The organism is Gimesia sp. (assembly GCF_040219335.1).
Classification (GTDB): domain Bacteria; phylum Planctomycetota; class Planctomycetia; order Planctomycetales; family Planctomycetaceae; genus Gimesia.
On record NZ_JAVJSQ010000031.1, the window covers coordinates 229,047 to 286,717 of the forward strand.

Below are 57,671 nucleotides of genomic sequence, written 5' to 3' on the forward strand. Positions count from 1 at the left end.
ACTGGCACGATCGGGCGTTCGGCTTCGTCTATCTGAACGCCAAGTATGTGGATGAAAGTCTGGAAGAACTGGACCGTTGCGTGAAAAATGGTCCCATGATCGGTGTTAAGTTGTGGGTCGCTGCCCGCTGTAATGATCCGGCCATCGATCCGATTATCAAACGCGCCGGGGAACTCAAAGCCCTGATCTATCAGCACACCTGGTTTAAAACCGGTGGGAACCTGACAGGCGAATCGACGCCCAGCGACCTGGCCCTGATGGCAGCCCGACATCCCGAGATCCCCATCATCGCCGGACACACAGGAGGCGACTGGGAACTGGGTCTGCGGGCGATTCAAAACAGCCCGAATCTCTACGCGGGGATTGGTGGCTCCGATCCGACAGCCGGCATGACGGAGATGGCTGTCCGCACACTGGGAGCGGAACGAGTGCTGTATGGCAGCGATATCGGCGGCCGCAGTTTTTCATCTCAACTGGCAAAGGTTCAGGGAGCCGATATTCCCGAGGTGTCTAAACGACTGATTCTGGGTGGTAACCTCAAGCGACTGTTGACCCCCATTTTGAATGAAAAGGGGATCAAAGTATGATTTATGACGTCAACGTTTATCTCTCACAGTGGCCGTTCCGCCGTCTGCCCAATGATGACACTGCTTCCCTGGTCAGAAAGCTCAAACAGAATCAGATTCAAAAGGCCCTGGCCGGCAGTTTCGATGGGCTGCTGCACAAAGATCTGATGTCGGTGAATCAAAGGCTGGTTACAGAGTGTCAAACCAAAGGGGAAGGCATCCTGGTTCCCGTCGGCAGCATTAATCCGCGTCTCCCAGGCTGGGAAGCGGATGTCATCGCCTGTCACGAAAAGTGGAAGATGCCCGGCATCCGGCTGCATCCGAATTATCACGAATACGAACTCAGTGATCCTGCCGCGAAGAAACTGTTTGCCCTGGCTGCCGAGCGTGGACTGTTCATCCAGATTGCCATGCGGATGGAAGACGAACGCACACAGCATCCGCTGGTGCGCGTGCCCGATGTGAATTTTGAAGCATTGCCGGGCCTGATGAAACAGCATGAACAGCTGCAGGTCACCGTTTTGAATGGCATGAAATCACTGCGAGGTGCGAATCTGACACGCTTGACGGAAAACCCGAATCTGACGATCGAGATCGCGATGCTGGAAGAAGTAGGCGGAATCGAGAAGCTGATGAAACAGGTTCCGTATCAGCAGATCCTGTTTGGTTCTTACTATCCGTTTTTCTATCTGGAATCGAGCCTGAATAAACTTAGAGAATCACAACTGGGTCAGGAAATCGAAACCAAAATCACCTGGGAGAATGCACAGAACCGGTTCGTGAAGAGGCAATCGTAATGGCTGTGCTTACTCGGTCCATTCCAGGTAGGGATCGAGGCCCATTTTATGAAACATCTCGATACGGAATTTTTCCTGCTTGAGCATGTCACGCCGCTGTTTGCGATGGAGTTTCTCGAGGAAGTCCTGCGTCTTCTTGAAAAACGAAATCCAGCCGGGTGACAGTTCGCCGCGTTCATCGGCTTTCGCAGAGCGGATGATCTGATTCAGCTGGTTCAATTCCAGACAGCGGAGCAGTTCATCCTCGAGAGAGAGGAAAAACTGATAGTGCCCAGGGTCACCCTGACGAGCCGAACGACCGATTAGCTGACGGTCAATACGGGCTGAGGTATGCATTTCCGTAGCGATCACATGCAGACCGCCATTTTCGCGAACGATGTCTTTGAGCAGGATGTCGGTTCCCCGCCCCGCCATGTTCGTGGCGATCGTCACGCGGGCAGGTTCGCCCGCTTTTTTGACGATCTCAGCTTCCTGTTCGTGATACTTGGCATTCAGAATCTGATGCGGAATCGCCTTCATCGCCAGCAGATCTCCCAGCTCTTCTGAAGCTTCCACCGAAGGGGTACCGACCAGAATGGGACAGCGTTTCTGCCGAACACGTTCGATTTCTTCGACCACCGCCATCCGCTTGGCCTGCAGTGTTTTGAAGACCCGGGGAGGACTTCCTTTCCGCAGACAGGGGCGATGGGTGGGGATCGATGTCACTGAGACTTTGTAGGTTTTTCGAATCTCCCGTTCTGCCAGCGCCGCGGTTCCGGTCATCCCAGCCAGGTGGGCGTAGTTCTGGAAGAAGCTCTGCACAGTAATGCGCGCTGCCTGACCTGTGGCTGCGGTAATGGGAACATGTTCCTGGGCTTCTATGGACTGGTGCAACCCGTCCTGCCATTTTCGGCCTTCCATCATACGGCCCGTAGATTCATCGACGATGACCACTTCATCATTCACGACGACGTAATCGCGATCTTTCAGAAAGCCGAAGCGGGCGATCAGCGACTGTTCAACCTGTTTGTAAATGCGTTCTGTATCGATTGAATCCAGCAGTGAAGGCTTGGGCATCAGCAACACTTTACGACACCCCTGATCGGTCAGATAAGCAGACCGCTTTTTGGGCTCATAAACGTAATCGACCTCAGATTCCAGTTGATGCGTGGCCCGGTTGCTCCAACGGAAGAGGTTTACGGAAGCCGCATCGTTGGGCTGAATCAGACCGATAATCAGCGGTGTCCGGGCTTCATCGATCAGCACACTATCTGCTTCGTCGATCAAAGCGAAGTAATTTCCCCGCTGAACCAGTGGTTCCTTGCCCGATGATTTGTGATTGGAAATGGCCTGCTCTAACTGCCCCGGGGCACTGGCTCCAATGCGAATACGATCCCGGAGAAAGTCAAAGCCCATTTCATTGGCGGTGCCATAGGTGATATCGAGACCGTAGGCAATGCGTCGATCTTCGTCTTCCATATCGGAGGTGATACAACCGACGGATAATCCGAGTTTGTTGAATACGGGACCCATCAGCTCTGAGTCACGTTTCGCCAGGTAATCGTTGACGGTCACCACATGACAGCCTTTGCCCATTAGAGCTCGCAAATAAGCGGGGAGCACAGCTGTCAGCGTTTTCCCTTCACCGGTCTGCATCTCGGCGATGCCCCCTTCGAAGAGCGCAATCCCCCCCATTAACTGCACCGGGAAATGGGCCATTTTCAGAGTACGCCAGGCCGATTCCCGTACCAGAGCGTATGCCTCGGGCAGGATTTTCTTGAGAGGCTCACCCGATTTGGCGCGCCAGCGCAATTCCAGAGAATATCGCTCGAGTTCATCATCAGTGACTGTCTTCAACGCCTCCCCACGCTTAATAATCTGATTAGCCTGGGCGCGCCAGCGGGAAAGCCGGGATTTAGCAGGGCGAAATCCGGTTTTCATCCAATGATAGCTGTGCGAAGAGATGCTCAAGTTGCCTCCCGGAATGTTTGAAACACAAATCTGAGTATCAGTCAGCCGCCTGTTGATCTCTGAAACACATGTAAAGGCGAAGGTTACTCAACTGAAAGACGCTTCTGGACGTGAAAGATAACGCTGAATGTCAAAGGAAAAACTCAGAGAGCCTGAGGGCCTGCCTCGTGATCCCTATTCTCAACAGAGGGATGTAAATCTATAAGGAATAGACACTTACCCTCTCTAATATCCAGTGATTCTGTCCACTTTAAGCATCATTTTATCCAATGAACGGATCTACAACCAAACAAAAAAGTGAAAAACCCAACTCGGTCTTTAAAATGGTTTCACCACGATAAGTTGTTACGGTCCGTTGACTTAAATCAACATTTCGCTTCATGTTCAGCAGGTAAATGTTAGATCGAAGTCAACCAATCGTCATATTCGATGCAGATTGTTTTTTGACTACGTCATATAGAAACAGAACACCCATTCGGTACAATTACCCTAAAGAATGAAAACATTCCAATTTACCTGTTTTTTTAGGTAGCACCCCTGCTTTAAAATCATGACCTGAACATACAGGTTTTGATCCCCTGCAGATGCCATCCGACAGAGGACTGAATTCTTAAGACACTCCTGACTGACTCGTACACTAAAGATACCGAATACATGATCTCAAAATTGATTGATAATCTGTGGAGACCCCGCCGACACCAGCACCATCGTCGGCTCAAAAAAACAACGGCTCCACTGGCAGCAACTGAGAAGCTGGAAGACCGGACCCTACTCAGTGGTCAGGACCTGATCGCGTTTGGACAGGCTTTAGCAGCAGCGAATGTCTCTCTGTATGGTGCAGTCTGGGATGCCGACACGACAGCACAAAAAGCGTTACTGGGTGATGGCGCGACTTATATTAATTTCGTCGACATTACAGACAACGAACGCAATCTCAATGGCAGTGCCGCCGATGTGGGTATCAGCGATGTACAGAATCTGCGGCCCATCTGGAGGCTGAACAACGGAACGTTAATCGAAGGCAGCTCTATCAACAGTCTACAGGATCTGGCAACGGCAACCGGAATCGCAATCACGAATTCGGAAGGTCCTTATCTCAAAGACATTCCCACTCAAAATCTGTTCGCCAATACCGGTCTGCATGTCGCCCTGGATGGATTTGATCCCGACGGCGGACCATTGACTTACACGATAGAGAGCAGCAATCCGAATGTCTCCGCACGCTTACTGACTGGAAATCGCAGTTTGCGGATCAACGTCGCAGGCTACGGGGAGATGATTTTTGAACTGTTCGAGGGGAGAGCTTCCCGCGCTACCGACCGGATCATTCAGCTCGCCCAGGAAGGTTTCTACGATGGTGTCAGTTTCCACCGGATCATCAATGATGCCATCATTCAGGGGGGAGATCCCACTGGAACCGGCGCTGGTGGTTCTACCTATGGTTCATTCGACGATCAGTTTCATCCCGAGTTACAGCACGTGCAATCTGGCCTGCTCTCGATGGCCAAAGCACAGGACGACACCAATAACTCCCAGTTCTTCATCACGGATCGCCCGCTCCGCAGACTCGACTATCAACATACAATTTTCGGTTTCCTGACCGAAGGCGACGATGTTCGCAATGCCATCAACGATGTGAAAGTGGTCAACACGGACGATCCGTTTTTTGATATCACTATGGACAGCGTGGAAGTCTTTTCTGACTTTGAAAACGCCACGCTCTTCTTAAATGCTGCCGAAGGATATAGCGGTTCCTCCACGATCACGGTGACCGTCACCGATCAGGATGGAAATCAGCAGCAGCGACAGTTCCAGGTCAATGTGACACCGGATACAATTGACCTTCCCTACGAGGACCCGGTCACCGACAACATTATTTTTGATTCTTCAGATGCCAATCCTTACCTGGCAGACATTCCCACTCTACAAGTCAGGGCCGGAGAATCTATTCAGTACCAGTTGCAGGCCATTGACGTCGACGCGTTGGCTCCCAATAACGGGGTCCCAGTCTATATGAATCAGGATCTCCTTTCTGATTATGGTCTGTACATTCCGGTAACGGCCCCTGCGGGACTCATTAATACCATAGACCTGAACAACCAGGGAATCCTGACGATCAGTCCCAACGCCGGACTGGCACCAGGCATCTACCAGTTAACCGTGGCAGTCGGATTCCAGACCAGTGCGATTGACTACCAGGTCGTGACAGTCGTAGTGACCGAGCCGCCTGTTGCCAACAACGATTTTGTCGCTCTGCAAGGAGATACTCCCGCGTCGTTCGATATCTTCGCGAACGATACAGACAGTGATGGCAGCATCGATGAACAATCAGCGGAAATCATCTCTCAGCCCACGCATGGTACTGTTACGCTGGTGCAGGTTGGCGAAGATGATTACGAAATTCAGTACACGGCTGACGGCTCTGGTTACATGGGGCTCGACTCCTTTACCTATCGAGTCGCTGACAACCTGGGCGCCTACTCGAATGTCGCTACCGTACAGTTTTCAATTGCCCCCGAAGGAGTGATTCTGGTCACCAATCTGACCGATACTTCTCCGAATAACCGGGTGACTTTACGCAGAGCGATTCAGGCAGCCAATTCAGACACGAGCATCGGCGCCGCCCCCGCGGGGAATGGCGCAGACATCATCATGTTCGACCCTGCTCTGTTCAATGGCACTGCGAAAACACTGATTATTTCTCAAGACCTAGAGATCACAGACTCTCTCACCATTATCGCTCCGACTTCTGCAGAAGGGGCTCCGCTACTCACGATCGACGCATATCAGAATGATCGGCACTTCCTGATCGACGACGGACAGGTAAGTGATCTGACAGTAAGACTGGAAAACCTCAAACTGACCAAGGGGAATCTCGGCGATAATGGAGCGTCGATCTTTAACGCCGAAAACCTGGTGATCACCAACAGCGAAATTACGAACAACCAGAGTACCTCCGGACTGGGCGGTGCCATCTACAATACGGGACATCTGGAAGTCTACGACACCCTGTTCCAGTCCAACAGCTCCCTCTACTCTTCTGGAGGGGCGATCGTCAGTCAGTCTGGTACTGTAATTTTGAATGGAAGTACGGTGAACCAGAATACCGCAGAGGGATTTGGAGGCGGTATCTATGCCATCAATTCCGATGTCACGCTGAATAACAGCACGCTATCGACGAATGTCAGCGCTAGCGGTGGGGGAGGCGGCCTCTATCAGAACGGTGGTACTCTGACGATCAACGGCTCGCTCATCACCGACAATACCACTGGAGCTGCTACCGATGGTGCGGGGCTCTATCTCTTCGATCTCACAACCACAATTACCGATTCCACCTTTTACCTGAACCGCAGCTCTGGTTCCGGGGCCGCCATCAGACAGTCAAATGGATCGCTGACCGTTCGCAACAGCACCTTTTATGACAACTCGGCACTGTTTGGGGACGGGGGAGCAATCTCATCAGGAGCCCTGACGACATTGCTGGTCAACACCACCCTGTCCGGGAATTCAGCCAGCAGCAGTGGTGGGGGCATCTACTTCTCCAATCCGGTTGATTTTGACAGTGCCATTATCAGCAACAGCACCATCGCGAATAATACGGCAAACCAGGATGGAGGCGGCCTCTATTCCTCGTTCGATGTGATTACGCTGAACAACACAATCGTTGCCGATAACTCTGCTTCCAGTTCAGGCGATGACATCAGTGGTTACGTGAACGGGTCTTACAGCCTGGTGGAATCAACGTCCGGATTTACCAATCAGGGATCGAATTTTATCACTGGCCAGGACCCGGAACTGCTTCCCCTCGCCGATAACGGTGGTTCCACTCTGACTCATGCGTTGACGACAACCAGTGTCGCCATCGATGCTGGTAATCCCGCTTTTGATCCCAGTGCGTTTACTCCCGAACTGACTCTGGACCAGCGTGGTTCTGCCCGTGTTGCCGACGGTAATAACGATACCATCAGCCGCGTTGATATCGGAGCCTATGAGGCAGAATCAGTTCTCGCATCTGCAGACATGACCGTGAAATGGAAAGCCACCAGTACTGGTAGCGAAGGGCAAGTCGGCTCCCTGCCAGCCAACGTGGATTTCCTGGACGAGTTCAGTCCGGTCACCGTCGAGATCTGGGTCAGCATTACCAATTCTACTCAAAATGGCGTTGCATCAGCTGCCGTAGACTTCAGCTTTGATGCAACTTATCTGACTGTAGAATCCATCATATACGGCGCCGGATTTACTCAAAACCAGACCGGGGCCATCGACAACGAAAACGGGACCATCACCGGCCTGGGGGCTTCCAGCGAATTGTCTGCTTTCGGAGCAGAAACGCTTGTACTGATGGCGCGTGTGAACCTGTCAGTCAAGCCGATCGACCTCAACGCTGACGGGCAGTACATGCAGCCTGTGGGCAACGTGGACTTTGAGATTTCGAACAGTGTCATTAACTCTGCAGTCGGAGCCGCAATGGTGACGGAAGGTGCAGCGGTGAATCTGACTCTGGTCCCAGCGCTCTACGACCTGAATGACAGTGGCAAGATTGATTTTGGAGACCTGCTTCTATTCGTTTCTGTCTATAACAAAACCACCGGTGCTCCAGGAGCAGACGCCACCTGGGCCTCCGACTTTGACCGTTCCGGTAAAGTCGATTTCAAAGACCTCACCCTGCTGGCTGCCAATTACAATAAGGTAAAAGGGGGCAGCAGTTCCTTTGTCTATCCGACCAACTTCAGTGAAGTCTGGCAGCAAAACAACCTCGTCACCGCAATCGTCAATTCAGAAGACGACAACACGCAATCATTGACCAGTGAAGAGGCAGCGCCGGTCCTCGAAGCGGCGAAACAACAGGTCGCCGCCAGTTCTGATGAGATTACCATTGAGCAGCTCAGTGACGTCAAACTGGAAATAGTCGAACTGCCTGGAAACCAGCTGGCCAAAGCTGACTCTTCCACTAATACAATCTATCTGGATGTTAACGCCGCAGGCTGGGGCTGGTTCGTCGACAGCACGCCCTTCTCGAATAGCGAGTTCGATGCCACCGAAGACCCCAGAATCTTCTCAGCAGGCCTCCTGAGTGCAGCCAGTGGTCAGATCGACCTCCTGACCGTTCTGTTGCATGAACTCAGTCACCTGCTGGGACATGAACACAACTCGGATAGCCATCTCATGGAACCAGTTCTGGAAACAGGCGAGCGCAGACTGCTGGATTACGGGGACTCAGAAGCCACCGATGAGTTTTTCGGCAGTTATCTGGATCCGGAATTCGGGGGGATTAACTAATGTTCCCTTCCGTGATTCGTGGAACCTGTTTTTTTAAGAGGAATCTACCTTGTTAACGGTGAGAAATCGAAAGTTCAGACGTCCAGAAGATAATGGTTCTGCGCCGTACGTTCGTCAAAACCTGAATCAACGGCTGCTTTTCGGTCGATCTTTTTTATCTTTTACTTGACATACGTAGTTTTGCTGCTGCACAATCGGTGGTAACTTTGCCCATTTTAACACTTAATCGTCGGTGTTGATCTGGGAAAACATGTGATGGGAAGCGGGCCCAGGCTCAGCCATCAGGAACAACGGAAACACTTAATTCGTTTTGCAACAAAGAGTTAAGCAACCTCTTCAAGATAAGCGACTCGCTGAAAACAGCTGACCTGTTTTGGCATGATATGGAAAGATGCAAATGATGTTTATGAGAACTAAACGTCGTCACCAGCCTGGTCGAATTGGTTCATTTCTTCAACGTTTACGTAGAGGTCGTGCTCGACGTTTGAAGAGTCTACGACTGAACGCAACAGTCCACTCCTATTCGACCGTAGAAAATCTGGAAGACAGAACACTCCTGTCGGCTGTTAATTCACTCATCGATCCTAACGTCTATGATTCGCCGGCCGATTTCAATCCTGATGATTACGGTATCGGAATCAACAACTCACCCAACCGGGGTTTGACCAACCAGACGCAGTCGCAACAGCGATCACAGGCCACCGTTTCTGAAGAAGACAAGCAGAAACATGAGAATGACCTGGGCCAGGTAGACTCCCCCAGCAATCCCTCTCAGTTTTCCGTCAATGAAGGCGAGAGTATCGGCACGACAGGAATCAATGATGATATTGGTTCAGCCCAGCTGATTTCTGGACTGGGAACAGGCATGGATGACGAGTTTGATGCTGACGTCACTGGCTACCTTTCCAACGCAACCGCAAGTACATTCCTGTTCCCCTTTGCCGAAGATGATGGTTCCATTACGCTGGCGAATGATCTGGGAATCGTTTCCGGAGAACAGGTGACAATTCAAAATGCCCAGCTGGGCAACGGGCCGCACGGTAGTGCGGGAACCGGAACGGGTGACTTCGACTTCTACCTGGTCAGTGGTGTCCAGGCAGGGGAACGAATCTCGGTCTCTGTTCGTGACTCCACTCAATTCTTCAACCTGGACCCGATTGTCGCGATCTACTCCAGTTCGGGATTCCAGCTTGCCTTCGATGACGATGGTGGTACATCCTTAGACAGTTTGCTGGAATACACGGCCACACTCGATGGTGATTACTACATCATGGTCTCCAGTTTCTACACCGGTACTCCGAATGATCCATTCGATGAAACCAGTGGAAATGGTGCAGGAACCAACGCGCGGGCCGAAGGGGCTTACGACCTCACAGTCGGCCTGAACGTACAGGATGTGGATTACTATGCCGTTGAACTGGAAGCAGGCGACATTCTGGGAGCAAATGTGACAGGCGCAGGCCAGACGCTTGCCATGTATGGCCCCAGCGGTGGTTTGATTCAGCAGTCGTCTTTCTACCTGTCAGACATTTACCCAGCCAACACACCACTGCCCGGTGATGGTAACGCTGCAGCTTCCTTTGTTGCTCCAGTTGCCGGAACTTATTACGTGGGAGTAACGGGAGATGTCGGACTCTATGACCTCCAGTTACGCGTTTTCCGTCCCGAACTGGAAACCCAGATGGTGGGTGCCATCCAGACGCTGTACATCGACTTTGATGGGGCAGACGTCGATCCATCCATCTTTGACAGCTTCCAGATTTCACGCACAGCCACCATGTCCCCCTTGAGCTCCTTCCTGGGCAACTGGGGGCTTTCCGCTGCTGATGAAGAGGCGGTCATCCGGGCGATTCTGGCAACCGTCGAAGAAAACTTTGCCGATCTGGGACTGGCCAACAACGGTGATTTCGCCACGACCATGAATCCCGGTGATTACGGTATTCAGATTTTGAACAGTTTCGATAACCCGGGTCTCGACGAAACCAACACCCCGAATCTCAGCCGCGTGATTGTCGGGGGAACGATCAACGAACTGGGCATAGGTACCATCGGTATCGCTGAGTCGATCGATGTTGGTAACTTTGATACTACTGAATCGGCTGTGGTGCTCCTGGACCTGCTCAGCAGCACCAACGCGGCAGATCCCAACTCGTTGAACAATATCGTCCGCAACTTCGGATCCAGCATGATCGATCTGATCGGAGTCGCTGTCGGAAATATCGTGACTCATGAAGCCGGCCACTTCTTTGGTCTGTGGCACACCTTGAATTTTGTTGCTCCGTCACAAATCATCGACCAGGGTGGTAATCTCGCTAACACAATTGGACTTGGCAACGACAATATCTTCGGCACTGGTGACGATATCGATGTCGATTTCAATGTCGGTCCGCTGAATGACTTCCTGGGAACCCAGGACAGCCCCAATACACTGGCCTTTGGCCTGTCTACAGGAGCGTTCTACGGAATTGATTACGGCGATGCTCCTGCCCCCTACCCCACACTGGAAGCAGACGATGGTGCTCGCCATGACCTCGCAGGCGGCTTAACACTGGGTGCATCAATCGATTTCGAAGCTGATGGACTTCCCAGCCTGGATGCTTCCGGTGACGGTGCAGACGATGATGGCGTGGTCTTCCTCGATCCCAATGGAAATATCACCAACGGCATTTCCATCAGCGATAACATTGCCACTGTCGAAGTAACCGTCAACGGTGATGGTTATCTCCAGGGCTGGATCGACTTCAATGGCAACGGTGCCTGGGAAGCCAGCGAGCAGATCTTCACAGACGAGTTCCTCACTGCAGGCACCCACCAGTTGTCCTTCAGTGTCCCTCAGGGCGTGGGTGATTTCGTGATTGGCGAAACATTCGCACGCTTCCGCTTCAGTACACAGACCGGACTGGGTGTAACTGGTTATGCTCCTGACGGGGAAGTCGAAGACTATCGACTCGAACTGACGGCTTCCCGTTACGGAACGATCGTCTTTGATGACGCTACCTACGACTCAGGTGATCTGATCACAATTACTGTCACCGATGGCGATCTGCTGGGAGCAGGTACAGTCGATGTGACTGTGACATCAACCGGCGGTGACCAGGAAACCGTCACTTTGACGGAAGTCGGTTTCGGAACCTTCACAGGCACGATCAACTCTTCACCGGGAACACTGGTTGTCGGTGACGGTATTCTGCAGGTCGTCTTTGGTGAAACTATCACCGCGGCTTATGCTGACGCTGATACCGGAGAAGGTCAACCGGGTAACTACCTGGGTGACTTCGTCTCGACTAACCTGAACAGTCCGCGTGACCTGGTCTTCGGCCCCGACGGCGATCTATACGTCAGTAACGGCTTTGAAGGCTCAGACGGATCCGATCATACGGTCGAGCGGTTCGATGGCCAGACAGGTGAGTCCCTCGGCTCCTTTGTGATCCCCGGCTCAGGTGGCATCGACGTTCCCAACGGTCTGGTATTCGGACCGGATGGCAACCTCTATGTCGCCAGTTCAGATACAGGACAGATTCTTCGATATGATGGCCAGACAGGTTCGATCATCGGATCAGGCGTCTTCGCCTCTGGTGGTGGTCTGGTTCAACCCCGCTTCATTACCTTCGGTCCTGGTTCCTCACCTGGTATCCCCGACCTCTATGTAGCGGATACAGGCTTCCTGCGTGATCGCATTTTACGCTATGATGGCCTGACGGGCGCATTCATCGAAGAATACGTTACCCGTAGTGAAGGTGGCATGGGCAAACCCTATGGCATGGCCTTCGACAGCAGCGGAAATCTGTATGTCGCCAGTTACAATACCAACGAAATTCTGAAGTTTGACTCTAATGGAGATCCGGTTCCCGGCGGCCCCTTCATTGCTGCTGGAACAGGTGGGCTCGCAAATCCGCGCGGGATCACAATTGGTCCGGACGGACTCCTGTATGTCGCCAATGGTGCTACCGAAAGCATTCTGCGATTTGATCCCAACACGGGTGCATTCGTTGATAATTATACCTTCAACGCCACCATCCAGTTGCCTTATGGCATCACCTTCGGACCGGATGACAACCTGTATGTTGTTGATACCGACCTGGGTAAAGTCCTGAAATTCGCCGGTCCCTTCGGTACCTCAACAGCCCGTGTGATTACGGACACCGCCCTGATTGTTGCCAGCAACGGCGTCGATTACGGTGATGCTCCCGCTTCATTCCCGGTACTCGATGCCGAAAATGGCGCCAAGCATGCAATCAATAACTACACGAACCTCTATCTCGGTGCCGGAGTCACTGCAGAAGCCGATGGACAGGAATCCGCGACAGCGAGCCTGGACACTGATGACGGCATTCTGCTCAACCCGATTATCGCCGGTGATAGTTCCACATCGATCACCATCATCTCATCCGGAACAGGCTTTATGGATGCCTGGATCGACTTCAATGGGGATGGCGACTGGGACGATCCTGGTGAGCAGATTCTCTCCAGCCAGGCTGTTGTTGCTGGTGCTAATTCTGTTTCCATTGCAGTCCCTCTGGGTGTGACTGTCGGTGAAGTTGCAGCCCGCTTCCGCTTAAGTTCGGCTGGTGGATTATCGACCACGGGTGCAGCAGCGGACGGGGAAGTTGAAGACTACCTGGTCACGGTCGTGCCGCAAGGTTTCACCGGTCTGCTGCCCGATCCGAACCGACCTGGAAAGTCAGCTCTGTTCATTACAGGTACTCAGGCAAATGATATCATTCTGCTCTCACAGACCTACCAGACCAATATCGTTCAGGTTCGCCTGAATGGCGTCAACCTGGGTGAGTTCACTCCCACGGGTGGCGTTTATGTCTGGGGCCTGGGCGGAGATGACCAGATTATCGCCGATGACACCTTCTATAACCGCGAATCCATGTTCTTCGGCGGACTGGGTAACGACTACCTCGTCGGCGGCTGGGGCAACGATGTCCTGGTCGGTGGTGCAGGGAACGATACCATTGAAGGTGGTCCTGACGGCTTTGACATTCTGATCGGTGGTCTTGGTTCCGACTTTGTCCGAGGACATAACGAAGCTCTCTACACCAACTACGGTCAGAATGGTGACATCCTGATTGGTGGAGCAACGGTCTATGACAATGGCCTGACACAACTGTTTGCGATCTACCAGGAATGGATCTCTGCCGATCCGTTTGGAGACCGGGTTGCCAGCATCAGTACTCGCGTTGATAACGCATCCCTGGGCGTAAATAACGTTCGCCTGGATGATACAACTGTCTTTGACGACGGAGAACTGGATCAGCTCTACGGTGCCGTGGCCCGTGGTGATGACTGGTTCCTGCTCGATCTCGGCTACGATATCAACAACGCCGGTGCTCACGATATCCGACAGTAAACCAACTACCCCACGTTAACCACACAGCCCCTGAGAAATTCATTTTTCAGGGGCTGTGTTTTATTAATTCTGGCGCCTAACCTACCAGCGCTCGACGGGACCGTTAGGAGTTTTGACCAAAGCGGTGGGAACAGAGGACTCGCGTTCTCCATGACGCTCACGGATCTGGGTGACAATTTCCTGAAATTCATCCGCGGATTCCAGTCGACGCAGACGGTCTTCCAGATCTTCCGGAATTCCCAGGCGGGCACCGTACCAGGCGGCAAACTTCCGAATCAACTGGCAGCCATAGCTATCATAATGCTCGATCATCAGATGGAAATGATGCTCGAGAAACGCGATCTGTTCCTCGCGGTCCGGTTCTTCAACGGGCTGCTCTCCTTTAAGTGTCATTTCAATCTTGCGAAAGATCCAGGGATCCATCATCGCCCCCCGGCCAATTGAAACGGCTTCACAACCCGTTTCTTCACGCATACGGAAAGCATCTTCGACCGTACAGACATCTCCGTTGCCGATCACCGGAATCTCCTGTACCGCTTCCACCGTCTGTCGGATGCCCTCCAGATCGACACTGCCCCCGAATCCCTGATTACGGGTCCGTCCATGAATCGTAATTGCAGCGACGCCCGCCTGTTCAAATTCCCTCGCGAGTAACGGCGCGGTGATCGAATCCCGGTCCCAGCCCAGTCGCATCTTAACGGTGACTGCCAGCGAAACCGCATCCACGACGTCCGCCACCATCTGACAGGCTTTTTCCGGGGAGCACATGATCCGTGCCCCACCGCCGCTGCCGTTGATTTTCGCCATGGGACAGCCCATATTCAGGTCAACCGCCTCATAGCCGGCAGTTTCCAGCCAGCGGGCGGCTTTGACGAGTTCCTCAGTCACACCACCAAAGATCTGTATCGTCAAGGGACGATCAGCTGTGGACGTCTTGAGCAATGCCTTTGATTTCCGGCTGCCAGCGAGCAGATGCGAAGCCAGCACGAGATCGGTCGTACAGAGTCCTACGCCTCCGAGACGGCGTAAAGCGACACGAAAGGCGTGCTGCGTATATCCCGCCAGAGGCGAGAGGAAATAGCGGGAACTCAGGGTACGATTACCGATCCGGATTTCGGGAGATTCGACAGTACTCCACTTGATTAGAGACATAAGATTTGACGTTTTCTTTCCAATGCGTTTCAGCTGACTAACAGCAACAGGTTTTCCAGAGGCAATCCTACAACATTGGACAGGCTGCCTTCAATTCGCTTTACAAAGATACTACCAGCCCCCTGAACCGCGTAGCCCCCTGCTTTACCTCGTGATTCTCCCGTCAAAAGGTACCAGTCCAGATACTTGAGTACATGCGCACGCTCGTGAAACGTAACCAGCGTCTCACAAAATTCAGTCTTGATGCCTGTAGAGGAACGTAAACAAAGTCCGGTAATCACCCGATGGGTCTTACCCGCATAATCGTTTTCAAACCAGTCACGTACTGTCTGCTCCCAGCCGGAACTGTTTCGAGGCTGGCCCAGAACTACAAAATGCTCCGGTTGTCGTTCGACAACAACGATTGTATCTGAAGTTAACAAAAGAGCCTGATGCAGATCCACGTTGCACAACTGCGCGAATACGTCTTCATTCTTATCCAGGCAGATCTCAGCCAGCCGTTCTTTAATCGCAGACAGATCATGCAGTCCCTCAAACCCAGCCTCCTCAGGATTGAGCGGTGGAACCACTTCGATCGCCGATTCAGGCACCAGCTGCGTCAGCAGCTCTCTGCGTCGGGGAGAACGGGAGCCCAAAATCCATTTCTGAAATTGCATGTCCTGCCTGTATTCAAATTCGAGACCAGAAAAAAACGCTGATAATGGTTACTACCACGCCCAGGATTCCCAGCATCACCCACCACGAAGGGCGATCGCTCAGTGGATCCGTATTGCGAGTCAGATACTCACCACAGATCGGACAAGCGACAGCATCCTCATAGACGTCTGCACCACAATTACTGCACTCAATGGTCTCTGACTCCCATTCTTCATCGTATCCATCATCGGGACCATATTCGTCAGCATCATATTCAGAATCCCAGTCATCGTACATTTGAGTTTATCATCCTCTCGGCAATCTACGGTTGCAAATGAGTATAATGTACAGTGCAGCTTAACCCGATTTCTTTCACCAGCAGGAAAGGGGCTACGATACTCACTTTTTTGAGAATTAACAAAACTTTTGCGTTGGATTGTGTGTCTCAGTGGTATAGAAACACGGAAGTGTTATTTATTAACTGAAACCTGGCGAACTATGCCCTCTCTTTCAGTTCATGCATTGGCCTCTACTGATGCACCAGCCTGGATGAAGCTTGTCTGAGCTAAGCCTTCCCCAAGCACACCTTCGTGTGCACCCCGATTCGTTTTCATCATTTTATTATTCTAGCTACTGGAGACTCAAGATGCAGCCTCGCAGCATCCGCCCCGTCCGCCGGATGGGTTTCACCCTGATCGAACTTCTTGTCGTGATTGCCATCATTGCGATCCTGATTGCTCTACTATTGCCAGCTGTGCAGCAGGCGCGTGAAGCAGCCCGCCGCAGTACTTGTAAAAACAATGTCAAACAGCTGGGGCTTGCCTTCCATAATTACCATGAAACACATCGCAGCCTGCCTCCCGGTTGGGTTCAACGATCTCTGTCTGCCTCCTGTCAGCCTTCAGCAACCAGTACAGGTAGCTGTTTGCCCGGTTGGGGCTGGAGCACCATGCTGCTGCCATTTCTGGACCAGGCGAACCTCTACAATGCACTGAATGTGTCGTCAGGCAATCTGAGTGTGACACCCACGGACCAGACAAAAACCAAAATTCCACTGTTTCGCTGTCCCTCCGATGTCGGCAGTGATCTGAACGCAGATCGCGGCGGACACGCGACATCCAACTACAAAGGGATTTATGGTAGCCGTGGAACCGGATCAATCAACACCAGTCCACATAACGCTGCAGCCGGAAATGGTTCTTTCTGGTCCAACAGCAATACCAAAATTCGTGATATTACCGACGGCACGAGCAATACACTCCTGATTGGTGAAACCGCGCGGGGTCGCGTAGGGGCGAATACCTACAATGGTGGCATCTGGGTCGGTTACTATGACAACGGAAAAACGGCTTCCTGTGTCTGGAAAACGGAAAACCACCCTGGTTCACTAATCAACGGTACGCTGGCGTGGGCCTTCAGCAGTCAGCACACTGGTGGAGCTCATTTCCTGCTGGCCGATGGCGGGGTTCGATTTATCAGTGAAAATATTGACGGCACAACCTACGAAAACCTCGGAAAAATCAGTGACGGCAACGTCATTGGAGAATTCTGATTTCAGTAATCGATCCGGGCTGATCCTCCAGGATCACAGATTTAAATAACAGAGCCCCGATACAAAACATGTATCGGGGCTCTGTCTCATTTCGGCGATATCGCTTGATTACAGAATAAACTTACTGAGATCTTCATCTTCCACGATCGTATGCAGCTTCTGCTGCACATACGCGGCATCAATGGTGATCTTCTTTGTCTTTAAATCAGGCGCTTCATAACTGACCTCTTCCAGTAACCGTTCCAAAATCGTATGCAGGCGACGGGCACCGATGTTCTGTGTCGTCTGGTTGACCTGGAAAGCAATGTCCGCCAGCGCTTCCAGACCGTCCTGTTCGAACTTCACATCGACGCCTTCTGTTTTGAGCAGTGCCTGATACTGCATGGTAATTGAACTCGACGGTTCTGTCAGAATCCGCAGAAAATCTTCTCGCGTCAGTTCCTGCAGCTCGACGCGAATCGGAAAGCGCCCCTGCAGTTCGGGCATCAGGTCTGACGGCTTGGTACGGTGAAAGGCACCCGCGGCGATAAACAGCATGTAATCTGTTTTCACCGAGCCACTGCGCGTCTGCACGGTCGTTCCTTCGACGATGGGAAGCAGATCGCGCTGCACACCCTGACGACTGACATCACCGCTGCGGTTCCCCCCTTCTTCGGAAGTACAGATCTTGTCAATTTCGTCGATGAACACAATGCCGTGCCGCTCTGCGAGATCCACCGCTTCCTCGGCAATCGCATCCTTGTCCATCAAACCTTCCACTTCCTGTTCCAGCAGAACCTTGCGGGCCTCTTTGACCATCATCTTACGATGCTTGCTCTGCTGAGGCATGATGCGTTCAAACATTCCCTGCAGGTCGACATCCATCTGGTCCATGCCCATATTCGAGAAGACCTGCACGGGAGAGTTTTTCTGCTCGACCGAAATTTCCACTTCTTTTTCTTCCAGGGCCCCCTGGAGGAGCATCGTACGAAACTTGTCACGGGTGCGCTCGTAGCGTTCCTGTGAATCCTCTTCCTTGACCTCTTCGGTGGATTCGCGGAAAGACGATTCCCATTCCGGACGGGGTATCAGTAGATCGAGCAGGCGTTCTTCAACACGAGCCTTGGCTTTATCCACCAGCTCAACCCGTTTTTTCTCACGCACCAGATTCTTGGCAGAGTCTACCAGGTCACGGATCATGCTTTCGACATCGCGTCCGTAATAACCAACCTCTGTGTATTTGGTGGCTTCAACTTTGATAAAGGGAGCATCAATGAGCTGAGCCAGCCGCCGGGTAATTTCCGTCTTCCCGACCCCCGTTGGTCCGATCATCACGATGTTCTTCGGGGTAATTTCCTTGCGAAGCTCATCAGGCAACTGCTGCCAGCGCCAGCGATTTCGCAGTGCGATTGCTACGGCGCGTTTGGCATCATCCTGACCGACAATATGTTTATCCAGTTCGGCAACAATCTGCCGGGGCGTTAGTTCGTGCACTCCAACTCCTCCACGATAATATTATTATTCGTATAGATATCGATTTCTGATGCGATACCCAACGAGTTCTTGACGATTTCCGGGGCGGACAGATCTGAATGTCTCACCAGGGCACGGGCAGCCGCAGTCGCGTAGTTGCCTCCCGAACCAATGCCAATCACTCCATCCGAAGGAACAACGACATCCCCCTGCCCGGTAATCAGCAGACTGTGTTCGGTGTTAACCACAATGATCAACGCTTCCAGCTTCCGCAGGACTCTGTCGGTCCGCCAGTCACGGGCAAGTTCGGTTGCTGCGCGGGGCATATTTCCGGGATAGTCCCGGGCTTTGACTTCAAACCGTTCCAGCAGCGAGAAGGCATCTGCAGTAGACCCGGCGAACCCACACACAATCTGGCCATCCAGAATTTTGCGGATCTTGCGGGTATCACTCTTCATAACAGTATCGCCGTGCGTGACCTGTCCATCGCCGCCGATCGCCACTTTGCCGCCATGACGGACAGTCAGTATCGTTGTTGAACGCCACTTCTTTTTATCTTTGGAACTCATAACTGCTGTTTCTTAATAAGATTCTGCTAGAAGAACTCTGATCACCTTAGCGGGTAGACACCATAGAACAGAGACGACAGACATGCAAGCATCCGGTATCTGAATCATAGTCCCCCGGGTTTGCGTTTTTCAATCGCAGCCGGAACACATGCGCGGTGTTTTATCTTAGACTCAACGCTGAGATGATCGGCAGGGATCACTGAGACAGGGAAAATAGGCTCGAATGCGCAGAAAAACAGCCCTGACTCGTATTGAGCAGGGCTGTTATGTCAATTCAGTGATGATCAGACGAACTGGACACTTATGCCAGTACACCATGAGCTACGTGACCGGCTACATCGGTCAGGCGGAAATCGCGACCGGCATATCGGTATGTCAGCTTTTCATGATCCATGCCCAGAATGTGCAGCAGTGTGGCATGGAAATCGTGAATATGCATTTTATCTTTGGTGGCATAATAGCCGAATTCATCGGTCGCCCCGTACTGGAAGCCGGACTTCACGCCGCCCCCTGCCATCCACATTGTAAAGCCCTCGGGGTTGTGATCGCGACCATTCTTACCTTGAGCGGTGGGGGTCCGACCGAATTCACCACCCCAGACTACGAGCGTATCTTTGAGCAAACCGCGCTGCTTAAGGTCTTTCAATAGAGCTGCGATCGGCTGGTCGACCTCTTTCGCATTTTTGGTATGCCCTTCAAACAGGTTGCTGTGCTGATCCCACTGGACCTTCTGGTCACTGTGAGAAACCTGAATGAATCGTACGCCTCGTTCTGCAAAACGACGGGCCATCAGACACTGACGTCCGAAGTCCGCGGTTTCTTTCTGATCCAGGCCATACATTTTCTGAGTGGCTTCAGATTCATCTGAAATATCCTGCACTTCGGGAACTTCTTCCTGCATGCGGAAGGCAAGTTCAAAGCTGCCGATGCGGGCGTCGAGTACCTGGTTCGGACCAGCTTCATCCTGGTGCATCCGGTTCAGTTCATTCATGAAATCGACCTGCTTCCGCTGTACTTTACGGGAGAGGAAGTTGTTCTTAATGTATTCAATCTGAGCATTTTCCGCAGCGACCGCAGCGTTCCCCAGCGGAGTTCCCTGGTAAGGGGCAGGCAGAAACGCGGAGCTCCAGTTTTTTACTCCACCATGAGCCAGAGTCGGGCAGATGGTGATGAATCCGGGCAGATTCTGATTTTCGGTACCCAGCCCATAAGTCACCCAGGAGCCCATACTCGGACGCACAAATGCGTCACTCCCCGTATGCAGTTTCAACAGTGCGCCACCGTGGGCTGCATTAGTGCCGTAGACAGAATTCAGGATACACAAATCATCCACACATTCAGCGACATGGGGGAACAGTTCACTGACATGGATTCCGCTCTCACCATACTGCTTGAATTTCCAAGGCGACTTCAACAGATTGCCGGTCGGTGCAAACTGTACCCGGGGCTTATCGAAAGGCAGCGGCTTGCCATCATACTTCTGCAACTGGGGTTTGTAATCGAACGTGTCCATGTGAGAAGGGCCGCCCTTCATGAACAGGAAGATCACCCGCTTGGCACGCGGCGTAAAGTGTGGTTGCCGGGGCGCGAGAGGATCTTTCGATGAGGCAGCCGCTTTTGACTCTTCATTTAACATGGAGAGCAGCGCCAGATTGCCGAAACCAATTGCTGATTTCTTTAACAGATCCCGACGGGAAAACAGTGATTGAGGCAGGATACTCATGGCAGGTCTCGATAGTTTATATGAATAATGGATACAGGTAGTGGCACGCAGCAGTTTCTATCGCAGATAGATGAACTCGCTGGAGGCCAGAAATGACTGACAGAGCACCTGCCAGGCACGCGTGATCCGTTGTTCCGAAGATTTCGTTTCCGCCTGCAGTTCCTGTTCAACATCGTCGAGGAAGTGCAGAGATTTATTGATTTCCATTTCCGTTGGTTGACGTCCATATGCCTTGAGGAACAGTTTCTGGATCTTCTGTTCCGGAGACAACGCGGTTTCATGTTGAATCTGTTCTGCCATCCGATGGGATGCATTTTCGATCAGATGACTGTTAAGCATGAACAGTGCCTGGGGAGCCACAGTCGTCGACGCCCGGTTCCCGTTGAGCACGCTGGCATCCGCATAATCAAAGAGCATGAACATGCCAAACAGGTGATTACGGATGACAGGCAGATAGAGTGAGCGACGGTTGAAATCGTATGTCACCCCATCTTTGGATTCGTGATTGAAGACAAACGCACGGTTGTCAACGTTCATCAATGAACCGCCCATGGTCAGGTCCAGTCCATCGCTGACAGCCAGGATAGCATCACGAATCGATTCCGCTTCCAGACGGCGAATGTCGGCATGCCACATCAGTTGATTATCAGGATCGATGGCTGCCGCTTTCGAATTCCATTCGCTGCTCATCTGCCAGGTATTCGAGAGCAGAATCATGCGATGCAGCTCTTTGAGCGACCAGCCCTCTTCCATTAATGTTGCCGCCATCCAATCCAGCAGACTCTGATTGGTAGGCTTGGCGCCCAGTTTTCCAAAGTTATCGGTGGTCGCAACAATTCCCTTACCAAAGTGCCAGCGCCAGACCCGGTTGGCAATCACGCGCGAGGTCAGAGGATGTTCGCGGTTGCCCAGCCACTCAGCAAACTTGAGACGACCACTCTGTTCTTTGGGAAATGGTGTCTTGGGTTCGGGAGTCAATACAACAGGCACATGCCGGGGGACGGTTTCTCCCAGTGTCAGATGACTGCCGCGAATGTGAATCGGCACGTCCGTCGTTTCCCGCTCTGCAGCACCGAGGGCCGTGGGAATTTCAGGACGGGTCTTCTTGAGCTTCGCAACTTCGGCTCGCAGCGTTTTCAACTCTGCCTGTGCTGCTTTGGTATAAGCTTCTTCCGGCTTCTTGGGGAGTTGATAGTCTTTTCCTCCCTCTTTCTGCAACCGTTCATTTTCCGCTTTGATCAGTGCAGCAATTTTTGCTTCTTCGCCTTTGATTTTCTCATCCCAGCGGGCCTGTTCCTGTTTCTGCTCAGGAGTGGCCAACGGATTTTCGTACCAGCGAGCGACTTTATTATAGTGCTCCATGATCTTGGTACTTTTAAGAATACCGGCCAGACCATAATAATCGTGAGCCGAGATCGGATCGAACTTATGATCGTGGCAGCGGGCACAACCCAGTGTCAGGCCCATCATCGAAACGCCGATCGTGTTGATCTGCTCGTCGATGATATCCATCTCCATCTTGGTGGCATCCACTTCCGCCAGAACCTTGGGGCCCAGCGATAGAAAGCCGGTTGCAATCAGTCGTTCATTACGCTGTGCAACACTCTCTGCCGGCTCCATCAGGTCGCCAGCCAGTTGTTCTTTAATGAAGACGTCGTAAGGTTTGTCTTTATTGAACGCATTGACAACATAATCCCGGTATTTCCAGGCGGTACCGTAGGCGATATTTTCATCGAGACCGTTAGAGTCAGCATAGCGGGCAACGTCGAGCCAGTGACGTCCCCAGTGCTCTCCGTAATGCGGCGAAGCAAGCAGACGATCGACGACTTTCTCGAAAGCATTTGGTGAAGTATCGTTGAGGAAGTTTTCGATTTCTTCAGGCGTCGGGGGCAGACCGGTCAGATCAAAGGTCGTCCGGCGAATGAGTGTCCGCTTGTCGGCGGGTGAGGCAGGCTGCAGACCTGCTTCTTCCAACTTGTGTAATACAAACTGATCGATGGGATTTTTCACCCATGCTTTATTCTTGACTTCGGGCAGCGCTGGTTTACGTACGGGCTGGAAAGACCAGAATTCACGTTCCTTCTCCAGGTCATACTTACCCTTGTCGCTGGCAGCGCGGAGCTTACTCAAGTCCGCGTTCGGATAAGGTGCTCCCATTTTGACCCAGTCACTCAGGTCTTTGATTTCCTGCTTACTCAGCTTCTCATCAGGAGGCATCTGCAGATCATTGGACTGGTAATTCACAGCCGTAATCAGCAGGCTCTGTTCTGGCTTTCCGGGTACGACCAGCGAACCAGCTTTACCGCCTTTGGCGATCCCGTCAAAGGTATCGACACGCAGATCTGATTCCTGGGCATCCTCTCCGTGACAGTCGTAGCAATGTTTGATCAGCAGAGGGCGAATTTTGGATTCGAAGAACTGAATCTGTTCCTGACTTGGTTTCTGTTCGGCTGCGTTGACGGGAGAGAGCGTCAGCAGGCAGACCAGAGCGAACAGCCCGGTAGAACACTGTGTTACGAAAGAAAAGAAACAATCTCGTAAACTCGCAGGCATCTTCATCGTTTTTCCCGGTAGTTTTCAGGTAGGAACCACAGTCTGACGTCGAGGAGCGCTAGCTTCTCACTCGGACACGGTGTGGTCTGGAGTGAAGGTATGATTTTTTGATGATTGAGCTTATGCTTACCTTCATTATATTCCATCTCGGTTAAAAATCAGCAAAAATACATGGATGTCGTCGAATTCCGGTCGATTTTTTGCCACTGAAATGTGGCTAAATCGCCTAATTTCCGACAAAACTCCTGGATGACGCGTGGTGCAATTCCTTGAGGAAGAGCTCCACATCGTCCATTGTATTGTATCCATGCAGGGCCACACGGATTCGACCGGCGTGGTACATGGGGTGAATCTCTTTACTGTGCAGGTGCTTATAAATCCGCTCTGCTTCCGGGTGCCGGAAAGCGATGATTCCCGCCAGATCTTCTGTCTGTTGGGGCGAAATTAACTCGACACTCGCTTCTTTCAGGCCGGCAAGACAGGCTTCCACCAGAGGTGCCGTCGCCTGCTCGATCTTTTCGACCCCGGTTTCTGTGATGTACTGTAAGGCTGCTCGGATCGCGTAAACGGCTGGATAGTTGGGCATCCCCACCGTAAAACTGGCCGCTCCGGGCAGACTTTCTGCTTTTTCAAAACGTTGATCTCCGAAAGCATCTTTCAGATTGAACCAGCCTCCGGCAGGGACCGTCCATTCGCTGGCTTTCTTAGATGGCACACCGACCAGGCCGCCACCATGTGAAGCCAGAATCCACTTATGGGTGCTGCTGATCACCAGATCAATGTCATCCAGATCCAGTGGAATGCGGCCCAATGCCTGGGTTACATCTAACGCGATCAACGCTGAGGAGTGCTGACGAATCGTCTGAATTACTTCTTTCAGTGGAATCATGAACCCGTTGAAAAAGCTGACCAGGGAAATGCTGACCATCCGAGTTTTATCACTCAGCAGGGATTGCAAGTCTTCCAGACGCAGTTCCCAGTCACGGGCTTCCCAGATTTTGACCGTAGCAGGACAACTCTGCTGCAACCCGAAAGTATAGCTGGCGGGGAAGTCCAGATCACTGATGATGACTTCATCCCCCTCCTTCAATTGCAGTGCCTGATAGGCCAGATTGAATGCTTCGGAACTGCAGGAACAGATGCTGACTTCGTCCGAACTCAAGCCATACATGCCTGCAACCAGGGACTTGGCAGCATCCCATTGCGCTTCATGGAGCTTGCGTCCATCCATTCCCAGCAGCTTATCCTCGAAATACTGATCGAAGGCCGCTTTGACCTGTAGGGGAGGAATCCCTTCTGCAGCAGTATTCAGGTAGATTCGTCCCTGCAAACTGGGAAAATCCTGATTCCGTGTTTTTAAATCCAGCATGAAAACTCCGTTCGAGAAGGCAGGGAAATTAAGCCAGGTCCCCTGCCGGGACAGTTGACTGGTGCAACATTGTCGGTCCAAATTCACTGGAAATCGCTTGAGCACACTCCAGCATCGCGGTTGAAATTCGTGTCGAGTCTTCTGATTCACCCACTTTGAGAATATGAGAAACGCACAACACCGCCAGCAACTTACCATCGGCACCCAGAATCGGCGTTGCCGTATCGCGTACACCGACAATCAGAGAACTTTCCATCGTCCGGAAACCGGAGCGGCGGGTGGCGGCGAATTCACTCTCACACTCCTCTATTTCTGAAGCAGTGAGGTCGGTCTGCTCCCAGTATTTACAGCGCTGATCTGCGGATAGATAAGACAGCGCGACATGGCCGCTGTTTCTTTCATGCAGTTTGAAACTCGCACCAACGCGAACTGCCAGCGAGACGTCTGCATCGCAGTTTACACGGGCAATCACCAGCATTTTATTTCGCACAACCAGGTTCAGATGGCATGATTCGTTCAGTTCGTGCGTCAGATTTTCCATATGCGGAGTAGCCCGCGCGATCAGGGCTTCCGTACTGGCGTGCTTGGATCCCAGTTCGAACAGCTTGGTACTCATGCGGTATCCCTGGTTGGCATCACGGATCAGGTACCCCTGCTCATTCAGACAGGCCATGACCCGAAACAGCTCCTGTTTCGTTCGCCCCAGACGGTCTGCAATATCGGTCAGCGATAGTGGCTGAGAGATCCCGGACAACAGTTCCAGCACCTCCAGTCCCTTCTCAAGGGCCGGCACGCGGTAGGACTGTTTTTGTTCTGTACGCTCTAGTGTTTTACTCATGAAATATGATTTTACATATAAAACGCGGGCCGTCAAGCACTAATCCTGTCTTTCAGAACAGGGGCGCAAGTTCCACGTAGAAAGAGCCTTAAGATCATTATATCTTAAGGCTGAGGACAGGAAAGCAGAGTAAACAGGCGTCTGATCAGCTCAGGGAACGGTATCCACGAGGTCCTCGACAAGCTTGCGGAGCACTTCGTGCGTGATTTGCATTTCGACCTGAGTTCGTCCCGATTGCCCTTTCTGAGAGGCAAAGCGTTTCAGGCTGAAATTCCCATTCGAGTGAGAAGACAACATAATTTCATAATACTTAGTGCCTGTCTTCTGTTGATCAGGTGGAGTGGAGCGAATCAATACCTGGCCGGCATTTTCGTCGTATTCCAGCGGTCCGATGTTTTCCAGCAGATAAGTGATCCGCAGACAGAGTTTCTGCCCCCACTCTTTGAGCTTGTCAAACGTGGACTGTGACAGTGAGGGAACATTGACGCGGATCTCAAGAACCGAGCAGCTCATGGTGTCGACCGAAGTAAAATCGAGCATGACATCGATTTTACCGGTCGCTGAGATGGTTACGGTTCGAGGCTGGGCAGAGTGATAGCCTATCAGCTGAGTCAGTTCATGATTGAGTTGGTTTAATACAGACATAGAATATCCTCCTGACGAGGATCTTATTGCTTTTCTTTCGAGTTCGTGGAATGTTTCTTACCGTCATAGTTCAGAATCGTAGGGCGGTCATCCACGACGGTTTCGATGTTTACCGGCCGCTTCCAGATGGAATGCAGGTTCGCCAGTGTATCCTGGGCATAATCCAGTTTGAGTTCGATTCCCAGGTATTCGTGTTCCAGGTACAGTTCGCCCCGGTTTTTATAGTTTGCATCCTGCACGTAAATGACAGGCCGTCCATGATTGCTGAGGCTGTTCAACAACTGCTGTTTGATCTGTTGAAATTCGCGTGATTGAATCTCATATGTTTTATTCGAATCGTTAAAGCCAAATGAAAACATCCGATTTTTATAACAGAACTCGGGGGTCAGAAACGTATCGATAAATGTAATATCGTTATGGATCCTCCGGACTTCAAAGATTTTCTCCCGACCAAGACCGAGATCTTTATCCCAGTGTTCTCTTTCATACATGTCGGTGCAGTTATCATACTCCGGACCGAACTGCCCTTTATTCCAGCGTTCCTCTATGTCTTTAAGTAGTTCAATCCCCAGCTTGTAAGGATTGAGTCGGTTCGGGCTCGTGGCCATCGTCCCACTATGATGATCCGCGTAGTTAATCAGCCCCTCGTCGGTCAGTCCATGGCGGGTCATGATGGTCGAGTGCCAGAAACTGGCCCAACCTTCATTCATAATCTTGGTCTGTCCCTGCGGGGCGAAGTAATAGGCCTCATCACGAATAATTGTCAGAACATCCCGCTGCCAGTCTTCCAGCGGCGCATACTGCAACAGAAAGAACAGCACATCCCGCACGCGTTCTTTCGGGAACTTCAGTTGATCAGACAGTTCCATCGCTTTCTGCCGTTTTTGACTCGCTTCTTCTTCCAGAGCATCTTCCGGATTGATATAGCGATCCATATAGTTCTTGGCGGGAAAACGGCCTCCCGTGCTTTCGGCGTCCTCTGCTTTGCGTCTTTGCGTATCAGCCTTCGATTCTGATTTCTGCGTACGTCGAATGTGTGGGGCATAAGGATCGATCAGACTCTCCAGTGACAGACAGGTATCAATGAAGGTCTCGACCTTTTCGTAACCCTGCTCATCAATGTGACGATTCACGCGAGTCGCATGATTGGCCATCTGGTCGAGCATCTTGCGGTTTGTATGCGCAAACCAGGCGTTGTTTTTGAAAAAATCACAGTGCCCATACACGTGCGCAATCACCAGTTTCTGGTCGGTGATATCATTGGCACTGAGCAGGTAGGCGTAACAGGGATCTGTGTTGATCACCATCTCATAGATCTTCTGCAAACCGTATGAGTAGCCTTTCATCAGCTCATCATACTGAGCGCCGAACCGCCAGTGTGGATAGCGAATGGGAAACCCACCATAGGCGGCAAACATACTCAGCTCTTCGTAGTCGAGCACTTCAAAGATCGTTTTGAAGAAATCGAGCCCGTAATCCAGCGCGTGCTGTTCCATCTCCTGCTGGATATCGCTGAGTTCTTTAGGTAAAGGGCGATGCGTTGTGACTACCATACGAGCCTCCGTCAGTCGTCAGTAACTGCTCCCTTAGCAGAAGCAATCCTGTCGCTGTTATTATTTTCCTGTTCCCAGAAATGTCTTGATCGAGCCGTAGATGCCTTCTTTATCTTCGATTTCTGAAAGAATCAGGTTATCAAACTCTTCTTCAACCTTGCGGAGTTCCTTGATGAAGTCTCCAGAGCCATAGGGACTTCTGACCTGTCCATAACAGAACAGATTACAGACAGGAAACAGATTCTGTTTCAGGCTTTCAATACACTCCGTATTGTCCTCGCCCCAGTTGTCACCGTCGGAAAACTGAAAACAGTAAATGTTCCAGAGTGCCGGGGGAAAGTCCCGTTTGATGATGTAATCTGCAGCCCGGTAAGCGGATGAGATACGTGTTCCGCCACTTTCACGAACGCGGTAAAATGTATCTTCATCCACTTCATGAGCGACAGCATCATGCACCACATAACGGCGTTCGATTCCGTCGTACTGGCGTTTGAGCCAGGTGTCGATCCAGAACGCTTCGGTGCGGACAATCTCTTTCTGAACATCAGTCATTGAACCGGAGACGTCCATCATATAAATCACAGCAGCATTGGTATGCGGTTCATTAACGGTCTTCCAGCTGCGAAAGCGTTCGTCATCCCGGGTGGGCACGATCATGGGATCGCGGGGATCATAATTATTGGATGCGATCATTCGCCGCAGGGCGCGCTTGTAGGTCCGCTTAAAATGCCGTAGTGAATCGGGACCGGTCGGCCGGATCGATGTGTAACGATCCTTCTGAGAGGTCAGTGCATCGTCGCCTTTCGGCTCAATCCGAGGCAACTCCAGGGCTTCGCCGAGCATGTCGGCCAGTTCTTCGAGGGACATTTCCACTTCGCGGATATGCTGCCCCCGTTCATTTCCGGCCTGTCCCTGACCATCGCCTTCCGATTTACCGCGACCAATCGGCTGACCGACTTCGCCTTCGCCCTGCCCGACGCCGCCACTTCCTTTTTCACCGTGCTGAAAATGAGGAATCTCGATGTTGGGCACCGGTATACTAACCGTTTCCCGGCCTTTGCGGCCCAGCATCTCTCCGTGATTGATATATTTCCGGAGCTGCTGGCGGACCTTTCCTTTGATGATTTTATCGAACCGTTGCTGGTCCCGATCAATTCTGCGCACCATGCTGTCGAGCCCCTTTCAAAACAGGGAATCAGAGTTAGCAGCGTTTAAAACTCTTCCTTCTTATCCTGTAATCAGAGTCATTTTACTGGTTCAGGTTTCCCTGGCCGCTTAAGCGGCGTCACTGTTCTTTTTGGAATCGCCACGCGCGAAGATGCTGGCGACGTACTGCAGCACATCGGTAGCCGATTCTTCATCATAGCCGTAATTGCGAATCAGGCGGGCCTTGACGATATCGATCTTCTCCTGTGTATCTGCATCGACCACGTTCGAAACCAGGCTGGTCAGCTTGATCGTGTCCTTCTGATCTTCGAACAGTTTCATCTCCAGCGCCTTCTGCAGGCGTTCGTTCGTCTTGTAATCGAAGGTCTTGCCATCCAGGGACAGGGCTCCAATATAGTTCATGATCTCACGGCGGAAATCATCTTTACGCGTATCGGGGATGTCGATGCGTTCTTCAATTGACCGCATGAGGCGTTCATCCGGCTCTTCATATTCACCGGTAAACTTGTTCTTCACGCGTTCCTTCTGTGTATAGGCTTTCACGCTATCCAGATAATTCCCGCACAGACGGGTGAGTGCCTCTTCATCGGCGGCAATCGCACGTTGTACTTCGTTCTTCACGATATCGGTATACTCCTCTTTCACCACGGTGATCAACTGACGGTAGTGATCGCGCATTTCATCGTTGGCAATTAAAGAATGATGCTTGAGCCCCTCATCCAGTTCGTTAAGCAGCATGAACGGGTTCAAGTTAGAACTATGCGAATTGACCACCAGGGCATTTGAAATCTTATCCTGCACATAGCGAGGTGAGATCCCGAACAGACCTTCGGACTTGGCCTCTTTACGGAGCTGCTCGACATTTTCCGTAGTGAAGCCCGGCAGGGACCGTCCGTTATAGAGGTGCATTTTCTGAATCAGAGTCAGACCATGATGCTTGGGCGTTTCGAGTCGCGTGAGTACAGCCCACATCGCACCAATTTCCAATGTGTGCGGCGCAATATGTTTCCCACGTACACGCTTGGAGTTGTAATCCTTTTCGTAGATCTTGACCTCTTCACTCAGCTTGGTGACATAAGGTACGTCGATCTTCACCGTTCGATCGCGAAGCGCTTCCATGAATTCGTTAGACTGCAAACGACGGTATTCGGGTTCGTTGGTATGCCCGATAATTACCGTGTCGATATCCGTCTGTGCGAATTTCTTCGGTTTGATCTTATGTTCCTGAGAGGCTCCCAGCAGGTCGTACAGGAATGCCACATCCAGCTTGAGAACTTCGATAAATTCAATCAGCCCCCGGTTGGAGACATTGAACTCACCATCGAAGTTGAACGCACGGGGATCACTTTCGCTCCCGTACAATGCAATCTTGCGATAGTTGATGTCCCCCGTCAGCTCGGTGGAGTCCTGGTTCTTTTCGTCTTTGGGCTGGAACGTACCAATGCCAATCCGGTCCTGTTCGGAAAAGATAATGCGTTTGACCACAATCTGTTCCATGACCTTGGTCCAGTCGCCATCCGCTTTTTCCAACCGTTCATTAAAAATGAATCGACTCAACGGGCAGACTTCGCCACTGATCTCAACCGAGTACGAGGTTTCATCATCCAGGTCGCGTCCCTCGTTCAGGTAACTGCAGAGTTCCTGACGATACTTCATTGGCACCAGTTGCAGGGGATCGCCATTCATGGGATCCCACAGAATGGTTCCGTCTTCTTCTTTCCAGCCGAAGGTGTAAAGTGCGCCTTCTTCTGTGCGAGAATAACGTTCCAGCCCCTGTTTAAGCAGGCGGGCGATGGTTGATTTAGAACTTCCCACCGGTCCGTGCAGCAACAGAACCCGGCGTTCGCTGCCATACTTGAGTGCAGCAGATTTGAAGACGTTGACCAGTTCCATCAATGGCTTGGACAGACCGAAGATGCCATCGCGGCCGTCGTTAACAGGATCATCGAAGAAGCGGTAGCGGGTGAGTCCTTTCTTACCCTCGACCGGATAAGTCCCATAACTCATGATCATGTCGTACACGCGTTGAAACGCGGTGCGAGTCACCCTGTGATCTTTGCGAACAATGTCAAGGTACTCGTCGAAAGTCCCCTGCCAATGTTCCTGACGAAACAGATCTGAATTCAGTTGACCTGAAATCCGAGTTAAAAATGATCGACCATTTTCCATGGGACTCCTCCTCCTGGCGTCACGACTTGCTTTCTTGCAATTCTCGTGGAAGGCCAATTAGTTCGAGGTAATTGATTTTGATTTGAATAAGGGCTTTTTCGAGTGCTTCTGCCTTTCACATAGACCGAAAATTAATCATCCAAGAGACACAAACTGCGCAGGGATAGTTCCCTCATTCATTATGAAAAAACTGAAATGAGGTTGTTTACAGGACCATCCATGGCCAACACCAAAATGTTAAAAGGGATGTTCGTGTGGACGTGACTCGATTGGTTTCAGGGCATGCCACACAGGAATGTTAGAGACCTAATATCATGTTTCGAGTAGTATCATTATTTCCCACGCATTAGATCGAGACAATACCAATCTTAAACGGAGCGGCTCGTCGGCTTCTTTAAGGACTTTAACGATCTCGGATAAGTGGCTGTCTGATAATCAGTTAGAGAACTCCATCCTGAAGCAACAACTCAAGAGGAATTTCAAACTTAAGTAGCTGAACGAAGCGACCCTTCTCGCATTAGACAGTGAATTTCCCCTGTTCCTTCTTACGAAAAAACACAATCAAACCCACTGGTATTCTTACGTAAAAGAACGTCAGATCATGAGAACAGGTTTCTTATCGGAAGCGATAACAAGAATTGATATTCGGGGCGTAGAATCAGAACAATGAGACGACCGGGACAGTCTTATTGAGCAAGCATCGTCTGAATGAGTTTGATAATCCGATCTTCAACACCAGGCTGAAATGGTCCATGCCAGCCGAAATATTTCATCGCTCCACCGCCCTCATAGCCCCCCTCTTTGAGGACTCGTTCGGAGGGAACATAAGCGAAGACCTCGTTACAATAACCGGCTACCCAGAGATGTTTCACAGAGAGTTCTTCGTGCAGACGAATGGCATAGTCGATCACCGTTTCCCCTCCCAGACCAATCAGAGTCAGATCCTCTCCGAACTCAAAGATCTGCGCTGAGAAAGGATACGAAGTGGGAATGTTACCCTGCTCTTCCAGTTGCACCAGCAGGTAATCTGTCAGCCGCTGTGTGTAAACATCCCCTTTCCCTTTTTGTGATTCGAGTTCTGCTTTTGAGGGAGGAGCGACAAAGGGGAGATCGGTGCGTTGGAACCGGACAGTCAGCGGTCCACGAACGGGATCAAGCTTCTGTTCTACCGCTCGATTGACCGCATGGGCCAGTGCCGTCCCATGCTGTTCAGCCAACTCCATCGTGCCCCGGGGATGCGGATTGGCATCGCCTCCACAACCAAGCATGAACATAGCCAGTGTTCCCGGATACTGTTTCTCAAGCGCAATTTGTGCGAAGCCGGCGTAATCGCCACAAAATTCAAACAGGGCAATTGTGGTATTATGACAGGCGTATCCAAACAGGATTGCCCGCAGTTGACCTTCGCTGTCCGTCACCTTCAAAACAGGCACACTGTGATCGACGGGGCCATCCGGATTGATCCGTCCACGACGGTTAATCGCAAAGGTGGCCTTCTCTTCTCCAAAGCTGAGATTGGCCGGCTCAAGCGATTGACTGGCTTCTACGATGACTTTCACCAGCTTTCCCTGCAGTGTCTCCGCGTAGTCATCGACGTCCTTCTGTTGCTCTGGAGTAAAATCGTAAGCGAGTGCAGCACACCCCTTGACGACCGGGCTGCAATGCGTGTGCGAAGAATTGAGCATAATTTGAGAACGACTGATTCCGGTCTGGTTGCTGACTCGTTTGCAGACCGCATCGGAAATTTCGCGGGTCAGGCCAATCAGGTCGGTCGTCACGATCACCGCCCGTTGTCCCTGCGGGTCTTCAAACACCAGTGCTTTGGCCCAGAGTGGATGCTGCGTGCTTTGTGCGGGTTTCTTGCGGGAGGCATAACCGGCCAGCCAGATGTTTTTTGCAGGAGTGATGTCGACCCGCGCCTGACCGACCCTCCAGTCTGCGGCAAGCAGGACGGAATAATTTCCCCCAAACAGTCCAATCAGAATCACCAAAAGCGTCTTCTGCATTGTCGTCAACATCTTTGATTCCCTTAGAAAATAACCTGTCTCAGGCGCATTGGCGTATCGACCAGGTGAAGCATCACATAAACACGATTTTATCTTACAACCTGTCGACCTGAAAACGAAGTCTCAGGGGATGGGACGCTGTTGACAATCCCCTTCCAAGGGCTACGATGTTGCCAGTAATTCAACCGTTGAAACTGACTTCGACCGGGAGCAAAAGACATGGACGACTTCATTGCGGCTCTACCCAAGGCGGAACTGCATCTGCACATTGAAGGAACGCTGGAGCCGGAACTGGCGTTTCAACTGGCCGACAAGAACCAGGTTTCGCTCCCGTTTGCATCCGTCGATGAAATGCGGGCCGCTTATGACTTTCAGGACCTGCAATCCTTTCTGGATCTGTATTATGCCTCGATCAGCGTTGTCTGCACCGAGGAAGACTTCCATGATCTGACTCTGGCCTACCTGAAAAAAGCGGCTTCTCAAAACGTCCGCCATACCGAAATCTTCTTTGATCCCCAGTCGCACACGGCGCGTGACATTCCCATGGAAACCGTATTGAACGGCATTACTTCCGCCCTGAAACAGGGAGAAAGGGAGCTGGGCATCTCTTCCCGATTGATCCTCTGCTTTCTGCGACACCTGTCGGCTGAGTCTGCCTGGGAAACACTTCAGCAGGCACTCCCCTTCCGCGAGCAGTTCATCGGCGTGGGACTCGATTCCTCTGAAGTAGGACACCCGCCCTCAAAATTCGTTAAGGTCTTCGAAGAAGCACGTCGAAACGGGTTACACATCGTGTGCCATGCAGGAGAAGAAGGTCCTCCAGAATACATCACCGAAGCTCTGGACCTGCTGCATGCGGAACGCATTGATCATGGAGTCCGCTGCATGGAAGACCCCGCCCTGGTCGAGCGGCTGGCAGCAGAACAGATTCCGCTCACCGTCTGTCCGCTTTCCAATGTACGGCTCTGCGTCTATCCGGACATGTCTCAACACCCGCTCAAGCGGATGCTGGAGGCTGGGCTGCGCGTGACTATCAACTCTGACGACCCACCCTACTTCGGTGGATATGTCAATAAGAACTTCACAGCAGTGCAGCAGGCACTCGACTTATCCCGACAGGAACTCATTCAGCTGGCGCGAAACTCATTTACCTCTGCATTTCTTTCAGACGCGGAACAACAGAAGCTGCTGTCAGAGCTGCCTGAGGAAATCGATTGAAACCGGTTCAGTTAAGTGTATCCAGCACCTGATTGAGATACTGTTTCGTCTTAGGATCCAGCTTTTCATAACCCTTGTCGGAGCGAGGCTGGTCCATCGCGTGCCGCATTGCGTTGTGCATCAGATAGCGGCCCGAATCGAGTTTCATATGAATCGCATCCCGGTAGATGTCTGTAATCTGATCAAAAGGGGCCTTACCGGATTTGATGTCGGCATCGACCTGCTCCAGCAGATCGATGGCATGAGTCTGTTTGAATTTCCGCTCCGGATATTTTTTCTGGAGTGCAGCCAGCAGGGCTTTGATATATGCGGGGCTGTGCTGCAGTTTTCCCGAGATTTCCTGATTCCGGTATTCATCCTCCCGTGTCGCACTGCGCGCCCAGCCGGTATGAATGATGAAGGTCGCCCTGGGCTGCATCTCAATCCATTGGGAAATCGTAGCCACATCTTCAGCGAGTGTGGAACCGTAGTGCGGTTGAACGGAGATCAGATCGTACTGCTTCTCCTTGAGGGCGGTCGGCCACAGAGTCGAAGTTTTGACGCAAGGCTGCTCCGGGTGCTCATGAATATAAGGCAGGCTCTTGCCACAATCCACGTGCCACTGCACATCGCCGTGGAGTAATGCCGGAGCGGTATCCCAGGTCAGAGAGTTACCGATCAGGTAATAGCTTTTCGCTTTCTCTTCCGCCTGCAGAGAGACGCTAAAAAATAGAATTCCCACTGTTGTGAGACCAAGAACAAACAGGTTGAACAGCCTGGACATGGGAAGCATCCTTCTGAGAGCGGACTGAAAGGTTAAGCGGCCATCCCTGAGAAAACATACCCCCGGCAGGGTTCGAACCTGCGACCTATGCTTTAGGAAAGCATTGCTCTATCCAACTGAGCTACGGGGGCCAAGTGGTCCTAATATAGTTATGGCTCCGGGCTTTCGTCAAACGACTGCTTCTCGTGTTTTGAGAGTGACACCAAAAAGATGAGACAGGCTCGGTTTTCGGCTTAGTTCATCGGCTCCGCCTTAACATAAAGTTCCGGGGGCGCTTTCTCGTAATATTGGAACATGGCAGGACAGATCCAGCCTTCCATATCAGAATCGGCAAAACGGTAATAGTTGCCGCCCCGGTCCCCCCGCAACCAGACCAGCTTTTTCTGGTAGTCGGGGAAGGGGTTTGAAGAGAAGATCAGACGAAATCCCTGATCGGCATCGGGGATATCTTTTACGATCACATCGATCATTTCAGGTACTCCCGCCACAAAGGGTTCCTGAACGAGGCCGGCAGAACTGTCGTCGAAGACCCAGGTTCCCTGGTGCTTGTAAGGCGCAATGACCATGATCGCATTCTGTCGTGGCAGTGAATTCCCGAACGGTAACAGCCGGAGTTGCCAGGCAATGCCGAGGGCGACCAGGATCAATCCAAGTACCAAAAAACTCAGGCGGTCCCAGTGAGTCTTTGGCGTGCTGGTCTCGGCGGGAATCGATTCATCGGTCATGTGGTGTTGCTCCTGTGGGATCTATCAGTTGTCCGTTTCTATCAGTTTAACTGATTGTCCGCCAAAAGCGAAAACTTTGTCTTCCGTCATTGAGATTGACGACATTAATAGAAGACTTGGATTCTATCGATGGACGAGACAACGTGGCAAAACGCAGACAAAACGAACAGAATCAGAATGTAAATCAATGGGTTGCCGCCTTTTGCGGGCTTATTCTGGGAATCCTGCTTGAAGCAATACTCGGCAGTTATTCATGGATGGAGACCGGGCCGATGCTCCGATTTCAGAGCGGGGTACGCTTGCCAATCGTCGGTCCACTGCTGGGTGGCGCTCTGGCCTACCTGTTTGCACTTCATTTTGGACAGGTCAAATTGAAAGGTGCCCTGAGGCACAGCATCGTTGGAGCGATTGTGGGCCTGTTGATCGGCTATGTCCTGGGAGCTCTGGTACTGGCGCCCCTGATGGCGCAACAGGATCCCTACTACAACTTTCTCCGCAGCAAAGTCACCGCCGGTTATACCCGATATTTCATCTTCAACGGGATGCCGCTCTGTGGAATCATTGGCTGCCTGATTGGCTTCATTTACAGCGTGAAACTGAAACGGCGATAATCTTCTCCAACTGATTCTGTCTTCTGGTCACCAGTTGTATTCAATCCCGATGCCTGTATTGCCTCCCCAGGAGATGGGAAACATCCGCCAGTTGCGATCCGCCTGCTGTGTGGCGTCGACTGCATTCGTAGCCACCCAGGCCATGTACCAGCCCAGGAACGCCTGCGAGGGATAATGGCGATTGTCATTCAGGCGAGATAATGGGGCCAGCGTGGAACCGGCATAATACAGCACTTTGAGCAATGGTCGATCAGTGACCTTGGCTGCTGCCAGGAAGGGAATGGCTCCCATGAAACTGTGGCCGCTGACACCATTGTTGTCCTGAAAAGGCTTCCACTTCGCATTCGCTGACGTCTCTCCCGGGCGTGAAGCACCGGTGATAGATTGCATCGCCAGCATGGGGGGAGTACCGACAATAATTGCGCGAATCGAGCGTTCTCCCCATTCGCCAGTCGCATTGATCAGCGGCACCTTTTCAAACAACAGTCCGGCACCCCAGGCGGCAGCAAACAGCGGTAAGGTATAGCGACCATTGCCCAGTTCTTTTTGCGCATGAAAAGTTTCCAGCCATTCATCGGACGACGCACCCAGTACGCTGGACTGCAGATGATTCTGAATACCGCCATCCAGCGAGGTATTGGCTATAATCGCCCCCACCCCAAATCCACCTGCCAGCCAGACCAGAGACTCTTTCGAGTAATAGTGCTGATGGTCCTCTTTGATGCGACTCCAGAGTGAAGGTGGGGAAGTACCAAACTCTTCTTCAAGTGAAGGATTCACACATTCAAAATCCCCCTCGATCCCTGCCTGCGGATCTTCCTGAAGGAATCCCTGGATTTGAATCCGTGTGGATTGTTGCGGGTTCTCCTCATTTTCGGTAAGCGGGGCTTTGAGGATATCATCAGGTCGATGCAGGAGCCGTTTAAAACCAGAATATGGTTCAATACTGTCAGCTGTCGGACCATTTATATGAGCCAGTCCCTCTTCCCTAGTTTGCTTTAGGGAGGCGGGAGAATCCAATTCAATGATCCGGTGAAAGCCCGGAGGTTCCACCAGCTCCATCGCTGATTCCGAATCGACACCGACGACCGTTTCAACGTGTGTTCTTTCCTTCATTGTGAGACAGCCGGTGGCCAGGCACATCAGCAGCAGATAACACAGGACCGGGAGCAGTCCGCTTCTGTACCTTGTGCGCAGAATCAGCGTCAAAATTGATTTCATAAATCTAAATCAGTCTAGCTGGTAGACGGTCTAACGAGATGAAGGAGGAGGTGAGCAATTGAGAGAGAGGTTGTATTCGCAGCCAGTCAGCCACGTGTCGTGAGAGAGGTGAACGCCATCCTTATGGTGAGAGTGAAACGGAGTTGTCGCGCTCCTGGCAACTCCGTCCCTCATCTCACTCTCAACCATAAATGAATAAAATGCTTTTCTGAAAAATGACTTAACCACACTTATGAAATCGAGGCTGCGGAATGAACTATTAAATTCGATCGTCTTTTTGAGATCCGGTGACTTTCAAATCAGGAAACCAGCGATCGGAGTAATACAGTTCATAAGCAGACTGGAAAAGCGCAATCGCATTGTGGACCATTTCCTGATCCGGAATTTTCCGTTGATCCAGTTGATGGTTGGCCCGATTCAGTTCGAATTCTTCTGCTGATTGCCCATAACCAAGTACAACCATCCGATTTTCTGAGTCCAGTAGTGCAACATCATGATTGTGCTGCATGATGGCACGACCGTGTTCGGGTTCTCTCTGGAGCACATCATAGCCAAAGAAGACAGAACGATAGTCACTCCCCAATCGTCCCATAATGGTCGGAGCAATATCCAGCGTACAACCCAGCGTACTGCAGCGTTCTCCCTGCCCCTTCCCATCTGGCTGGATCATCAATACCGGCACACGATAGGAACTCATCGGAAACAGTTGGCTGCCGGTAACGCGGGCTCCGTGATCTCCCATCACCACAAAAATCGTATTGTTATAAAATTCGTGGCTCTGCGCTTCCCGGAAAAAGTAACCCAATGCCCAGTCTGCGTATTTCACAGCATTATTCCGAGTCTGTTCTGTCTCGGGAATGCGTCCCTCAGGATAGGTGTAGGGCCTGTGATTTGACACAGTCAACAGCGTTGCAAAGAACGGCCGACCGTTCTCCTGCAGTTTGTCGAGTTCTCCCAGAGCCTTGCGAAACAGATCTTCATCGCTGACACCCCAGGCGTTAACAAACACAGGATCCTGAAAATCAGACTGTTCACGGAAGTGATTGAAACCGTTGGCCTTCATGAAAGACCGCACACCATCAAAGAGTCCCCGACCGCCGGTCATGAAGAGCCGCTCGTAATCTCGCTCAGCCAGGACATTCGCGATGGTAAAGACCCGTTCGGAATGATCGCGTTTCAGAATGGATTCGGTCGGAATGGGAGGCATGGAGGTCATCACAGCTTCCAGTGCCCGTGCCGTCCGATTACCGGTGGCATAAAAGTTATCGAACAACAGCCCCTGTTTACTCAGCTCATCAAAGTGGGGAGTTAATCCCCGGCCATCTCCCAGTACACCGATGAAGTCGGAACCCAGACTTTCTTCCAGAATGATAACAATATTGTAGTCTTTTTGTGGTTTACCTGTAGCCACCATGCGATCCACGGGATTACTTGACCCCGATTTCAAATGATCGCCGGCCCCCACGATCTGTTCCCGTAAACGCTGAGTCACTTCCTGATTTTCGAGTGTCAGGTAGTTCTTGTTGAAGTCGAAATGACAGGTCCAGGCGTAATACACAAAACTATACAGTCCGTTCCACGAGCATTCATTTACCACACGATCACGACTGACCTGACGACTCTCTGCACTGGTGGATGTCCAGAGCAGAGCAATCGCTGTCAACACGGTGGCAAACAAACCAAAGCGACGCCGGAACGGGAGTGGAATAGAAATCTGTTTTTGAAAATGATTTCTCAGAAGAAACCAGCAGCAACCACTAAACAATCCAACGACGGTCAACAGTTCTATGATCGGATACGACTCCCAGATGTTACAACAGACTTCACGGGGATAGACGATGTATTCAAACGCGATGTAATTCAATCGCGATTGAAATTCTTCGAAGAAAACAAACTCCGCGATGCAGATAAAAGGCAGAAACAGAAAGGCGATGATCCAGGTCAGATCGAAGAGACTCTGGTTAATTCGTCCCGAGACACGTCGATTCGGTACGAACGTAAAATGCGTCAGCTGGGGGATTATAAAGCAAAGTGACACCAGCACATCGAATTGCAGTCCCACCAGAAATACAGACAGCCCCTGAAGCAGGGTCAACTTTTGCAGATCTGCATAAGCCACCATCATCGCAATCCGTAGCGTCAGCAGAAAGCTGAGCATGATTGCAAAAATGATGGCCAGAACGGTATACCGTCCGGACCACTCCGCAAACCACGCATACAACCGTTCGGGCAGGGCTGCAAATCTTCTCACTGGTCCGCAGTCAGCCGCCTTCGTCTCCACATTGGTTTCTGTCAAATTGAGAAACGGCTCGGTTGTATAGATTCCTTTTGACATAGGTCGAAAATCCTTTTCTTCCCGGGCTGATGAGGTCGCCCCATACCCTGTTTCAGTTTCAGATCTCAAATCCGAAACCTTTAGTAATTCAGTTTAAAAAAATACCAGGGATTGAAATTCACTATACCCACGAGAATCCAGCCGCTTGCAGACGCAACCAGCCACACTCCTATAGTTATAGTAGTCTGGTGTAAATTTTTTTGGCGGGTACGTGTATCACTACCGCGTTACATCGGATGACACATTGTGGCGGGTGCTGTTGTGTTGCAACAGTTCATGCAGTTCCATCCGCCCGTTGTAAGTCTCGAAGTCATGCACTGAGACGCCGAAGTCATGCAGGGCATCTGCTGACCAGGTCGGCCAGGGAGACCAGTTGGCCCGTGGTGAAGCCAACACATCTACGGGGAGCCAGATGAATGCAGTCAGTAAAGTCGCGAGAACGAGACTGACAGAAGCCAGACCTCCGGACAGAGAAATTCGATGGTCTGTTTTGTGATTTTGTGCGATCTGTGTCAGACGACGGGCGCGGCTGGCAATCATACTCTGACCGCGGCCAAACGCCAGAGGCGTATGTGTTTCATCTGGCTGAGTCGCACCATATTCAATAATGGTCAGGAGCGTACGCAGGTATTGCGCAATTTCCTGGGGAGTCTGAATCGCAGCCTCATCACAGGCAAATTCCCGGCACAGTGCCGATTGCTGTGAAGCCCACCAGACCATGGGATGGAACCAGAAGATGACTTCCACGAGTCTTTGCAGGAAGAGTTGCAGGGGATGTCCGGTCTGCAGATGCTCCAGTTCGTGCCTGATAATGAAGTTGAATTTCTGAGGTTCGAAATCCAGTAAATACTCGGGAATAATGATATAGGGATAATGTAACTGAGAGCAGAAGGGAGAACTCAGACGAGTCGTGGTCAGAAACCGGACTTGCTGTTTCCCGGAAAGCTTAAACTTCTGGGAAAGCTCATCCAGAGCTTCTGTAGAAATATACTCACTGATTTCCACCGGCCTGCACGATTTAAGAAAACGGTTGACCTGCCAGGCGCGAAAGAGAAATACCATCAGTGAGAGTACAGTTCCCCCCAGCCAGATCCAGAACAAAAATCGTCCCATCTGCATCTCGATACTGAGTAAGGTCGATGCATGATTCGTACTGAGCTGATTCCAGGGGTTTAGAAATCGGGGATGTGGCAACAGCACCGAAACCAGAATTAACGATAACAGGATACCATAACAGACAGTCCACAACCGGCTTTGTACCCGTTCACTCTCAACGAGTCTGCCGAGCCAGTGAGTGGCGATGATAACAATCGACACCTGCACGGTCAGAGAAACAACCAGTTCCAGAAATTGGGTGGAACTCATGCGTCTGCCTCCAGTGACTGGATGGCGAGTTTGAGTTCTTCAATATCAGACTGCGACATCGAATCGCCCTCTACCAGACTGAGTACCAGAGATTTTACCGAACCACCGAACAGTCGATCGGTCAGATCAGCTGCCATGCTGCGACTGATCATCTCACGCGATACAGTGGGTTCATATTCGTAGGCACGCCCCTTTTTCTGCTTTCTGACGACGCCCCGCGTCTCATCGAGAATCTTGAGCGTTGTCATTACCGTCGTGTAAGCCAGCGGACGTTCAAGTGAATCTACCACTTCCTGGACGGTAGCGCGGCCTTTGCGCCAGACAACATCCATGACTTCCAGTTCGCATTTTGTCAGATGAGTTTTTGTCATCGTAACCATTCCTTTTCATCGACAGCAGACTTTGGTCAGTATCGACATTCCACTCATGGCCGACAGGCCACATTCCGTATTTTATAAACTCTTACAGGCCTGAGCGGCGTGCCAGTTGTTGATATGTTTTTGTATCGATGGACTCTGAAATAAATCGAACATGACCGTCGCCGAACAGAAAACTGGTACCGCCCGGATGGCGACTGGAAAATTCACATTCGTCACACAATTTACAATTGGGGGAAGTCATGTTACTTCCCGTCACCCGACAGGCTGCATCTTCCCCTGCCAGATCGACTCCCAGCCAGGTGGATGGGACCATCGCCATGGTGCGTTCTCCCACAACTGAAGTATTACTTAAGCCCCGCTGCAAATCGCGAAAACGTATCGTCTGAGCATACACAAATGCGCCGTCCCCAGGTGGAGGGGGCATTCCGTCGTCTGCTTCAACTGTACCGTAGACTCCTACATAACTGGCGGTTGGCAGCTCCATAATTGCCGCCCCTGCACCACCGGCAGGCTGCTCTTCATACAAGATAAAGGTTGGATCAAAAATATCAGACGGACAGAGAAAACCGGCAAGCGAAGTCCGCTTGGCACTTCGATTGAAAGGGTGAGCCAGTATCTGATTACGATCAACGATTTCATACACGGCCCGCTGTTCCAGGTAAGGCAGCAGTGGAACTGACCAGCTATACAGCGATTTCTGGGTAGACTCGAACTGCCAGCCCGCAGGAAGACAACCGGCGGTATCGTGATAACAGTGGATGGCAATTCCGATCTGTTTGAGCTGATTTTTACACTGCAGCTGACGGGCAGCTTCGCGTGCGGAACCAACGGCAGGCAGAATCAGACTGACGAGAGTGCCTATAATACCGCAGGTCACCAGCAATTCCAGAACGGTAAATCCAGAGCGAGAACGCGAGTTTGATCTTTGTCGCCGTACTTTCCCTCCACCACAGCTGTGCTGTGAGTCAGGTAAGCCGACACAAAGTCCCGCAGGGCTCTGATGCATGTCTGAAATTCCTTTTTTTCCGAGAGAATCCATTCAGGAAACGTTTTGTACTAACACTTTAGTATTATGTCAAGAGGAAGCATCCCCCTGAAAAACCAGGCGGTGCCTGTGTCTTTCAGTTCACTTTGTTGAAGTCGATTCGCAGGTTCGCTGGAAACGAAAAACTATTCACACTTCACTCACTATTCTTTAACACTCGCCCGATAGGATACTCACCAGCATCAGGAAAGGGACTCCGAGCCCTGTTCCTTACGGTCAGTCAAGACCCATACCGGCACACCCCGCCTTGAGAAACTGAAACGCTGCTCTACATTCCATACGACTTTCTCACTTTAAGGAGACTGGAAAATGAGGACGTTACGTCCAATTTCTTCCCTCGCTACCGGTACGCGTCAACTACGAACGGAATCCCGCCGGGGTTTCACCCTGATCGAACTGCTCGTCGTCATCGCCATCATCGCCATTCTGATTGCCCTGCTGTTACCAGCCGTGCAACAGGCCCGCGAAGCAGCTCGCCGTACACAATGCAAGAACAACCTGAAGCAGATTGGCCTCGCATTCCATAACTTCCATGATGTTTACGATCGCCTGCCTACAGGCGCTCGTGACGGTGCCGGTGCTTCCTATGCCTGCTGTAATGCAACAGAACGTGCCGGCTGGAGCTGGCTGTATCACATCCTGCCTTACATGGAACAGTCCACAATTTACGACCTGGGAACCGATGCTGACCCGGTTGGCACATATCCCCTGGTGGGACGTAAGGGTGTCAAAGCTTACTACTGTCCCAGTCGCCGTAAGGTGACCTCTTACGGTAGTGGTTATTACCGCAGCGACTATGCCGGCAACGGTGGTCAACGTGAAGGTGGTATCACCTCAACACTCAGTCTCGGTAAGCGGGGTGTGGTCGTCAGAACGGACTCTAAAGAAGTCCGCATCAACGACATTAAAGACGGTGCCTCGAATACGATCATGGTCGCAGAAAAAGCACTCAACCCAGATCGCCACGGTCTGGATGGGGGAGACAACGAGCCCTGGGTCAACGCCGGCTGGGATGAATGTGTCATCCGCCACGGTGCTGGCCGAACCAGCGCCGGAGTTGAATACGGCCTGACTCCCCTGCCCGACGTGAAAGCGCCGACTGATACGGTTGCCGTTACCGACAAGGGTGGCGTCTCCTGGACTAACTGGCACCCCTTCTTCGGTTCTGCCCATGATGGTGGTATGAATGCCTGTCTGGCCGATGGCTCGGTTCGCCTGATCAGCTACAACATCGACGGCGACATCATGCGACGTATCAGCCTGACCGATGACCGGGAACCCCTGGAAAACTTCTAATGCAGCTTTCTCAATCGCCTGCGTAAAAGCCTGCATCATCGTGAGCGCAGGGCATCTGATGGCCCCCCCCGGAACCTGACGATGCCCTGCTTATTTTTGCTCAAGTATTCCCGCTCGAATATTTTTTAAAATTTTCACTGTAACACACTCGAGGAACCTGTTGTGAAATTTGCGTCTTGTCTCATACTGTTTGCTGCCGCCAGCCTGCTTTCCGCTTGTGGATCTGAAGCTCCCATGGACTCCGGAGAAATCACCCCTGATGTGAAATCCGAAATGGAAAAAGAAAAGCAGGAAGTTTTTGATTCGGAATCAGCGCACCGCGCGGCTCAGGAAAAGAAGTAATTTGAATATTTATTAATCGCTTACCCAGTCATTTCCAGATAGGAACCAAATATTTTGACCGTACAAACAAAATCATAATTTTATCTGTCTCCATTTCTTTACACTCAACTATTGACCATTTTTTTTGTCTCTCGATTACTCTAACTATAGTTCCAGGCCCTAGGCATATAATCTGAGGAGAACCCGGCCGTTTCGATGCTTTACCAGAGCTCCAGTACTTAACGAGTCTATAATTTGAAATTAATTCTTTATTTAAATTCTGATCTTTATGAATTGCTATACGAGTTTCAGTAACAGCTTGATTTGCTTTGGCGTTTTGAATCAGAGAGCAATGAGTTTCAAGTCGCCTCTCAATAGCCCACCATGCAAAATTCCCAACGAACCAAAATAGAACTGTCAAAAACACATTTTGGGCACTTGGGGATTTTAAATGTTTTTTTATGGATTCTACGAAAGCTTCAACATATTGAACTATGGTAAGTGAATTATTTGATACTAATTCATCTATTTCTGCCTGGATTTCCTGTGCAGCATCTTCAATATTTTCAGATGTACATGACGCATCATGAAATGTCTCTCGAAAATGATTTGAAATGATTTTCGAAATCCGACTCAAATCATTAGGAAGTGAGAATAAGCAATTATCAAACATTCCACTTGTAAGCTTAAATTGCCGAGCTATCAAATTTACGTCTGAAATAGAGTTCAAGATGGTACTATAAGAGTCTATGAATTTGTTAATCTCGAAAGCAGTTTTTATACCAGCTGGAAAACAATCGACTCCGATCAACTTAGGGTTCATCAACGGCATACGAAGCAACTCTCTGTCATTGCCAAGTAGTCCGAGTGGCTTCATCATCCTACTAAATACTAGATCTGAATTTTGTATTATTCCTATTGATTGGTTAATCGCTCCTGTCGCAAATCGAAGATTCGATAGATTGTTCAAATCAGTTAACAACCCAAGACCTAATGAAAATGTACTACTATAATCCCATAAATTTGAGTTATTAAAACTTTTCATTAGTGAAGAATACTGTTGTGGTAAGATTGATCTTTGTTTTTTTGAATACTTGCGTTTCTGACACATTAAGCAGTCCCCATTGATAAGTGTCGTTACCAGATTCGAGTCTATAGGTGGGCTAAAATGACATGTTCATTTTTCAATTCACTATTAGTCATGTTCCTCATCTGAGTAAATCACCTGCGCGGCCAGTTGGCTGTTTAAAGTTTCGGCGATCAACGCCCCCGAGATCAGCACCCCACCGGTGAGTAAAACCAACCCGTTGGTGAAGATCCCCAATGCGAGCAGAATGAATCCCCCCAGTAAAATCAGTTTATTGAGCAGGCTGTTGTGTCTGACAACTTTTTTCATCGTCATTTCCTTTTTCAGATTCGAATCGCGCCGGCATAGCGATCCATGAGCAGCGTACTGTCCAGCGCTTGCAATCGGGGTTCTACCAGGTCGTAAAGTGTTTCAGCCTCTCTGGCATCCCCCTGCTCAGCCAGTGCAATCGCGAGATAGGCGCGGTTGTAATCGACAATCAACTGCAGCATCGGCTCACTGTGCGCAATGGGTAACAGGTTCTCCTGGCATTCGTGAAACAGCTTTACTGCATCGCCGCTACGCCCCTGATGCAGTGCCAGGATTCCTTTGAAATAGGGAAGCAGAAATTTCAACAGTTCACTCAGCTGCTCTTGCTCTGCTTCTGCCATCAGTTGTTCTGCCAGTGGTATATTTTCTTCATATTTGAGTAAGGCATAGGCATAATCCAGTTGAGCCGTTGGATTTTCGGGAGCTGCTTCATACGCCAGTCGGTGACAATCTATCACCTGTTCGCGATCTTTGACGACCTCATACAGCTCAGACAGTCTGCCCAGATACATCCAGCGGGGAACATCGGGATCCTTTTCAAACGGCTTGACCAGTTTCATGCCCTCATCAAACTCTCCCTGAGCCGCCAGCGCGACACCATGGCGGCAAGCCAGTTCGTAATCGGGAACTTTGCCGACAAGGGTCGGACAGAGATCAATGACTTCATCCCAGTGTCCCCAGGCAAAGGCCTGCATCAGTCGTTTGTATTTTCGAGCCGGTGACAAATACGTGAACCAGAGACTGATCGCCAGCGGCCATAACATCACCACGACGACACCGATATCTATTGGGTCCAGATCGTCAGGATTGTCAAACCAGCCTAATTTGTAATACCAGCGGTACGCAAAGACCCCGATGACCAGCAGATAAAACCAGGCAGATTGCCAATAAGCACGCCGAAGAGTAAACAGTAGTTGCTGAAAATCGCTCAAATATTGCATCTTCACCAGATCTTCTGCTGTCAGATGCTCTTCCACATCCTTGTTATCAGGGAACAGATTTGTCGCGGCTGCAAACGCATCATCGCTATGGAGTGTGATATCAACAAACCCCTGCTCTTCCAGTTCGTTGCAGGCTTCGCGGGCACTTTCCGCCTTCACTCGATGTGTGTCTCGCTTTCCGCGTGTGTCCGTAGCGGTGATCAGATAGACGGGCATAGGCTGTTCCTGATTAGCTGCAGTGACTTATTTTCTGTTCGACCCTGATGAACAGAAAGCATTCGGTCGATCGATTACAAAAAAGCTATCAACCAGTCTACCACGTCACATTCTTCCACTACACAATCGGGTTTCGATTTCATTCTGGAAAATCAAAATAATCGCCAGGCACAACTGCAGACTTGATTTCTCTATCTTCCGCGTCCGTGATTGCAGAAACATAAAAAAACATCGCGGACCGAAATCCGCGATGTTTTATTGAGTTCCGCTCTGAACGGCTATTCGTAATACATTGCAGCAGGTTTATTCAGGCACAACCGGCGAAACGAAGTCAGACGGCTTGAAGGTCAGCACGGAGCAGTTAACCTTTTCCAGCATCCGCTCAGCGGTATTCCCGATAAAGAAACCACTCAAACCGGAACGTGCGAGTGTACCCATCGCGAGCAGATTGACTTTATGCTCGGCGAGGAAAGCCGGGATTGCCACATCAGGGGAACCTTCCAGCACATGTACCTGCACACCATAAGTCAAAGTACGAAAATCGGTTTGTGCCAGTTGCTCATTGAGTTCGTTTTCGATTTCAGATTTGATGTCTTCAGCACATTTTTTGAGTGTTTCCTGATTGACTCCCAACCCCTTCAGTCGTTCGTCGAGTCGTGTATCAATGGCGTGGACAAGATGAATTTTCATATCCGCCACTTGAGCAGACGAAACGATGAAGTTCAGAATATCGCTGCTGACTTCGCTCATGTCACTGGCGACGACAATTTCCGGAATCTCGGGCTCTTCATCAACTTTCACAGCATAGACCGGGCAGGGACACTGACGGAAGAGGTTCATCACGGTGCCGCCAAACAGGCGTCCGGTGAATCCATGTGGCCGTGTGCCGACCAGAACCATGTCATGTTTCTCGCGAATCACTTCCAGAATAATTTCCCGCCAGGGAGCTCCGAAAGCGACTTTCGAAGAACTCTCCACTCCCTTTGCATTGGCTTGTTCGATCAGCTCACTCATCACGCGGTGGGCTTCGTCTTCGACATTATTTGTCAGGTGATCTCGGTCTTCTTCCAGCAGATGCTTGGTATGGGCCGAAAGATCCATGGCTGCAAAGAATTCGAGCCGGGCATTGAACAATGCTGCTACCCAGATGGCACGTTCGACAGCTTCCGCGGTCTGCTCGTTAAGCTCTTCTGCCACCAGGCGATCCGCGTGGGTCAGATCGACGCCGACCAGAATGGAATTGATGTTTTGCATGGGTATTCTCTCGTTGTATTGTTGAGCGTAAACCGAACTCTCCATCAATATTATGACAGAAGTCGGATCTGGTTCCTAGTTGAAATCCGTTGTTAGAACGTGAGTTATACCGACTCCGCCACACGAATGCCAATCTACTGACTCACCTCAGAGCTATTGTTTCGGCTTTTGCATCAGCAGAATAAATTCATGGACTTTATTCACGCGAAAGACCGAGGGAAAACCGAGTGGTCTGAGATTATTGTATTCTGCCTGACGGTTCCAGATGATCAGATCATCATAAATCATGCCGATCTCCTGCAACCGGGCTGCGAGATCACTGTGCAGAGGAAAAAAGCGGCTTTTCTTGCGGAGATCCATCACAATCACACAACAGTAGCCCCCTGGCCTGAGCGCCGTCTGCACATCCTGAAAAACACAGGCTAATTCCTGCAGAAAGTCTTCGTAATCTTCCACAACTCCCAGATCGTGTTCATGATTTCCATAATGCCTGACCTCTTTATGGTCGGCGGAGCGGCGCTGGTTGAGCACATCCCAATAAGGGGGTGAGGTGATACAGAGATCCACACTCCCCGGAGTGACGTAATCAGACAGATTCAAGGCGGAACCATGATGAATACGCGAGCGAGTGGAAACGGTTTCCCCATCACCTGACTCATCCGTGAGCTCACTCAGTTCGGCCAGTCTCCGGGCGGCGATCTCGGCGTACTCGGCCGAGAGTTCCACTCCCACACCCGTTTTTCCCATCTTCTCCGCGGTAATCACTGTACTACCCGAGCCGGCAAAAGGATCGAGAATGACATCCCCATCCAGAGGGAGAAAGGTCTCAATCAGTCGTTCTACCAGCATCTCCGGGAAAATTGCCGGATGCTTGAGCCGGCCTTCTTCGGTCGATTTACGGATGTCACTCCAGACGCTGATCGAGTTTTGAATCCAGCGTTTACCATCCAGGGTATTGTATGGAGGCGGTAGCGTTCTGGTTCGTTTCTTTTTGGCTGGTTTAGGATCAGAAGTCGACACGCGCGCTAAGCCTCCTGCTGAATAACGGCTCACTCGGTCATCTTTACTGCCTACAGGGTACCCGGTTTAGAGACTTTGTAAATAGGCATTCAGGTCTGCCATGTCCTGTGGAGTGAGATCCTTCAAAAGTCCGGTTGGCATCAGAGATGTGCTTTTCTTGTTTTCAAAATCAATTTCATCCGCTTCAATGCGGGTGGTCTGATTATTCGAATCCCGCAGGGTCAGTCCATCCACCGAACGATAGACCACCAGCCCGGTATAGACTTTGCCATCCACGGTACCAACGATTGTGGTTTGATACCGGGGAGAAACATCACGGTTGGGAGAAACGATCGCGGTGAAGAGATCCTCACGGGAGAAACGACGGGCGACTCCCGTCAAAGCTGGTCCCAGAGCACTGCGGTTTCCGTGACACTGAATACAGGCCCGCTTCCGGAATAACGCTTCCCCCCGCTCCTTATTGCCGGTCTCCCAGTCGACAGTGGCCAGCACCGCATTTAATTTCTCCGCCTCTTCTCGCCCCTGCTGCAACACCATCTGATAGACCTGAGGGTACGTTTTAGCAATCCATTCCTCCCAGGCCTGAACCAGGGCGCGAGCCTTATCCGGGTCGGCGAGATCCGAAACCTGACCAAACTGTTGCCCGGTCCAACGCTGCAGTAACGGAATGATCCGCGCCTGCAGATTTTTTTCCCGCTTGTCATACCCCAGTCGTCGTAGTGTGGCAAACAGCTTCACCGTTTCCTCTGGCTGTTGTGGAGGTGACAGTTTTTCGAGCGCCTTGACACAGGCTTCGAGCACTTCAATCTGGGATGATTCCAGCCCTGCAATAAATTTGCCCCGATCCTGCTCTTCAGGTTGCGCCGCGAGTACTGCCAGCACAGCTGGCTGCAGCGCAAAATCGTCGTAAAGATCACGAATCATTTCCCGATGTGCAGGTTTTGTTGATTCGCCAAATACAAAAATCACATCACTGTTCCACTGAAAATCAGGGGTAGCTTCAATCTTACGCTCGAAAGCTTCAATCGCCTTGCCCAGAAACTGGGGAGGCAATTGACTGAGAAAGAGCACATGCCCCGGCAGACCAAAGTCAGGCTGTTTCACAATCTGGCGTGGGAGGTCGGCGTCGATCTTTACCAGTTGACTGTAGAGTTCTCTGAAGCGGTCATCCCAGTTGGTATCCTGTGGCAGCTTGAACCGGATCAGTTTCTCATCAATATGCACGAGGGCACTGGCGATTTTCTGCGACTGTTCCCGACTGCGGTCACTGGGAATGCGGGCCGCAACAATCAGATAATGAATGTCGGTCACCGGATCGGTATCGTCTGTAATTTTCGCCAGGATGCGATCCAGCAGCTTCGGATTGTAGGGCGAGAGCATCGCCAGGACCCGGGCCAGTTCATGATCGAGGATTTCGTGACTGCTGGGAAAGGCCTGCATCAGACGGATGCGAATCGGGTCGAGGTGCCGTTCGTGATCATTCAGATCGACGCCGTTGGCATAGCCATCAAAGACCGCTGCCATTTTTGTAGGTGGGCCCAGATCTCCGAGCCCCAACTGGATCAGTCTCAAGGCATCCAGACGCAGGTCGGTCTGGTAATCTCCTTCAAACACCGTGATCCCGGTGCGGACCGCCTGGGGGACGACACCGCCCCCCTGCTTAATGACCGTCGCATAAGCGAGCGTCATCAACGCGGCACCTTCATCTGGACCAATCCGTTCGGAGAGTGTTTTAAAGTCCTCAGCGTTCAATGTCGCAGCGGCCCGGGCTGCGGTCTGACGTACATATCGGGCCGTAGCTCCCAAAGTCTGTTGCAGACCATCCAGGCACTGGCTCTGATCGATCTGATCCCCCAGTTGCATAAGCGTCTCCAGCGCGAAGCGGGATACAAGGGCAGAATCATTTTTGAGCAACGCATTCAGCCACTCGGATTTGCGTGTTGGTTGATCGTGATAAGCAAGAGACCACGCCAGGCGGGCACGTACCCGCTCCGATTGATCCAGAATCAGGCGTTCGACGATTCGGTCCGGAAAACCACCCAGCTGTTCGGTTACGATTTCAATCGCTCGTAGACGCTGATCCTCTGGACGACCACCATCGAGGGCTGCCCGATAAAAGTCTTCCGGCTGCAGTTGTTTGAGCAGCGGAAGCCAGGCTTCCCGCGACCAGCTGCTCAAAGGCTGTGGTGCCGAGAGACAGGTATCGAGTTCTGCAGGCGTTTCTGTGGAATCTGTTAGAGGTGCCTCTTCCACATCCGCAAGATCAGGCTTTTGAGCGACGACCGGACCGACATAGTCGATTCGAAACACGCTGCCGCGAGTACCGCGCCCACCGACACTGACATAGAGTGCCCCATCAGCGCCGATGGCCAGATCGGTGGGGGCAAAGCCGAATTGCCCGACTCCTGTGATGAATTCGGTCGGCTCACTGGCATAGCTGCCGTCATAGTTTTCCAATGGAATCGCATGCACACGGCCGAAGGTCCAGTCGGCCACAAACAGGGCTCCCTGATACTCTGCGGGAAAACTCCGATGTCGATAGCAGGAGACACCGGTCGGTGAACCACGATGAAAAGCCGCGACTGCAGGTGGCATGTCTAAAAATGTATCGGGGCGTTTCCAGCTGCGGCTCCGCCAGCCTGCATTCGAACCGGGGAGCACATGAAAGACACGCGTAGGCCGGTACCAGGGGAGAGAAATGTCCCGCTCACCATCGCTGTCATAAGTAAAGATATCACCATTGGCCGAGAAAGTGAAATCGTAGGCATTACGAAAACCGTCGGCTCGAACTTCCCCTTTTGTGAGATCGGGAGTCAGCCGCATCAGGGTGCCGGCATAAGGTTTCTTGACAGGAGAGTTGTCGAGCGTAATATATTTTTCATTGATACCTGTTGTATTTCCGAGCAACAGATACCACCAGCCATCGGGGCCTTTTTGAATCGAATGGGTATTGTGTTCGCCACCGGTCCGGGTTCTTAAAAAGACATCCGGCTTGCCGTCCGCCCGATCATCGCCATCCTGATCGCGATAGCGGATCAGTCCAGCGTCTCCCGTGCAAAGTAAATCGCGGCCCAGAAAATACATTCCCTGGGCGCCACTGGCAGGACCGTCTGCGAATTGTTTGAAGGAATCGGCAACGCCATCCTGGTCTTCGTCAATCAGGATGCGCACGTAACCGGGGCCAGAAACGACAACGCGGCCCAGGGAGTCGACGGTCATGGAATAAATGTCATGCGCCAGGTCATCATCGGCATATAACGTCGCACGGAACCCTTCCGGAACCTTGAGTCCTGAAAAACTGTCGGCTGGTTTTGTCTGCGCAACAAGAGTTTCTGCGCCAACAAACAGACAGAGGAACAAGATAGCAAATCGATTTCCAGTTCGTCTGACGGCGCGTCGAATATTAAATAACCGCATTGTGCCTCATGGGGTTGGTGGTTTGAATTCTCAAAAGATCCCGATCACTGAACCTCAGAGGAACGAATGTCAGGTCAGGTAGCCTCGATTGACTGCAAAAGTATCATAGTGCCTGTCAATGGTCTAAGGCAATCCCCGCTTGTGAGAGCCCTGAAATGGTTCATTTCGAAGAGACTGCGGTGGTTTTCCAGAATTCCGGGAGCTCGTCCAGGGTTTCTGCAACGATCTGCAGGATCGCCTGCCGCTCAGGTAAGGGGAAATTCTGAGGGTCGACGTCCCAATCCGCTTTCAGCGTAGAATTATCCGCGTTCAGGAATTCATAAAAATCCTTGAGAATCCGCAATCTGGGTCCTGCAGGCATCTTCTGGAATCCATCAGTGTAGATCAGGTAACTCAATCGATACTGAAACAACCGGGTTTTCAGATCGAAGTCTTTTAACGAGCGGCCCTGCGAGTCCCGCTTCCCCTGACGGGCAAACCAGTCCTGATAACCACTGGTGCCCTTCACCGGTGCCGTGAGTGGTGCTTCATCCAGAAACAGCAGATACCGCACCAGCCGCTGCCGGGCATCCGATTCCAGACCCAGTTGATACTCCATGCCTACGCGCGTGATCAAATTATGCGCGTGGACCTGATGATCGAGAACCAGGTGTGCCACCAGATCGGAATGCGGACTGAGATATTTTGTTGTATCAAAGAACTGATCGACGTGTGTCAGGTTGGCACGTAACGCCGGATTCGTTCGGAACTCTTCTATCGTCTCTCTGCCGAATACATTCCCCAGGTGCAGCATGTCTCCGTGAGTACCGGTCACGTACCAGCCACCCCAGCGTTTTTCGAGTGGTTTGTCATGAGATATCTGCGAATAACCGGATATCGGGCGACCATGGTCATCGGTGAGAAAGGAACGGACGAGCAGTCCCGGTACCCGGAGGCTCGAATCTCCTGCATGACAGGCCAGACAGCGGTCCGAGCGGACGAAGCGGGGTTTCGCGGAAGCCTTGAGGTCCAGTTCATAAAAGATCGTTCCCCGCAGCGGGTCTATGGACGCCAGTTCCATCGAGCGGGCTCCTGGCACCCAGCCCAGGTAGACATCATCATTAAAATAAACCACTCGCGGGTTATCAGGATTAATAATCCGTGGATTCAGGGCCGTCCTGGAATAGACCATCAACTGTGAAGACTCGGGCAGCTGTAACTGGTTGAGAACTTCCCTTAAATATCCCCACTCTGTATCGAATTTCAGCTCTCTTTTTTGTTGAACCAGCTGTTCGTTTAAGAGTGTGACGGGGTCCGTTAAAGTGCTGGTACCATACGCAACGGGCTGTAATCCGTAGGGAACGGGATCCCTAAAGTCAATCTGACTCACAGGTTTTGCAGGTTTGAGAGCCACCAGTGGTTCTTCGCCGGACAGATTGCCTACCAGCAGAAGCAGCAGAATTCCAACTCTCAACAGGGTTGATATCATTGATTCAGCACGCCAATTGATCAATTCACATTGATGGGTTAAGATATTGAGAGATAACAGGTTGCCAGCTTAGCACTCAGTACTCTTCCCAGTTTACCAAAGGGGATGAGAAAGTTTGCGGGTCCGGCAACGAATTGTCAATATTGACTCAAAAATCTAAAATCCGTAAGAAACGGCAAGGTTTTGTATCTTACTTCACAGAAGAAAACAGGCCTGTCACCGATATCATTCTACGTATTGTATAATTTAACATGTGGGCGTTCGAGCCCGTCCGAGTTTGTCACACCTGAAATCGCCTGCCTTTTGAAGACAGAACACAGGTTTCCTCGCGAACCTTTCCGACAGGAGTAGCCTGTCAGATCAGGGGTGATCGACCAACTACCAAAGTATCCGAGTTTTCTGGAAGGGTTTCATTTTGAAAACTCCCCGCCGCTATATCGCAACCGTCGCCTGCCTGATTATTCTCGCCTCCCTGTTCTGCAGTTCGCTGACACTCACAGCTCAGAAACCGTCCCTGCCCGATCTCTTCGGACAGAAACAGGCTGCATCCGGGAAGGAAACAAAGAACGCCAAGGCAGAAATCAGTGTCAGCCTGCTCCCTCAGGATGCCAAAGCAGGAGAGACCGTCACACTCTCACTGACCATGCTGATTCCCGAAGGTTCCTACACCTACTCAACCAATCCGACGTTTGGCGGCGCTACCAAGTTCGTCATTGAGGAATCGAAAGGCGTGACCGCCATCGATCAGCACTTCAATGCCGACCATCCTCCCAAAACCGTCTTCGAGCCCCTGTTCGGCAAAGAGATTGAAAAATACACCAAGAGCGTCATTTGGACACGACGCTTTAAGGTCAATAAAGACGTAAAAGAACCCAGTCAGGTTCAGATCAAAGGGCAGATGCTCTATCAGGTCTGTGATGCCAAAAATTGCGTGCCTTCGCAATACGCATTCTCCGCAACCTTATCCGGAAAGCAGGAAAGTGCGCCGCTGTCATTTACCACGATTCCTGAACGGCGAAACGTACCTGATCCAATCGAATTAAAGTTCGCGCTGGAACCGGCGGCGGTGAATCCCAAACAACTGGTCGACTTGAAAATTACGATGAAGCTGGAACCGGAATTCCATACGTTTGCACTCGATCAGGACAAAACTCAGGCGGGACTGCCCACACATATCGAAATTCTGAAGCTCGAAGGTTTGAAATCCGTCTCCCAGCAGTTCAAAGCCACACCTGATCCCAAAGTGGAAACTCACGGAGAATTCAGCCAGCGTACCCACTACAACGAAGTGGTCTGGACGCGGCAGTTTGAACGGATAGCAGATGCCCAGGAAATTGGTGTAGAAGGAAAACTGACATATCAGATCTGCAATGAGGGCAGCTGTCGACGCCCGATGCCGGTCGAGTTCAAACTGGGAGATCTCACTAATGCACAGCCGGTGGCGATGTCTTCACTGGAAGAACTCAACAGCGGCAGTGCAGCTGACGACGACACCATCATTATCAGCTCTGAAGAATCCAACCGCAGTCTGTCTTCGTATCTGTTTTTCGCCTTCCTGGGAGGCTTGATTCTCAACGTAATGCCCTGTGTTCTGCCGGTCGTGGCAATTAAGGTCATGAGCTTCGTACAGCAGGCGGGAGAAAGTCGACTCCGCATCTTCCTGCTAAATATCTTCTATTCACTGGGTGTCCTGGTCGTCTTTCTGAGCCTGGCCTCACTCGCGGTCTTCGCGGGACTGGGTTGGGGCGGTCTCTTCCAGAGCACAAAATTTAATGTCATCATGGCCTGCATCGTTTATGCAATGGGCTTGAGCATGCTGGGCGTCTTTGAAATCCCGGTACCGGGTATGGTCGGCTCAGCTGCGGGCGGACAACAGAAAGAGGGACTGACCGGTGCGTTTCTGACCGGGATCCTGGCAACACTTTTGGCGACTCCCTGTAGTGGTCCGTTCCTGGGACCGGTACTCGCCTGGTCTGTCAAACAGACACCGCAAATCACTTACCTGGTCTGGCTGGTCATGGGACTGGGCATGGCTTCACCTTATATCATCTTCAGCATTTTCCCCAACGCGATCAAATTCCTGCCCAAACCGGGCATGTGGATGGTCCGCTTCAAAGAGTTCTCGGGGATCGTACTTATGGGAGCAGTGATTTTTATCATTTCGTTCCTGGACGAATCCCTGACCATTCCCGTACTGATCATGCTGCTGGGGATCACCACCGGCCTGTGGATGATCGGCAGTCTGTACTCACACAGTTCGCCTGCTCGAGTGAAGCTGGCGGTGCGGACGGCAGCGTTACTGCTCACAGCCGGGATCTGCTTCTTCGGTTATAACATGAGTCAGAAGTCGACCAACGATCTTCCCTGGGTGCCTTTCAATGCCCAGGAACTGAAAAAACTGCGTTCTGAAAATCGGACCGTCCTCATTGACTTCTCTGCGGACTGGTGCCTGAGCTGTAAGACCAACGAGAAACTGGCTCTGAATACTCCCGAAACCCTGGAAATGGTCAGTAAGTACAACGTGGTGCCGATGTATGCGGACTACACAGATTACTCACCTGACATCAAAGCATGGCTGGACAAATTTGAGAGTGTCAGCATTCCCTTGACTGTGATCTTCCCCGCCAATAACCCCAACAAACCGATTATCATCCGTGACCTGTATACACAGTCCACGCTTTTAAGCGCCCTGAAACAGGCTGTGGATGAATCTCCCGCCGTGAAATCTGTCCCTAAGCAGGCAATGATTTCTACTGAGAACGCCGAAGCACATTAAATTCGCGCTCGTCTGAGTTGATTGCATGCGGGCTCTGAATCGAATTTCTGTCCGTAGATGCATCAACGCTTTTCGATTCCTGAACTTTTTTGTAAGGTATGAAGCATTCCGTGATCGTACCGTTTCTGTACGCTTCCATCCCCTTTTTTCCTGCTGATCTGAGCGGAATGGCAACAGCCACCGGTTGGTAATTTCGATTTCCAATGGCTGGCACCATGCTGCTCAGTAAAACACAATGTTTCTCTGACAACGAGACCTGCCATGCAAGACACCCCCTCCGCTCCCGATCCAGAACAGAATCAAGAAGATGAGATTGTCGTAGCCGCTCCCCGGCGCTCGACCTGGTCTGAAATGAGAACTGCTGAAGACTGGTGGGCGATCTGGATCGGAGGCACGCTGCTGGTAGTCTGCTTTCTGGCGATGTATTTTTCACTGCCCGCCGATTTCGCAGAGCAGGTTAAAGCCGCGGAAGCTGCTGGTGAGAAGGTGAGTGCACACAGCCCTCTGAAACCGTGGCTGGCGAAACCGGGATCCTGGACAGACAACCCGGTAGATTCGCTGTTTCCGCCT

The 57,671-nt window shown here is 51.3% G+C and carries 40 protein-coding genes and 1 tRNA gene (2 of these 41 cut by a window edge); 11 read left to right on the forward strand and 30 right to left on the reverse strand.

Annotated features, from left to right (window positions below; translation table 11 throughout):
* Window positions 1-587 carry the 3' portion of an amidohydrolase family protein gene (locus tag RID21_RS25855; RefSeq protein WP_350193979.1) on the forward strand. It extends 196 nt beyond the left edge of the window, so 587 of the gene's 783 nt are visible here — the last part of the coding sequence; its start codon lies off the left edge, out of view; it ends in the stop codon at window positions 585-587.
* On the forward strand, window positions 584-1,363 hold the full coding sequence (locus tag RID21_RS25860; RefSeq protein ID WP_350193981.1) for an amidohydrolase family protein: 780 nt from the start codon (window positions 584-586) through the stop codon (window positions 1,361-1,363). Before RID21_RS25855 ends, RID21_RS25860 begins: the two co-directional genes overlap by 4 nt.
* A gap of 9 nt (window positions 1,364-1,372) precedes the next feature.
* On the opposite strand, the gene RID21_RS25865 is transcribed toward RID21_RS25860, so the two are convergent.
* Window positions 1,373-3,313: a preprotein translocase subunit SecA gene (locus RID21_RS25865; protein ID WP_350193983.1), complete on the reverse strand. Its 1,941-nt coding sequence runs from the start codon at window positions 3,311-3,313 to the stop codon at window positions 1,373-1,375.
* A gap of 654 nt (window positions 3,314-3,967) precedes the next feature.
* On the opposite strand from RID21_RS25865, the gene RID21_RS25870 reads away from it, so the two are divergent.
* Window positions 3,968-8,593, forward strand: coding sequence for a peptidylprolyl isomerase (locus tag RID21_RS25870; RefSeq protein WP_350193985.1), 4,626 nt, complete (start codon window positions 3,968-3,970; stop codon window positions 8,591-8,593).
* A 484-nt stretch (window positions 8,594-9,077) separates the two neighbouring features.
* Complete coding sequence (locus RID21_RS25875) at window positions 9,078-13,949, forward strand: GEVED domain-containing protein (RefSeq protein WP_350193987.1); 4,872 nt, start codon at window positions 9,078-9,080, stop codon at window positions 13,947-13,949.
* Window positions 13,950-14,030: 81 nt separating this feature from the next.
* Here the strand turns inward: RID21_RS25875 and RID21_RS25880 are convergent, their stop codons facing one another.
* The 3 genes from RID21_RS25880 to RID21_RS25890 are packed head-to-tail and all read right to left on the reverse strand — an operon-like array spanning window position 14,031 to window position 16,034.
* Complete coding sequence (locus RID21_RS25880; RefSeq protein WP_350193989.1) at window positions 14,031-15,101, reverse strand: tRNA dihydrouridine synthase; 1,071 nt, start codon at window positions 15,099-15,101, stop codon at window positions 14,031-14,033.
* Between the two features lie 29 nt (window positions 15,102-15,130).
* On the reverse strand, window positions 15,131-15,757 hold the full coding sequence (locus tag RID21_RS25885) for a Maf family protein (RefSeq protein WP_350193991.1): 627 nt from the start codon (window positions 15,755-15,757) through the stop codon (window positions 15,131-15,133).
* Window positions 15,758-15,770: 13 nt separating this feature from the next.
* Window positions 15,771-16,034, reverse strand: a complete 264-nt coding sequence (locus RID21_RS25890; protein ID WP_350193993.1) for a zinc ribbon domain-containing protein — start codon at window positions 16,032-16,034, stop codon at window positions 15,771-15,773.
* Between the two features lie 349 nt (window positions 16,035-16,383).
* Here RID21_RS25890 and RID21_RS25895 point away from each other — a divergent pair, with 349 nt between their 5' ends.
* A complete protein-coding gene (locus tag RID21_RS25895; RefSeq protein ID WP_350193995.1) occupies window positions 16,384-17,289 on the forward strand; it encodes a DUF1559 domain-containing protein in 906 nt (301 codons plus the stop codon).
* A 108-nt stretch (window positions 17,290-17,397) separates the two neighbouring features.
* Here the strand turns inward: RID21_RS25895 and hslU are convergent, their stop codons facing one another.
* The 11 genes from hslU to RID21_RS25950 form a co-directional block, all read right to left on the reverse strand.
* Window positions 17,398-18,762 carry an ATP-dependent protease ATPase subunit HslU gene (gene hslU, locus RID21_RS25900; RefSeq protein ID WP_350193997.1) on the reverse strand — a complete coding sequence of 455 codons (1,365 nt, stop codon included), beginning with the start codon at window positions 18,760-18,762 and terminating at the stop codon, window positions 17,398-17,400.
* Window positions 18,750-19,310 carry an ATP-dependent protease subunit HslV gene (gene hslV, locus RID21_RS25905; protein ID WP_145189148.1) on the reverse strand — a complete coding sequence of 187 codons (561 nt, stop codon included), beginning with the start codon at window positions 19,308-19,310 and terminating at the stop codon, window positions 18,750-18,752. Before hslV ends, hslU begins: the two co-directional genes overlap by 13 nt.
* A gap of 301 nt (window positions 19,311-19,611) precedes the next feature.
* On the reverse strand, window positions 19,612-21,033 hold the full coding sequence (locus tag RID21_RS25910; protein WP_350193999.1) for a DUF1501 domain-containing protein: 1,422 nt from the start codon (window positions 21,031-21,033) through the stop codon (window positions 19,612-19,614).
* A gap of 57 nt (window positions 21,034-21,090) precedes the next feature.
* On the reverse strand, window positions 21,091-23,586 hold the full coding sequence (locus RID21_RS25915) for a PSD1 and planctomycete cytochrome C domain-containing protein (RefSeq protein ID WP_350194001.1): 2,496 nt from the start codon (window positions 23,584-23,586) through the stop codon (window positions 21,091-21,093).
* 226 nt (window positions 23,587-23,812) lie between these two features.
* Window positions 23,813-24,955: an aminotransferase class V-fold PLP-dependent enzyme gene (locus RID21_RS25920; RefSeq protein WP_350194003.1), complete on the reverse strand. Its 1,143-nt coding sequence runs from the start codon at window positions 24,953-24,955 to the stop codon at window positions 23,813-23,815.
* A 28-nt stretch (window positions 24,956-24,983) separates the two neighbouring features.
* Complete coding sequence (locus RID21_RS25925) at window positions 24,984-25,793, reverse strand: IclR family transcriptional regulator (protein ID WP_145042489.1); 810 nt, start codon at window positions 25,791-25,793, stop codon at window positions 24,984-24,986.
* A gap of 150 nt (window positions 25,794-25,943) precedes the next feature.
* The gene (locus RID21_RS25930; protein ID WP_350194005.1) at window positions 25,944-26,438 is read right to left on the reverse strand and encodes a hypothetical protein; all 495 of its coding nucleotides are present in this window, start codon (window positions 26,436-26,438) and stop codon (window positions 25,944-25,946) included.
* A 23-nt stretch (window positions 26,439-26,461) separates the two neighbouring features.
* Entirely contained in the window at window positions 26,462-27,991 is a 1,530-nt protein-coding gene (locus RID21_RS25935; RefSeq protein WP_350194007.1) for a SpoVR family protein, read from the reverse strand.
* A 60-nt stretch (window positions 27,992-28,051) separates the two neighbouring features.
* Window positions 28,052-29,158 (reverse strand): DUF444 family protein, encoded by a 1,107-nt coding sequence (locus RID21_RS25940; protein WP_145189166.1) that lies wholly within the window; start codon window positions 29,156-29,158, stop codon window positions 28,052-28,054.
* A gap of 108 nt (window positions 29,159-29,266) precedes the next feature.
* Window positions 29,267-31,327 (reverse strand): PrkA family serine protein kinase, encoded by a 2,061-nt coding sequence (locus RID21_RS25945; RefSeq protein ID WP_350194009.1) that lies wholly within the window; start codon window positions 31,325-31,327, stop codon window positions 29,267-29,269.
* Window positions 31,328-32,013: 686 nt separating this feature from the next.
* Complete coding sequence (locus RID21_RS25950) at window positions 32,014-33,345, reverse strand: neutral/alkaline non-lysosomal ceramidase N-terminal domain-containing protein (RefSeq protein ID WP_350194011.1); 1,332 nt, start codon at window positions 33,343-33,345, stop codon at window positions 32,014-32,016.
* A gap of 207 nt (window positions 33,346-33,552) precedes the next feature.
* Between RID21_RS25950 and RID21_RS25955 the strand changes: the two genes are divergently transcribed.
* Window positions 33,553-34,551, forward strand: a complete 999-nt coding sequence (locus tag RID21_RS25955) for an adenosine deaminase (protein WP_350194013.1) — start codon at window positions 33,553-33,555, stop codon at window positions 34,549-34,551.
* 7 nt (window positions 34,552-34,558) lie between these two features.
* Here RID21_RS25955 and RID21_RS25960 read toward each other — a convergent pair whose 3' ends face one another.
* The 3 genes from RID21_RS25960 to RID21_RS25970 form a co-directional block, all read right to left on the reverse strand.
* Window positions 34,559-35,314 (reverse strand): hypothetical protein, encoded by a 756-nt coding sequence (locus RID21_RS25960; protein ID WP_350194015.1) that lies wholly within the window; start codon window positions 35,312-35,314, stop codon window positions 34,559-34,561.
* Between the two features lie 57 nt (window positions 35,315-35,371).
* Window positions 35,372-35,445, reverse strand: a tRNA-Arg gene (locus tag RID21_RS25965).
* 102 nt (window positions 35,446-35,547) lie between these two features.
* Window positions 35,548-36,039 (reverse strand): DUF6717 family protein, encoded by a 492-nt coding sequence (locus RID21_RS25970; RefSeq protein ID WP_350194017.1) that lies wholly within the window; start codon window positions 36,037-36,039, stop codon window positions 35,548-35,550.
* A 272-nt stretch (window positions 36,040-36,311) separates the two neighbouring features.
* Between RID21_RS25970 and RID21_RS25975 the strand changes: the two genes are divergently transcribed.
* Window positions 36,312-36,650, forward strand: coding sequence for a hypothetical protein (locus tag RID21_RS25975; protein WP_350194019.1), 339 nt, complete (start codon window positions 36,312-36,314; stop codon window positions 36,648-36,650).
* Between the two features lie 27 nt (window positions 36,651-36,677).
* Here RID21_RS25975 and RID21_RS25980 read toward each other — a convergent pair whose 3' ends face one another.
* The 5 genes from RID21_RS25980 to RID21_RS26000 all read right to left on the reverse strand — a co-directional run bounded on the left by RID21_RS25980 (window position 36,678) and on the right by RID21_RS26000 (window position 42,957).
* Window positions 36,678-37,766, reverse strand: coding sequence for a phosphatase PAP2 family protein (locus tag RID21_RS25980; protein ID WP_350194021.1), 1,089 nt, complete (start codon window positions 37,764-37,766; stop codon window positions 36,678-36,680).
* 364 nt (window positions 37,767-38,130) lie between these two features.
* Entirely contained in the window at window positions 38,131-40,206 is a 2,076-nt protein-coding gene (locus tag RID21_RS25985; RefSeq protein WP_350194023.1) for an LTA synthase family protein, read from the reverse strand.
* A gap of 219 nt (window positions 40,207-40,425) precedes the next feature.
* Window positions 40,426-41,571, reverse strand: a complete 1,146-nt coding sequence (locus tag RID21_RS25990; protein WP_350194025.1) for a M56 family metallopeptidase — start codon at window positions 41,569-41,571, stop codon at window positions 40,426-40,428.
* Window positions 41,568-41,942, reverse strand: coding sequence for a BlaI/MecI/CopY family transcriptional regulator (locus RID21_RS25995; RefSeq protein WP_145189194.1), 375 nt, complete (start codon window positions 41,940-41,942; stop codon window positions 41,568-41,570). The genes RID21_RS25990 and RID21_RS25995 overlap by 4 nt, the downstream gene beginning before the upstream one ends.
* A 91-nt stretch (window positions 41,943-42,033) precedes the next feature.
* Window positions 42,034-42,957: a DUF1559 family PulG-like putative transporter gene (locus RID21_RS26000; RefSeq protein ID WP_350194027.1), complete on the reverse strand. Its 924-nt coding sequence runs from the start codon at window positions 42,955-42,957 to the stop codon at window positions 42,034-42,036.
* 348 nt (window positions 42,958-43,305) lie between these two features.
* On the opposite strand from RID21_RS26000, the gene RID21_RS26005 reads away from it, so the two are divergent.
* On the forward strand, window positions 43,306-44,292 hold the full coding sequence (locus tag RID21_RS26005) for a DUF1559 domain-containing protein (RefSeq protein WP_350194029.1): 987 nt from the start codon (window positions 43,306-43,308) through the stop codon (window positions 44,290-44,292).
* Window positions 44,293-44,454: 162 nt separating this feature from the next.
* On the forward strand, window positions 44,455-44,634 hold the full coding sequence (locus tag RID21_RS26010) for a hypothetical protein (RefSeq protein ID WP_145189203.1): 180 nt from the start codon (window positions 44,455-44,457) through the stop codon (window positions 44,632-44,634).
* Window positions 44,635-44,662: 28 nt separating this feature from the next.
* Here the strand turns inward: RID21_RS26010 and RID21_RS26015 are convergent, their stop codons facing one another.
* The 7 genes from RID21_RS26015 to RID21_RS26045 all read right to left on the reverse strand — a co-directional run bounded on the left by RID21_RS26015 (window position 44,663) and on the right by RID21_RS26045 (window position 54,310).
* Entirely contained in the window at window positions 44,663-45,724 is a 1,062-nt protein-coding gene (locus RID21_RS26015; RefSeq protein ID WP_350194031.1) for a hypothetical protein, read from the reverse strand.
* An 84-nt stretch (window positions 45,725-45,808) separates the two neighbouring features.
* Window positions 45,809-46,009 (reverse strand): hypothetical protein, encoded by a 201-nt coding sequence (locus RID21_RS26020; protein ID WP_350194033.1) that lies wholly within the window; start codon window positions 46,007-46,009, stop codon window positions 45,809-45,811.
* Window positions 46,010-46,023: 14 nt separating this feature from the next.
* Window positions 46,024-47,166 carry a tetratricopeptide repeat protein gene (locus RID21_RS26025; RefSeq protein ID WP_350194035.1) on the reverse strand — a complete coding sequence of 381 codons (1,143 nt, stop codon included), beginning with the start codon at window positions 47,164-47,166 and terminating at the stop codon, window positions 46,024-46,026.
* 303 nt (window positions 47,167-47,469) lie between these two features.
* Window positions 47,470-48,420: a universal stress protein gene (locus tag RID21_RS26030; RefSeq protein ID WP_350194037.1), complete on the reverse strand. Its 951-nt coding sequence runs from the start codon at window positions 48,418-48,420 to the stop codon at window positions 47,470-47,472.
* A 153-nt stretch (window positions 48,421-48,573) separates the two neighbouring features.
* Window positions 48,574-49,440, reverse strand: a complete 867-nt coding sequence (locus RID21_RS26035; RefSeq protein ID WP_350194039.1) for a DNA methyltransferase — start codon at window positions 49,438-49,440, stop codon at window positions 48,574-48,576.
* A 66-nt stretch (window positions 49,441-49,506) separates the two neighbouring features.
* On the reverse strand, window positions 49,507-52,857 hold the full coding sequence (locus tag RID21_RS26040) for a PVC-type heme-binding CxxCH protein (protein WP_350194041.1): 3,351 nt from the start codon (window positions 52,855-52,857) through the stop codon (window positions 49,507-49,509).
* 160 nt (window positions 52,858-53,017) lie between these two features.
* Entirely contained in the window at window positions 53,018-54,310 is a 1,293-nt protein-coding gene (locus RID21_RS26045; protein ID WP_350194043.1) for a hypothetical protein, read from the reverse strand.
* A gap of 430 nt (window positions 54,311-54,740) precedes the next feature.
* Between RID21_RS26045 and RID21_RS26050 the strand changes: the two genes are divergently transcribed.
* Both RID21_RS26050 and RID21_RS26055 read left to right on the forward strand, forming a co-directional pair.
* Window positions 54,741-57,101, forward strand: a complete 2,361-nt coding sequence (locus RID21_RS26050; protein WP_350194045.1) for a protein-disulfide reductase DsbD family protein — start codon at window positions 54,741-54,743, stop codon at window positions 57,099-57,101.
* 261 nt (window positions 57,102-57,362) lie between these two features.
* On the forward strand, window positions 57,363-57,671 hold the 5' portion of the coding sequence (locus RID21_RS26055) for a YeiH family protein (RefSeq protein WP_350194047.1). The gene runs 1,170 nt beyond the window's last position; only the first 309 of its 1,479 coding nucleotides appear in the window; it begins with the start codon at window positions 57,363-57,365; its stop codon lies off the right edge, out of view.

Coding starts and splice junctions, on each gene's coding strand:
- RID21_RS25860 (WP_350193981.1), top strand. CDS start 584: ATGATTTATGACGTCAACGTTTATCTCTCACAGTGGCCGTTCCGCCGT.
- RID21_RS25870 (WP_350193985.1), top strand. CDS start 3,968: ATGATCTCAAAATTGATTGATAATCTGTGGAGACCCCGCCGACACCAG.
- RID21_RS25880 (WP_350193989.1), bottom strand. CDS start 15,101: ATGTCTCTAATCAAGTGGAGTACTGTCGAATCTCCCGAAATCCGGATC.
- RID21_RS25885 (WP_350193991.1), bottom strand. CDS start 15,757: ATGCAATTTCAGAAATGGATTTTGGGCTCCCGTTCTCCCCGACGCAGA.
- RID21_RS25890 (WP_350193993.1), bottom strand. CDS start 16,034: ATGTACGATGACTGGGATTCTGAATATGATGCTGACGAATATGGTCCC.
- RID21_RS25895 (WP_350193995.1), top strand. CDS start 16,384: ATGCAGCCTCGCAGCATCCGCCCCGTCCGCCGGATGGGTTTCACCCTG.
- hslV (WP_145189148.1), bottom strand. CDS start 19,310: ATGAGTTCCAAAGATAAAAAGAAGTGGCGTTCAACAACGATACTGACT.
- RID21_RS25910 (WP_350193999.1), bottom strand. CDS start 21,033: ATGAGTATCCTGCCTCAATCACTGTTTTCCCGTCGGGATCTGTTAAAG.
- RID21_RS25915 (WP_350194001.1), bottom strand. CDS start 23,586: ATGCCTGCGAGTTTACGAGATTGTTTCTTTTCTTTCGTAACACAGTGT.
- RID21_RS25920 (WP_350194003.1), bottom strand. CDS start 24,955: ATGCTGGATTTAAAAACACGGAATCAGGATTTTCCCAGTTTGCAGGGA.
- RID21_RS25925 (WP_145042489.1), bottom strand. CDS start 25,793: ATGAGTAAAACACTAGAGCGTACAGAACAAAAACAGTCCTACCGCGTG.
- RID21_RS25930 (WP_350194005.1), bottom strand. CDS start 26,438: ATGTCTGTATTAAACCAACTCAATCATGAACTGACTCAGCTGATAGGC.
- RID21_RS25935 (WP_350194007.1), bottom strand. CDS start 27,991: ATGGTAGTCACAACGCATCGCCCTTTACCTAAAGAACTCAGCGATATC.
- RID21_RS25940 (WP_145189166.1), bottom strand. CDS start 29,158: ATGGTGCGCAGAATTGATCGGGACCAGCAACGGTTCGATAAAATCATC.
- RID21_RS25945 (WP_350194009.1), bottom strand. CDS start 31,327: ATGGAAAATGGTCGATCATTTTTAACTCGGATTTCAGGTCAACTGAAT.
- RID21_RS25950 (WP_350194011.1), bottom strand. CDS start 33,345: ATGTTGACGACAATGCAGAAGACGCTTTTGGTGATTCTGATTGGACTG.
- RID21_RS25955 (WP_350194013.1), top strand. CDS start 33,553: ATGGACGACTTCATTGCGGCTCTACCCAAGGCGGAACTGCATCTGCAC.
- RID21_RS25960 (WP_350194015.1), bottom strand. CDS start 35,314: ATGTCCAGGCTGTTCAACCTGTTTGTTCTTGGTCTCACAACAGTGGGA.
- RID21_RS25970 (WP_350194017.1), bottom strand. CDS start 36,039: ATGACCGATGAATCGATTCCCGCCGAGACCAGCACGCCAAAGACTCAC.
- RID21_RS25975 (WP_350194019.1), top strand. CDS start 36,312: ATGCTCCGATTTCAGAGCGGGGTACGCTTGCCAATCGTCGGTCCACTG.
- RID21_RS25980 (WP_350194021.1), bottom strand. CDS start 37,766: ATGAAGGAAAGAACACACGTTGAAACGGTCGTCGGTGTCGATTCGGAA.
- RID21_RS25985 (WP_350194023.1), bottom strand. CDS start 40,206: ATGTCAAAAGGAATCTATACAACCGAGCCGTTTCTCAATTTGACAGAA.
- RID21_RS25990 (WP_350194025.1), bottom strand. CDS start 41,571: ATGAGTTCCACCCAATTTCTGGAACTGGTTGTTTCTCTGACCGTGCAG.
- RID21_RS25995 (WP_145189194.1), bottom strand. CDS start 41,942: ATGACAAAAACTCATCTGACAAAATGCGAACTGGAAGTCATGGATGTT.
- RID21_RS26000 (WP_350194027.1), bottom strand. CDS start 42,957: ATGCATCAGAGCCCTGCGGGACTTTGTGTCGGCTTACCTGACTCACAG.
- RID21_RS26005 (WP_350194029.1), top strand. CDS start 43,306: ATGAGGACGTTACGTCCAATTTCTTCCCTCGCTACCGGTACGCGTCAA.
- RID21_RS26015 (WP_350194031.1), bottom strand. CDS start 45,724: ATGTGTCAGAAACGCAAGTATTCAAAAAAACAAAGATCAATCTTACCA.
- RID21_RS26020 (WP_350194033.1), bottom strand. CDS start 46,009: ATGAAAAAAGTTGTCAGACACAACAGCCTGCTCAATAAACTGATTTTA.
- RID21_RS26025 (WP_350194035.1), bottom strand. CDS start 47,166: ATGCCCGTCTATCTGATCACCGCTACGGACACACGCGGAAAGCGAGAC.
- RID21_RS26030 (WP_350194037.1), bottom strand. CDS start 48,420: ATGCAAAACATCAATTCCATTCTGGTCGGCGTCGATCTGACCCACGCG.
- RID21_RS26040 (WP_350194041.1), bottom strand. CDS start 52,857: ATGCGGTTATTTAATATTCGACGCGCCGTCAGACGAACTGGAAATCGA.